This window comes from Sporosarcina sp. P32b (assembly GCF_002743335.1).
GTDB lineage: Bacteria > Bacillota > Bacilli > Bacillales_A > Planococcaceae > Sporosarcina.
On sequence record NZ_PDZB01000014.1, the window covers coordinates 1 to 57,531 of the forward strand.

The 57,531-nt window shown below is 40.0% G+C and carries 61 protein-coding genes, 1 other RNA gene and 1 riboswitch (1 of these 63 only partly in view); of the genes, 14 read left to right on the top strand and 48 right to left on the bottom strand.

What is annotated here, in order from left to right; all coding sequences use genetic code 11:
• Positions 1 to 307 precede the first annotated feature (307 nt).
• The 8 genes from CSV64_RS10445 to CSV64_RS10480 form a co-directional block, all read right to left on the bottom strand.
• Complete coding sequence (locus CSV64_RS10445) at positions 308 to 805, bottom strand: P-loop nucleotide/nucleoside kinase family protein (RefSeq protein ID WP_099634488.1); 498 nt, start codon at positions 803 to 805, stop codon at positions 308 to 310.
• An 85-nt stretch (positions 806 to 890) separates the two neighbouring features.
• Complete coding sequence (locus CSV64_RS10450; RefSeq protein ID WP_099634487.1) at positions 891 to 1,376, bottom strand: hypothetical protein; 486 nt, start codon at positions 1,374 to 1,376, stop codon at positions 891 to 893.
• A gap of 81 nt (positions 1,377 to 1,457) precedes the next feature.
• Positions 1,458 to 1,985, bottom strand: a complete 528-nt coding sequence (locus CSV64_RS10455) for a GNAT family N-acetyltransferase (RefSeq protein WP_099634486.1) — start codon at positions 1,983 to 1,985, stop codon at positions 1,458 to 1,460.
• Between the two features lie 146 nt (positions 1,986 to 2,131).
• Entirely contained in the window at positions 2,132 to 2,482 is a 351-nt protein-coding gene (locus CSV64_RS10460) for a Fe3+-siderophore ABC transporter permease (RefSeq protein WP_099634485.1), read from the bottom strand.
• Between the two features lie 675 nt (positions 2,483 to 3,157).
• Positions 3,158 to 3,322: a hypothetical protein gene (locus CSV64_RS16665; RefSeq protein ID WP_158233033.1), complete on the bottom strand. Its 165-nt coding sequence runs from the start codon at positions 3,320 to 3,322 to the stop codon at positions 3,158 to 3,160.
• 401 nt (positions 3,323 to 3,723) lie between these two features.
• Positions 3,724 to 4,200, bottom strand: a complete 477-nt coding sequence (locus CSV64_RS10470) for a YxiG family protein (protein ID WP_099634483.1) — start codon at positions 4,198 to 4,200, stop codon at positions 3,724 to 3,726.
• 222 nt (positions 4,201 to 4,422) lie between these two features.
• Positions 4,423 to 4,806 (bottom strand): VOC family protein, encoded by a 384-nt coding sequence (locus tag CSV64_RS10475; protein WP_099634482.1) that lies wholly within the window; start codon positions 4,804 to 4,806, stop codon positions 4,423 to 4,425.
• A 295-nt stretch (positions 4,807 to 5,101) separates the two neighbouring features.
• Complete coding sequence (locus CSV64_RS10480; protein WP_099634481.1) at positions 5,102 to 5,611, bottom strand: MepB family protein; 510 nt, start codon at positions 5,609 to 5,611, stop codon at positions 5,102 to 5,104.
• Positions 5,612 to 5,968: 357 nt separating this feature from the next.
• Here CSV64_RS10480 and CSV64_RS10485 point away from each other — a divergent pair, with 357 nt between their 5' ends.
• Positions 5,969 to 6,940: a siderophore ABC transporter substrate-binding protein gene (locus CSV64_RS10485; protein ID WP_099634480.1), complete on the top strand. Its 972-nt coding sequence runs from the start codon at positions 5,969 to 5,971 to the stop codon at positions 6,938 to 6,940.
• A 147-nt stretch (positions 6,941 to 7,087) separates the two neighbouring features.
• Here the strand turns inward: CSV64_RS10485 and CSV64_RS10490 are convergent, their stop codons facing one another.
• The 10 genes from CSV64_RS10490 to CSV64_RS10535 all read right to left on the bottom strand — a co-directional run bounded on the left by CSV64_RS10490 (position 7,088) and on the right by CSV64_RS10535 (position 19,379).
• Complete coding sequence (locus CSV64_RS10490) at positions 7,088 to 7,390, bottom strand: TIGR04104 family putative zinc finger protein (protein WP_099634479.1); 303 nt, start codon at positions 7,388 to 7,390, stop codon at positions 7,088 to 7,090.
• 70 nt (positions 7,391 to 7,460) lie between these two features.
• On the bottom strand, positions 7,461 to 8,021 hold the full coding sequence (locus CSV64_RS10495; RefSeq protein WP_099634478.1) for a class I SAM-dependent methyltransferase: 561 nt from the start codon (positions 8,019 to 8,021) through the stop codon (positions 7,461 to 7,463).
• Between the two features lie 159 nt (positions 8,022 to 8,180).
• Positions 8,181 to 10,403 carry a transglutaminase TgpA family protein gene (locus CSV64_RS10500; RefSeq protein WP_099634477.1) on the bottom strand — a complete coding sequence of 741 codons (2,223 nt, stop codon included), beginning with the start codon at positions 10,401 to 10,403 and terminating at the stop codon, positions 8,181 to 8,183.
• A complete protein-coding gene (locus CSV64_RS10505; protein WP_099634476.1) occupies positions 10,400 to 11,446 on the bottom strand; it encodes a DUF58 domain-containing protein in 1,047 nt (348 codons plus the stop codon). Before CSV64_RS10505 ends, CSV64_RS10500 begins: the two co-directional genes overlap by 4 nt.
• An 11-nt stretch (positions 11,447 to 11,457) precedes the next feature.
• Positions 11,458 to 12,402, bottom strand: coding sequence for an AAA family ATPase (locus CSV64_RS10510; protein WP_099634475.1), 945 nt, complete (start codon positions 12,400 to 12,402; stop codon positions 11,458 to 11,460).
• A gap of 3 nt (positions 12,403 to 12,405) precedes the next feature.
• On the bottom strand, positions 12,406 to 14,037 hold the full coding sequence (locus CSV64_RS10515) for an ABC transporter ATP-binding protein (protein WP_099634474.1): 1,632 nt from the start codon (positions 14,035 to 14,037) through the stop codon (positions 12,406 to 12,408).
• Entirely contained in the window at positions 14,010 to 14,879 is an 870-nt protein-coding gene (locus CSV64_RS10520; RefSeq protein WP_099634473.1) for an energy-coupling factor transporter transmembrane component T, read from the bottom strand. Before CSV64_RS10520 ends, CSV64_RS10515 begins: the two co-directional genes overlap by 28 nt.
• A complete protein-coding gene (locus tag CSV64_RS10525; RefSeq protein WP_099634472.1) occupies positions 14,880 to 15,434 on the bottom strand; it encodes a DUF4430 domain-containing protein in 555 nt (184 codons plus the stop codon). It lies immediately after the preceding gene.
• 9 nt (positions 15,435 to 15,443) lie between these two features.
• A complete protein-coding gene (locus tag CSV64_RS10530; protein WP_099634471.1) occupies positions 15,444 to 17,279 on the bottom strand; it encodes a prenyltransferase/squalene oxidase repeat-containing protein in 1,836 nt (611 codons plus the stop codon).
• 18 nt (positions 17,280 to 17,297) lie between these two features.
• Entirely contained in the window at positions 17,298 to 19,379 is a 2,082-nt protein-coding gene (locus tag CSV64_RS10535) for a DUF4430 domain-containing protein (RefSeq protein ID WP_099634470.1), read from the bottom strand.
• 156 nt (positions 19,380 to 19,535) lie between these two features.
• Positions 19,536 to 19,677, bottom strand: a riboswitch (cobalamin riboswitch).
• 579 nt (positions 19,678 to 20,256) lie between these two features.
• Between CSV64_RS10535 and CSV64_RS10540 the strand changes: the two genes are divergently transcribed.
• Complete coding sequence (locus tag CSV64_RS10540) at positions 20,257 to 21,363, top strand: 5-methyltetrahydropteroyltriglutamate--homocysteine S-methyltransferase (protein WP_099634469.1); 1,107 nt, start codon at positions 20,257 to 20,259, stop codon at positions 21,361 to 21,363.
• Between the two features lie 371 nt (positions 21,364 to 21,734).
• Here the strand turns inward: CSV64_RS10540 and CSV64_RS10545 are convergent, their stop codons facing one another.
• The 4 genes from CSV64_RS10545 to CSV64_RS10570 all read right to left on the bottom strand — a co-directional run bounded on the left by CSV64_RS10545 (position 21,735) and on the right by CSV64_RS10570 (position 24,504).
• Entirely contained in the window at positions 21,735 to 22,142 is a 408-nt protein-coding gene (locus CSV64_RS10545) for a hypothetical protein (protein WP_099662576.1), read from the bottom strand.
• 112 nt (positions 22,143 to 22,254) lie between these two features.
• Entirely contained in the window at positions 22,255 to 22,458 is a 204-nt protein-coding gene (locus CSV64_RS10550) for a hypothetical protein (protein WP_099634467.1), read from the bottom strand.
• Between the two features lie 90 nt (positions 22,459 to 22,548).
• A complete protein-coding gene (locus tag CSV64_RS10555) occupies positions 22,549 to 23,403 on the bottom strand; it encodes a hypothetical protein (RefSeq protein WP_099634466.1) in 855 nt (284 codons plus the stop codon).
• 813 nt (positions 23,404 to 24,216) lie between these two features.
• Entirely contained in the window at positions 24,217 to 24,504 is a 288-nt protein-coding gene (locus CSV64_RS10570) for a 3-isopropylmalate dehydrogenase (protein ID WP_099634464.1), read from the bottom strand.
• Positions 24,505 to 24,752: 248 nt separating this feature from the next.
• Here CSV64_RS10570 and CSV64_RS10575 point away from each other — a divergent pair, with 248 nt between their 5' ends.
• Positions 24,753 to 25,172, top strand: a complete 420-nt coding sequence (locus CSV64_RS10575) for a hypothetical protein (protein WP_099634463.1) — start codon at positions 24,753 to 24,755, stop codon at positions 25,170 to 25,172.
• 32 nt (positions 25,173 to 25,204) lie between these two features.
• Here the strand turns inward: CSV64_RS10575 and CSV64_RS10580 are convergent, their stop codons facing one another.
• Positions 25,205 to 25,546 carry a hypothetical protein gene (locus tag CSV64_RS10580; protein ID WP_143565201.1) on the bottom strand — a complete coding sequence of 114 codons (342 nt, stop codon included), beginning with the start codon at positions 25,544 to 25,546 and terminating at the stop codon, positions 25,205 to 25,207.
• A 474-nt stretch (positions 25,547 to 26,020) separates the two neighbouring features.
• On the opposite strand from CSV64_RS10580, the gene CSV64_RS10585 reads away from it, so the two are divergent.
• The 4 genes from CSV64_RS10585 (at position 26,021) to CSV64_RS10595 (ending at position 29,608) form a co-directional block, all read left to right on the top strand.
• Positions 26,021 to 27,226 (top strand): MFS transporter, encoded by a 1,206-nt coding sequence (locus CSV64_RS10585; protein WP_099634461.1) that lies wholly within the window; start codon positions 26,021 to 26,023, stop codon positions 27,224 to 27,226.
• A gap of 815 nt (positions 27,227 to 28,041) precedes the next feature.
• Positions 28,042 to 28,155 (top strand): 50S ribosomal protein L36, encoded by a 114-nt coding sequence (gene rpmJ, locus CSV64_RS10590; protein WP_099634460.1) that lies wholly within the window; start codon positions 28,042 to 28,044, stop codon positions 28,153 to 28,155.
• A gap of 85 nt (positions 28,156 to 28,240) precedes the next feature.
• Positions 28,241 to 28,396, top strand: a complete 156-nt coding sequence (locus CSV64_RS16750; RefSeq protein WP_199168496.1) for a hypothetical protein — start codon at positions 28,241 to 28,243, stop codon at positions 28,394 to 28,396.
• 813 nt (positions 28,397 to 29,209) lie between these two features.
• Positions 29,210 to 29,608, top strand: coding sequence for a DUF1259 domain-containing protein (locus tag CSV64_RS10595; protein ID WP_099634459.1), 399 nt, complete (start codon positions 29,210 to 29,212; stop codon positions 29,606 to 29,608).
• Positions 29,609 to 30,006: 398 nt separating this feature from the next.
• Here CSV64_RS10595 and deoC read toward each other — a convergent pair whose 3' ends face one another.
• From deoC to CSV64_RS10635, 7 genes are all read right to left on the bottom strand, one after another.
• Positions 30,007 to 30,669: a deoxyribose-phosphate aldolase gene (gene deoC / locus CSV64_RS10600; protein WP_099634458.1), complete on the bottom strand. Its 663-nt coding sequence runs from the start codon at positions 30,667 to 30,669 to the stop codon at positions 30,007 to 30,009.
• A gap of 19 nt (positions 30,670 to 30,688) precedes the next feature.
• The gene (locus CSV64_RS10605; RefSeq protein WP_099634457.1) at positions 30,689 to 31,993 is read right to left on the bottom strand and encodes a pyrimidine-nucleoside phosphorylase; all 1,305 of its coding nucleotides are present in this window, start codon (positions 31,991 to 31,993) and stop codon (positions 30,689 to 30,691) included.
• Positions 31,994 to 32,035: 42 nt separating this feature from the next.
• Complete coding sequence (locus CSV64_RS10610) at positions 32,036 to 33,217, bottom strand: NupC/NupG family nucleoside CNT transporter (RefSeq protein WP_099634456.1); 1,182 nt, start codon at positions 33,215 to 33,217, stop codon at positions 32,036 to 32,038.
• A gap of 195 nt (positions 33,218 to 33,412) precedes the next feature.
• Positions 33,413 to 34,354 carry a DNA-binding transcriptional repressor DeoR gene (locus tag CSV64_RS10615; protein WP_099634455.1) on the bottom strand — a complete coding sequence of 314 codons (942 nt, stop codon included), beginning with the start codon at positions 34,352 to 34,354 and terminating at the stop codon, positions 33,413 to 33,415.
• A gap of 574 nt (positions 34,355 to 34,928) precedes the next feature.
• A complete protein-coding gene (locus tag CSV64_RS10625; protein ID WP_233190437.1) occupies positions 34,929 to 35,366 on the bottom strand; it encodes an SMI1/KNR4 family protein in 438 nt (145 codons plus the stop codon).
• Between the two features lie 139 nt (positions 35,367 to 35,505).
• On the bottom strand, positions 35,506 to 35,793 hold the full coding sequence (locus tag CSV64_RS10630; protein ID WP_099634453.1) for a MafI2 family immunity protein: 288 nt from the start codon (positions 35,791 to 35,793) through the stop codon (positions 35,506 to 35,508).
• Positions 35,794 to 36,063: 270 nt separating this feature from the next.
• Positions 36,064 to 36,324: a hypothetical protein gene (locus CSV64_RS10635; protein ID WP_099634452.1), complete on the bottom strand. Its 261-nt coding sequence runs from the start codon at positions 36,322 to 36,324 to the stop codon at positions 36,064 to 36,066.
• Positions 36,325 to 36,424: 100 nt separating this feature from the next.
• Here CSV64_RS10635 and CSV64_RS10640 point away from each other — a divergent pair, with 100 nt between their 5' ends.
• Positions 36,425 to 37,441, top strand: coding sequence for a DUF1646 family protein (locus CSV64_RS10640; RefSeq protein WP_099634451.1), 1,017 nt, complete (start codon positions 36,425 to 36,427; stop codon positions 37,439 to 37,441).
• 31 nt (positions 37,442 to 37,472) lie between these two features.
• On the opposite strand, the gene CSV64_RS10645 is transcribed toward CSV64_RS10640, so the two are convergent.
• From CSV64_RS10645 to CSV64_RS10675, 7 genes are all read right to left on the bottom strand, one after another.
• Positions 37,473 to 37,910, bottom strand: coding sequence for a hypothetical protein (locus CSV64_RS10645; protein WP_099634450.1), 438 nt, complete (start codon positions 37,908 to 37,910; stop codon positions 37,473 to 37,475).
• 78 nt (positions 37,911 to 37,988) lie between these two features.
• Positions 37,989 to 38,642, bottom strand: coding sequence for a hypothetical protein (locus CSV64_RS10650; RefSeq protein WP_099634449.1), 654 nt, complete (start codon positions 38,640 to 38,642; stop codon positions 37,989 to 37,991).
• Between the two features lie 237 nt (positions 38,643 to 38,879).
• Complete coding sequence (locus CSV64_RS10655; RefSeq protein WP_099634448.1) at positions 38,880 to 39,098, bottom strand: hypothetical protein; 219 nt, start codon at positions 39,096 to 39,098, stop codon at positions 38,880 to 38,882.
• A gap of 19 nt (positions 39,099 to 39,117) precedes the next feature.
• Entirely contained in the window at positions 39,118 to 39,588 is a 471-nt protein-coding gene (locus tag CSV64_RS10660; RefSeq protein WP_099634447.1) for a GNAT family N-acetyltransferase, read from the bottom strand.
• 27 nt (positions 39,589 to 39,615) lie between these two features.
• Positions 39,616 to 40,038, bottom strand: coding sequence for a hypothetical protein (locus CSV64_RS10665; protein WP_099634446.1), 423 nt, complete (start codon positions 40,036 to 40,038; stop codon positions 39,616 to 39,618).
• Positions 40,039 to 40,443: 405 nt separating this feature from the next.
• The gene (locus CSV64_RS10670; RefSeq protein WP_099634445.1) at positions 40,444 to 41,454 is read right to left on the bottom strand and encodes a proline dehydrogenase family protein; all 1,011 of its coding nucleotides are present in this window, start codon (positions 41,452 to 41,454) and stop codon (positions 40,444 to 40,446) included.
• An 88-nt stretch (positions 41,455 to 41,542) separates the two neighbouring features.
• Positions 41,543 to 42,163, bottom strand: coding sequence for a DUF3298 and DUF4163 domain-containing protein (locus tag CSV64_RS10675; protein WP_233190438.1), 621 nt, complete (start codon positions 42,161 to 42,163; stop codon positions 41,543 to 41,545).
• 116 nt (positions 42,164 to 42,279) lie between these two features.
• Between CSV64_RS10675 and CSV64_RS10680 the strand changes: the two genes are divergently transcribed.
• Positions 42,280 to 42,657, top strand: coding sequence for a nucleotide excision repair endonuclease (locus CSV64_RS10680; RefSeq protein WP_099634444.1), 378 nt, complete (start codon positions 42,280 to 42,282; stop codon positions 42,655 to 42,657).
• Positions 42,658 to 42,691: 34 nt separating this feature from the next.
• On the opposite strand, the gene CSV64_RS10685 is transcribed toward CSV64_RS10680, so the two are convergent.
• On the bottom strand, positions 42,692 to 43,042 hold the full coding sequence (locus CSV64_RS10685; protein WP_099634443.1) for a YolD-like family protein: 351 nt from the start codon (positions 43,040 to 43,042) through the stop codon (positions 42,692 to 42,694).
• Positions 43,043 to 43,149: 107 nt separating this feature from the next.
• Positions 43,150 to 44,862 (bottom strand): methyl-accepting chemotaxis protein, encoded by a 1,713-nt coding sequence (locus CSV64_RS10690; protein WP_099634442.1) that lies wholly within the window; start codon positions 44,860 to 44,862, stop codon positions 43,150 to 43,152.
• A gap of 232 nt (positions 44,863 to 45,094) precedes the next feature.
• Between CSV64_RS10690 and CSV64_RS10695 the strand changes: the two genes are divergently transcribed.
• On the top strand, positions 45,095 to 45,520 hold the full coding sequence (locus CSV64_RS10695; RefSeq protein WP_233190439.1) for a MarR family winged helix-turn-helix transcriptional regulator: 426 nt from the start codon (positions 45,095 to 45,097) through the stop codon (positions 45,518 to 45,520).
• A gap of 289 nt (positions 45,521 to 45,809) precedes the next feature.
• On the opposite strand, the gene CSV64_RS10700 is transcribed toward CSV64_RS10695, so the two are convergent.
• On the bottom strand, positions 45,810 to 46,562 hold the full coding sequence (locus CSV64_RS10700; RefSeq protein ID WP_099634441.1) for an SDR family NAD(P)-dependent oxidoreductase: 753 nt from the start codon (positions 46,560 to 46,562) through the stop codon (positions 45,810 to 45,812).
• Between the two features lie 81 nt (positions 46,563 to 46,643).
• Positions 46,644 to 47,642, bottom strand: a complete 999-nt coding sequence (locus CSV64_RS10705) for an EAL domain-containing protein (RefSeq protein ID WP_233190440.1) — start codon at positions 47,640 to 47,642, stop codon at positions 46,644 to 46,646.
• Between the two features lie 223 nt (positions 47,643 to 47,865).
• Here CSV64_RS10705 and CSV64_RS10710 point away from each other — a divergent pair, with 223 nt between their 5' ends.
• Both CSV64_RS10710 and CSV64_RS10715 read left to right on the top strand, forming a co-directional pair.
• A complete protein-coding gene (locus CSV64_RS10710) occupies positions 47,866 to 48,279 on the top strand; it encodes a DUF948 domain-containing protein (protein ID WP_232321273.1) in 414 nt (137 codons plus the stop codon).
• A 5-nt stretch (positions 48,280 to 48,284) separates the two neighbouring features.
• Positions 48,285 to 48,722 carry a DUF948 domain-containing protein gene (locus CSV64_RS10715; protein WP_099634440.1) on the top strand — a complete coding sequence of 146 codons (438 nt, stop codon included), beginning with the start codon at positions 48,285 to 48,287 and terminating at the stop codon, positions 48,720 to 48,722.
• 476 nt (positions 48,723 to 49,198) lie between these two features.
• On the opposite strand, the gene CSV64_RS10720 is transcribed toward CSV64_RS10715, so the two are convergent.
• From CSV64_RS10720 to yhfH, 3 genes are all read right to left on the bottom strand, one after another.
• Complete coding sequence (locus tag CSV64_RS10720; protein WP_199168500.1) at positions 49,199 to 49,693, bottom strand: DUF948 domain-containing protein; 495 nt, start codon at positions 49,691 to 49,693, stop codon at positions 49,199 to 49,201.
• Between the two features lie 19 nt (positions 49,694 to 49,712).
• On the bottom strand, positions 49,713 to 50,135 hold the full coding sequence (locus CSV64_RS10725; RefSeq protein WP_099634438.1) for a DUF948 domain-containing protein: 423 nt from the start codon (positions 50,133 to 50,135) through the stop codon (positions 49,713 to 49,715).
• A 293-nt stretch (positions 50,136 to 50,428) separates the two neighbouring features.
• Positions 50,429 to 50,560 (bottom strand): protein YhfH, encoded by a 132-nt coding sequence (gene yhfH, locus CSV64_RS10730; protein WP_099627541.1) that lies wholly within the window; start codon positions 50,558 to 50,560, stop codon positions 50,429 to 50,431.
• Positions 50,561 to 51,247: 687 nt separating this feature from the next.
• Here yhfH and ilvA point away from each other — a divergent pair.
• Positions 51,248 to 52,516, top strand: coding sequence for a threonine ammonia-lyase IlvA (gene ilvA, locus CSV64_RS10735; RefSeq protein WP_099634437.1), 1,269 nt, complete (start codon positions 51,248 to 51,250; stop codon positions 52,514 to 52,516).
• 929 nt (positions 52,517 to 53,445) lie between these two features.
• Positions 53,446 to 53,988 (top strand): GDYXXLXY domain-containing protein, encoded by a 543-nt coding sequence (locus CSV64_RS10740; protein WP_099634436.1) that lies wholly within the window; start codon positions 53,446 to 53,448, stop codon positions 53,986 to 53,988.
• A 49-nt stretch (positions 53,989 to 54,037) separates the two neighbouring features.
• On the opposite strand, the gene CSV64_RS10745 is transcribed toward CSV64_RS10740, so the two are convergent.
• The 4 genes from CSV64_RS10745 to aspS all read right to left on the bottom strand — a co-directional run.
• Positions 54,038 to 55,456: an NAD-dependent succinate-semialdehyde dehydrogenase gene (locus tag CSV64_RS10745; protein WP_099634435.1), complete on the bottom strand. Its 1,419-nt coding sequence runs from the start codon at positions 55,454 to 55,456 to the stop codon at positions 54,038 to 54,040.
• A 14-nt stretch (positions 55,457 to 55,470) separates the two neighbouring features.
• Complete coding sequence (locus CSV64_RS10750; RefSeq protein WP_099634434.1) at positions 55,471 to 56,238, bottom strand: tRNA threonylcarbamoyladenosine dehydratase; 768 nt, start codon at positions 56,236 to 56,238, stop codon at positions 55,471 to 55,473.
• Between the two features lie 133 nt (positions 56,239 to 56,371).
• A non-coding RNA gene (ssrS, locus tag CSV64_RS10755) (6S RNA) lies at positions 56,372 to 56,552 on the bottom strand.
• A 76-nt stretch (positions 56,553 to 56,628) separates the two neighbouring features.
• On the bottom strand, positions 56,629 to 57,531 hold the 3' portion of the coding sequence (aspS, locus tag CSV64_RS10760; protein ID WP_099634433.1) for an aspartate--tRNA ligase. Its footprint extends 867 nt past the window's final position; only the last 903 of its 1,770 coding nucleotides appear in the window; the start codon falls outside the window, past its right edge; the stop codon is at positions 56,629 to 56,631.

A 57,531-nucleotide genomic window follows, 5' to 3' on the forward strand; every position in this document is an offset into this window, starting at 1 on the left:
TTTACACCACCCCATCGGGTAGGCTTTCGTCAGCCAAACTTGTTACGGTAAATTCTCACGCCTATGTAGCCGATCTTATAACACACTTTTCCTTACTAATCAGCGTGCTACTCGACGCAGGGGAAGCCTTTCAGAGCGTTACCTCCTCATTCGACTTCTCGATATAATCCTTCAGTTTTAGAAAACTTTAAACTGCCTAACCTTTACCGAAATTGTGTGACCACATTTCATTTGAGTTAGGAACATTTCGCACCAACAATCGCGCCCTATTGTTTAAGTGTGCCGCAATGTCGCGTTGAACGTCTTGTTATTCTTTTCCACTAAACTCTAAAATATTTAAACCCTCGGAGGCTTCTGGTGCTTCAAAAAAGTTAGTAACATGAGTAAACACCGCTTCCGTATCAAAATCTGCTCTTTCGGGTTGTTCTTTACGCCTTTGTGCAATTTGACGTAAGCATTGCTCGTTAGTTAGATTAAGGAAAATTAGTTGATGATTTGCATTGACATCTAACACCATATCCAAAAACCATTCACGCTGCTTTTGAGTGTTAGCTGGGAAATCCATCACTACATCTGTACCGACACTTAATATATTTTGGACATGCTTTCCCACCAATGGCTTGATCTGTGCTGAAAATTTTAGATAGTCCTCAAATGATTCGATTTGATTGGGATAAAAAGATGAAAGCCATTCATCCTCAGATAATAGTACGGCATGTTTATCTGATGCCATTTGTTTTGATTTAGTTGATTTTCCTGCACCCATTTTCCCACAGAAAAAATATAGCGTCCCCAATTGTTTCATATTCTTTCAACCTCCAAGTTTATCTTAGTAATTGTTGCTCTATCTTGTAAAACATGTTTTTTAACAAAATGGCCCGTTTGATGAATTATTTGGTTGAAAGCTCTTCTAAAGTTGACGTCGATATTGTTTGCTCTTTTTCTTCTCCGTTTACGCTATAATGAATTTCCATCTGCCTATTGTCATTTTTATTTACGTTGTTTAATTTCACTTTCAGAATAAGAGTTCCTTCGTCTTTTATCTCATATCCTTTGATATTTTGTTCTACACCTATAGCATATTCAATATCTTCGGGATAAACTCCAACAGGTTTATTTGGACGTCCACCATAAAACTTGTAAGAAATACCCTCTGTATCTTGTATCTCTGCATCGCCAACCACTATCTTAATGGAGTCAATAACGGCAGGTTGGCTTCCAGACCATTCAAAAGGTAAGACCAAAGAGTAGGTGCTACCTGAAGGGAAAACGTTAGTAGACATAGCGCCAACTGTGAACTTGCCTTCGTCTTTATCCGAACAACCACTAAACACAATTAATATACAAATTGATAGAACAACAATAATCTTTTTCAATGCAACCCTTCCTCGTCTAAGTTAGCATTAATGACCCAAGGGCGATCTTTTAATCATGTTATAGCGCCCTATTCTAAAAGATTACTTCTTAAGGAGAGAGTAAACATATGTATCATATGGTTTTCCATCTTGGTACATATAGTCTCTTAAAATCCCCTCTTTTTGGAACCCTGCTTTTTCCAATAATTTATTCGATGCTTCATTATCAATAAATACAACGGCACCTATACGAGTTAAACCCATAACATCAAAGCCATATGAAAGAACTTTAGATACAGCCTCTGAAGTATATCCTTTTCTCCACTGTTCTGGATGAATTTCGTAACCAATTTCAGCTCGTTTATGTTTTGGAGACCAAACATTGAAGCCAATTGTTCCAATTATGCCTGTGGTTCCTTTTCGCTCAATGCCCCATCGTATACCTTTTTTTTCACCATAGTTTTTTGAGAAGAAATCTACAATTTTTTCTGCTTCCTCAATACTCTTTAATTTTTCTTGTCCGTAAAAACGTGTTACCTCATTATTAGAAAAACAAGCGAAAATACCTTCTGCATCTTCATTTGTTAATTCTCGTAATACTAATCTGTCCGTCTCTAATGTAGGAAACATTGACTCCCTCCCTTTATTTAACACTTGAAAATGGTGTTTAAATTCAATAACAATTAGTTCAAATTACTACAAATTCACCAATCCCCAAATACCAGAAATTGGCCCGAATGAGGCACTAAGCTTATGCCGTTAATGCGCCCGATTGCTTAAATCAAATAACTATAAGCTATAAAACCTGCAAACCCTAAGAGTGCAAGTGCTGCACTTGTCATAGGACTTGTATTTCCTTTTTTCCAACTTATAACGCACGTTGCAAACCAACTACCAAGCAACAATATGACTCCTATATGTTGAATTACTTTCGTTGCTAAAAAAATGCCAGTAAGCAACAGTAATGCCCCTAAAATCGGGACTCCTAAGCCAAGATAACCAGAAGGACGCTTTAATTCAGTTCTAATTTTAACTTGATCTTCCTTATCCATTCTTAAGTACATATTTGTAAAAATGACTATTGGTATAATCCATATCAGAATTATTAAAACCTGAATAAATATCATATTTTTCACATCCTTGTTGATTTTCAATCTGGCCCGTTTGAGGCACTAAGCTTATGCAGTTAATTAATACCGAATAATTCAATACGGTTTATTTATCTCTATTCATTTGAAAGGCTGTTATGATGCCCGAGAACATCAACAAACCTCCTCCGAAGTGCATTATTTTATTACCTGTGTCGCCCAAACTATTAATCGTCAACGAAAGCATAAAACCCCCAATTGCCACCGTGAAAATTATTAACATCTTTTTCCACATGGTAAATCAACCCCTAATATTTACGTCATTTTGCTACAAAATGGCCCGCTTGAAGAAAAGGTAATACTTTACATAACATAAACTAATCACTTCTCTTTTTGTACTCATGAGGTTTACTTGCCCAATCTACAAACGTAGACACTAACGTAACCCCAATAGTTAAGATTGTATTCTCAAGCCATTGAATTCCTGAAGTAGAAAACCACTTCCAGAGCGTTATCAGCACAAAAAATATTAAGGCGAACTTAAAGCTTTTTTCACCAAAAGACCACCTCATATTGACTCCGCTATTTTAATTTCCAACAAATGGACCGATTGTTGAAATCTATTGTATCTTAATCTACCTCTATTCTTTATATTATTCCAGATGATAATACCATAAAAAGTAAGTGTGTTTTTTTCTGATCTTTTCTCTTTTCTTAAAACTTATTAAGTAGCCAAAAAACCAGTGTAAAAAACAACATTAAACTTATTTCTTTTATACCTACATCTGGATTAAGAATAAGTGTATAAATAGAGATAAGCCCGAAAAAAGTAAGTGTGGTATTCAATAAGTTTTTATTCGTAGACTCTTTTTCATTCATTCCAAGCACTCCTTTATATATTTTTTTCTAAATAAATTTTTCAGAAAAAAATGTAAGTACTTTTCCCTCATTCTAACTTTTATACTCCTCGATATTTACAGCCCTTTTAGTAAATTCAACAAACTCTTCTGGAGATAATTAACGCAATTTTTTATCGTACTTCCAAACTTACCAGAGGGAACGGAGCAAATGCGTATAGATATTTTCATCTTTTTCTCTAAATCCGTTCAAATCGCTTTTTTCGTACTTTTTGGCCCTACTACTGAATAGAGTGCAGATTTCCTATACAAGAATCGCATTCGCTTGTTTAAGTCAAATAGATGAAAGTTGATTTTATGAACCTAACATAGTTACCTTGTGTTAGCAGGGTAATTTAAAAATATTATATTAAACTTTCTAATTTAATGTGGACTTTTAATAGTTTCTTCCTCTACGATTAAATCCCGATACACTTTTTCGTTAATCATTAAAGAATTCGCTTCAATAAAAAAACAATCTTTATTATTAACTTGGAAATAGAAATTAGTTGAAGAACTTATAGATTCAATTTCTGGTAATTCAGGTTCTAGGCTCTTAATATTTATTTTTCCAAATCCATTAGGATGATAACTAATTTCTGAAAGTAAAAAAGGATCATTTTCTTTATAGTTATTTAATCTATATGTTTCTATTTCAGCGTCTTGATAAATAAACAGTGACATAACTTGTTGAAATTTAATAAATGTTTTTAAAATCTCTTGATTACTAACACTTACTAAATTTAAAACAATGGTTTCTTCTAAGTATTTAACTTGTATGTCATGAATAATCCAAAATTCAGCATTGTCGGCAAATAAATTTCTTATTTCTTGAGATACTAAGTCATTATTATTTTTCATTTATCTCACCTTTTAATCATCTCTTGTTTTATCTAAAGTAGAATAAATTTTATTACGTTCTAGTTTTTCATTATAGTTATTTCTTCACTTTATTTCACTTTTACTTCCAATACATTTTCCAGAAGTTATAAAACCTCTTCTTTCACTAGGTCTATCCAATTGCCAAGTAATTCTATTGAAGTGATTTCAAGAGCCTTCTGTTATGCGACGTGGTACTAGAAGTTATTTACTCTTTTCCATAACTGCAAAATAATTTTGTTCGCTATCGGCAAAATTGAATACTTTTCCGGAAGGCATAGTTACAATTTCTCCGACTGTGATATTTTTAGTTGACAGTGTGCTGTGCAACTTATCGAGATCCTCCGAGAAAAACATTAATGAAGGTGTGCCAAGATTCATATCTGGCTGCATTTCAGAAATCATTCTCTTGTTGTGAAGTATAATGCTTGTTTCGGCTTCCTTAGTTGGTGCTATTTCAATCCATCTCATTCCTTGACCATTGTCTTCACCTGAAATTACAATAAACCCTACTTTTTCAATCCAAAAATTCACTGCTTCATCTTGATTGTTAACATACAACATAACTTGACCGATTTTATTAATCATTTTTTTCTCCCCTTATCAATAATTTGTCGCTTATATCTATTGTTGGATTTAATTTGATATTTATACAATCTGTTGGCCCTATTACTAAAAGAGCATAAATCTCTCATGATACAATCACATCTGGTAAAGGACTACTCATCGGAAAACATCGATAAATGATGTAGCAGGATGCGTCACTATGGCTAGTCAACCACAACGCAACTGCAAAGAAGGACTCCCTAGGCACTAGATCTTGAAATAACTTTGAATAACGCCGGAATTATACGCTTGACGACAAGCACTCGATTGTAGTGAATTAAGAAGAATACAGTTCCATTAGTTTGTCCTCAGTTCCTGTGTGTACGTTCCGCATATCAATAAAATACGGTAGCTGCCATTGCTGTGTGTTCATCGCTTGTTTACTGGTGGGACTATCCCAGCTTGGATACACTCTTATTGCCATTTTCCCTTTTGTTGAACTGGATCTAAGCATATTCTGTTCGAACATAACTTCTTTCGGGAAAATAAATTGTCCAAATTCATGTGCACTTTTAAATGTAGTGATCACGAACAAATCAGGTGCTTCCTCATATGAATACGGCTGATTTTTATTGTTTTCATCCTTTTCCCAAAACGCAACAAACTGCCCTACTTTACTAGGTGTTATATTTGCCACCCTGAATCGAACTGTTCTAGAAGATATTTGAAATGTACCAGCTCCATACTTAGCATTTTGCTTTTCTTCATGCACAGAATCTACAAGTAAATTATTTGGTTTATACATGATTTGATTGATATAGTCTAATGCGTTATTAAAATCTTTCATTGTCTTGCTCCTTGAATTCATTATAGATTCCATTATTATAATGATAAATTATAATATCCTCTATTGGACTTAGTCTCTAATTCATGTATGCTACTATTTCTCATGGACTTCCACTTGAAGATGATAGTCATTATCATTTGTTTATTGTATACTAAATGTAGCCTTTTCCTTATTATTTGCTAGTAATAATTCGTTACTACACGTTCTGGTAAGGATGGACTCCATTTTACAAAGAAAGGAAGAGCTGATAAAATTATATACTTGTTTTGTAATAAATAATAGGTATTCCATACATATTAAGATTTACTTTTGGAGCAGTAGTCATTTCAAAATTTTATACAAAGAGAGGTAATTGTCATGAAAAAGTGGTCATTATTTGTATTCATATTTGCCTGTATGCTAGTCATCTCCGCATGCGGATCGAAGGAAACGGATACACAAGCGGACGAATCGTCTAGCACTAATAAAGAAGGTACGGAATCGACTGAAATAAAAATTAAGCATGACCTCGATGAGCAAGAAGTTGTTTTGACTAAAGTGCCTGAAAAAATTGTTGTACTAGATTTTGGCGTTTTAGATACGTTAGATTCGCTGGGTGTTGAAGTTGCAGGCGTTCCACAAAATGCCGTACCTGAGTATCTAAAAAAATATGCTGGATCTGAGTATACGAATGTAGGAAGTTTAGTGGAACCAGACTTTGAGGCAATTGATGGAATGAAACCAGACCTTATTATTATTGGGGATCGTCAAGCCGAAATGTATGACGAATTTACAGATATTGCTCCAACTGTTTATATGAGCGTAGATTTCACGAACTATATGGATTCTCTTACACATAATATGGAAACTATCGCAAATATATTTGATAAAGAAGAGCAAATTGAACAAGAGCTAACCGAAATAAATGAAAAAGTTGATGCCCTTAAAGAGAAAACAAAGGATCTAGATGCGAAAACGTTGATTGTCATGGTGAATGAAGGAAAAATAAGCGCTTATGGACCAGGATCGCGTTACGGCGGAGTCATCCATGATGTAGCGGGCTATAAAGCCGTGGATGAGAATATTGAAAAAGCCAAATTTGGTCAATCCATTAACTTTGAATATATAACAGAAAAAAATCCAGACATTATTTTTGTTGTGGATCGTAGCGCAGTGTTAAATACCGCTCATGATAGCACAAAGGAAATGTTTGAAAATGAACTAGTAAAAAGAACAAACGCTTATAAAAATGACCATATAATTTATCTAGATACCGAAGCCTGGTTCTATGGCGGCGGTTTGCAATCATCGAAAACGATGATTGAAGATACAAATGCCTATTGGAATTAAAAGAATCGTATTCCCTAATTTCATTTCACTAAATATAACCTAAAGAAAAACCATCTAAAGCTGTCGGGGTCTCTCCGTTTGCGTTGGATGGTTTTTTCTATGTAATCAAGTGAATAGCAGCCGAACCTGGTGCTTTATACAATCTCACTATTCCCCTATGTATTTCTCTTGGCTACTTAACTTCACTAAAAACGGATATAGAATGATAACCAAAATGAATAAAGTGGGAAATAAGCTAAGTATGATAGCTTCTGGCAGATCAAAAAGCATTTGAATGATCAGTGGAAACAAAACAATTGGAGTGACTATAGCCACCTTCCCTTTGGACTTTTGCGTTTGAAACTGTTTTTCGCCGCAGTATGGACAAATCATGGCAGGGTTCAATGTGGTCGTCTTTTTGATTGTTTGTTTCCAACTCCATTGATTATTACATTTTTCACACGTAGGCATTCTATTACCTCCTGTTTTCCAAATGGCTCGATTGCGTGAAATAAGCAATCGAGCTAGTTCATATAGTAATTTATTTCCTACTAGTGGCTATAAACATTGATGCATCTTGATTCGCAAAAAGCTGTTCTCCATGATAGAACGTCTTACATGTACTAGACGTAAATCCAACCCCGGATAATGTGTTTTTTAATTCCTTATGTGAAAAGCCACTATGAATTTTCGGATGATTGACTCTTTCATTTTTGTCAAAATCAACAATAATTAGCTGGCCATCATCGGGTAAAATACTAAACAACTTCTGCAAAATTAATGTAGTATCGGGAATATGAAGTAGCACTAGTGATACTAACACAATGTCTGCCTTAAGTTCGGGCATCTCTTCAGTGAAATCTGAATACAAGACTTCGCAGTTCGTAATGCCTCTTGCACTAATCTTATCTTCAGCATCCTGTAACGCTTGTTTTGAAGAGTCCACGAGCACTATAGAATCTACTAAGTCCGTGAGTTCTAAACTAACTAAACCAGAACCACTCCCATAGTCCACTAACTTTTTTGATTCACTACCTCGTAATAGTGGTCTTACTTCATCTACAATTGCGTTAACTAATTCCATTCGTTTTTCTGTTTCCATACTTCACTCTCCTGTATCATTTAACGTACTACTCGATGGCAAATTGGGTTATTTTATGGAACAAACATTACTCTACTATTCATACGTTTAGCGTGTGTGAAAGGATTCGTTTTGCGGTTTCCAGGTACTAAAAAAGCACCGCCGAAAGCGGTGCTTTTTTCATTGGTGACGCACAATAAACCGTAATCTCTTAATCCCTTTTTCCGATTTCTTCACAGCGCTATGAACATGCGCAAATAATGTTTCGATCTTCGCGCGTTCTGCATCCGTCACGCCATGCGGACTATATTTAGCTTTTTGATAAATTTTCAATCCTTCCTCCGCCTCTTGGCGAAGTTTTGGATCGATATTGCCAACTGCTTCAGGTATCGTTTCGAATGAAGGGAGCTTCGCAACGATTTGTTCTTTCTCTAACATTTGCACCATGTACTGTACATGATGAATGACAGCCAAACGGTGATCTTTCACCCCGAGTTTTTGCTGACGTTTTCTTTTTCTTACGTAGTACAGCACGAACAGGATTAATAGAACAATCAATATAATGATATTCAACCAGAACCATACAGTAGTGTTTGGATTCACTTGCTTGGAATCCTCCGGCTTATCTTGATCTTCCTGCACTTGTGTCGGATCATTCAGTTCAGGTTCGACCGTGCTTCCGCCGGTTGCGTCTGGTGAATCCGATCCGTCTAGAGCTGGATAGTCTTTTTTATTGATCTCCGGCATTTTCTCAGCGTAACCTGGTGTCACTTCAATCGGCACCCAGCCAACCATGTCGACGTAGATTTCTGTCCACGCATGGGCGTTTTTCTCACTGACATTGATTTCACTAAAAGACTGTAAATCTTTCACATCATCCAGCCCAACGATATAGCCTTCTGCATAACGTGCGGGCGTGCCGAGCATTCTAAATGCCAACGTAGCAACTGTCGCATAGTGAACGGAATAGCCTTCTTTTGATTCTTCCAAAATCCCCGTTAGGAAATCCTGATCTTTTATGGGATTGGCATTTTCGTTATAACTTATTGTCTGTGCCAAAAAGTTTTCTACTTCCTGAATCGTTTTCTCATACGGTAAACGTGTTTCTGAATCAAGTATGTTATCGTCCATATGATTGCGCAAGACATTTAAACTATCTTGCGGCACAGCGAGGTATTCGTTGTAGACATATTGATTGTAATGACTTTCACGACGTAAATAGTCGGTATCTTTTGTCGTGTACAACGCATTCGCGATTTGTGGATAATCGGTATACGGTGTCAGCATATAGTTCATTTCCACTGTCCGTCTGCCGAAAATACCTGTCGCGTGGAGCGCATCAGCTTGTTTAGAACGGACAAGATTGGCATCTAGCCCAGCCAACTCATACGGTGCATAAATATATTGACTGGATGCACCGACGTTTTGAATAACAAGTTTCGCTTCTTCATACTGTTCTGGCAAACTACTTTCCGCTGCCAAGCTCAGTTGTTTCGCTCCAGTGAAATCCTCTTTCTGTAACGCTTCAAGCAGAGACTTCTGTTCCATATACGCATCCCCATCGATCTCCTTCCAGCCGCTTGGCGTGTAAGTTGACCCGACGAATCCTTTTAAATACAGAGGACTTGGATTTTCCATTGCGACTTTTAGCGCAGTATGATCATTCGGTGTAAACGTAGAAAGTCGCTGGAAGTTGCCAGCCGTTAGAACTGGCTCTTCATCTTTATAATAACGCCACTTCTCCCCTTGATAACGTACTATGTCTTCGATTTTCGAACTGCCTGTAAACTCTTCATCACCGTTTGGACTGATCGCCGTGTAGACGAACATGAGCACGACGAGTGAAATGGGTACGATTGCCATCCGTTTCCACCAGCGTACTGTTAGTTGGTTCATATACAACAATGTCACAATTAGCAATGCGAAAAATAGAATATCGAGAAGCAATGATGGCGATGTGCCAAGTATTAATTGTATCAACCAAATCACGAGTGCTAGCGCAACAGGAATCCAGCGTTTTTGATTCGCTACGGCGTAATACACCGCACTGCCGATGAGCAACGCGATTTGACCGAGGATCATGCCGTTTAGCCATGACGTCGTTTCATTGATGGATAATAGATCTATATATATATGCTTTTGTTCCGCAAGCGTGATCAACAATGCGTTGATCGTTCGTTTGACGTCATCTATGTACATGGATAGGAAAATCAAACTGAACACAACGCTCGCAATCAAGACAATATCGCCGCCACGCTGTTTCCACTGTATACGCGCGACCATCCATAGTAAGACGAGAACGAGCGCAGGTACGATACTCACCTCTGGAAACAGCATCGCACGGATTACGAGGAAAGCCGCTACGAGGACACTATACGCAACTACTCCATCTAGCCATTTCATACAGTCGATCCCTCCTTCTGATCCGAGATGACGACGGTCTGATATTCGGTACTACGCGCGATATTCGTCGTCAATACGATACAGTTTGGATACGTTCGTCTGAGCTTTTTCCACTGTTCATCCGATATCGAAACTTGCGCGACACTTCTCGTCAATACTTCTTTTATGGCGTTCGCTGCATCCCATTCATTGTCGATCGTCAATTGCTCACCCGTCGCATGATTTAAAATGAATTGCACTTCGTGATCGCTTGCGACGTAGGAATAGAGCAATGCGGAAAATGTCTCGATGAATTCGTCATAAAGTGCTACGCGATTCGTAAACGACGTGAAGTCGAGCGTCATCATGACCGCATCTCCTGTCAACGTTTCATGCTGTTTGACGAATAGCTCATCCCCCTTACTCGATAATTTCCAATGAATGCGTTTAACCGAGTCACCGAGTTTATATACCGACAACTCCGCCAGCTCTTCCCCATCTATTTTCTTCATCGGAATTATACCCGGTGTCTGCAAGACATGCTGATTTTGCTCGATGTGCTGAAGTTTTAAGAAATAAGGATTCGGCACAATCAACATCGTAGACTGGGTATCTAGTTTCTGCACGGAACGGAAAAACGTAAAACTGTCTTTGATCGTCAGTTGTTTAATTCGTATATTCACTTGTCCCATATATTTCTGCGGCAGAACAAACGTAAATTCTTCCGCACTTTTCGCCGGGATAGACAGGACGTGATGGTGACTCTCTTGTCTACCAGTGAATAGATGTTCGATGACGAGATGTAGTTGTAGTTGCGTAACAGGCAAACGGCTCGTATTTTGTACGCGCAGTTGATAGCTCATCTGTTCACTTTTATAGATTTCATTTGCCGTGATAATCTCGCACTCGATTTTCCCTTTAACGAGATAGACGCTCAACACGAGCCACAGCCAGACAATAAGCGAACCGACTGCGAATAATAGAGCGAAATGCGTCGTCGTGAAGATGAAAAATGCGAGCGTAAATAGCAGCCACACGACGCTAATGAGGAAAGTCCCTATCATACGATCAGCCCTTACAATGTCGCAAGCATTGCTTGGTCGGGCGTGGCAACACTTTGCAGTAATTTTTCGAGTAGCATATCCTGCTCTTGTTCTGCACCGGGGACGCTTGACATGACAATGCGGTGTCGGCTCGTTGGCAACCACACGGCATGGACATCTTCCGGAATAACGTAATCACGCTGTTGTAAGAAGGCATGTGCTTTCGCCATCTGGCAAAGAGCGAGAGCGCCACGCGGGCTGATTCCTTGATGAATCGATGGGTGATTTCTCGTTTTTTCGGTTAGTGCTGTAACGTAGCGCAGAATCTCCTCATGAATGAACAAATTCTGTACTTGCTGCTGTAGCGCAAGCAATTCATTTTTCGTAATGACTTGTGTAAGTGAAGATAGCGGGTCTGCTTGCTGACGGTTTTTCAACATCTCCACTTGGTCTTCAAAATCCGGATACCCTACACTCAATTTCGTCATGAAACGGTCAATTTGCGCGGTTGGTAGCGGCTGCGTACCGATTGTGCCATATGGGTTTTGCGTCGCGATTACGTGAAACGGTGCTGGTAGCGGATAGGTCACGCCGTCCACTGTCACTTGTTTCTCTTGCATCGCTTCAAGTAATGCTGCTTGCGTTCTTGAAGATGTGCGATTGATTTCATCACCAAGCAATAAGTTGCACATAACCGCGCCTTCTTTAAAGACGAATTCGTTTTTCTCTTTGTCGTACATCGTGAATCCGATGACGTCAGACGCTACGACGTCCGGTGTGAACTGGATACGATTCGAATCGAGACCGACGACCCGGCTGAATGCTTTCGCAAGTGTCGTTTTCCCGACTCCCGGTAAATCTTCTAGCAGTACATGTCCTCCAGCTAAGAACGTCATCCATACTTTTTGTATGACGTCGTCTTTCCCGTTAATTACTTTTTTCATTTCATGAAGTACTTGTGTTGATGGATTACTCATTTTTTAGTTCCTCCTGTTGTTCAAGTTCACAGCCGAAACGATGTCTTCCGCTGTGATGGCATATGGAAATAATCCGCGTGCGATCTTGCTGGCCGCGGTTGTGTAAAAGCGGTTTGACGTGAAAAACGTTTTCGGATGATTGATCGCGATGAGTGATTTATCAAACAGCATGCCGACGCGTGTAGAGACTTCTGCGGCAAATTCAATATCATGTGTCACGATAATCGTCGTGATATTCTGTTTTTGAAGCGTTCGGATCAACTGCATCACTTCTTGTTTCGACATGAAGTCCATTCCTTTTGTCGGCTCATCCAGCAATAAAATATCCGGTTTATGCAGCAATAATTTCGCAAGTGCAGCTTTCTGCTGTTCTCCTCCACTTAAGTCAAATGGATTTCTCTTTGATAAATGTTCGATATGTAACTGTTTCATCATACTTATTACTGTCGATTCCCTCTGTTCTTTCGGCAATTTTTGCACAGGGACCGCGTGGATTAACTCTTCTTTCAATGTCGAGTGCATGAATAACGCTTGTGGGTTTTGCGGCAATAAGATGATATTCCCTTTCCACTTACTAGTTGCGACGTCATCTATCCATACTTTACCTGCATACGGCTTATGCAGTCCGGCGAGTAACCTTAGTAACGAAGACTTACCAACTCCATTGCCACCGACGATCGTGAAGATTTCGCCGCGATGGACGGTGAACGTTAATCCCGCGAGTAGATCATCACTCCTGCGATTGTATCGGAAATACAACTCTTTTACGGTGATAAGAGGTGGATGCTTTTTTCTCATCGGCTCCGTCGGTAGAACGGTCGGTGGATAGTGCCGAATGAAATCAATTCCGTCGCGCACCGTGATCGGCGTCTCATCACGGAAACCAAGCTTATAATAAACACGCATCGCTGTCGTAAGTGCATCGAGCATCGGATGTTCAAGCAAAAAAATGCCGATTGCTTTAGGCGTCGTGTCATATATAAGCGAGCCGTTTTCCATAAACAACACTCGATCGCACATCGGTAATAACTCTTCTAGCCGATGTTCTACAATTAAAATCGTCATGCCGAGTTCACGATTGATTTTCTCAAGATGTGTCAAGAACTCGGAAGCCGCAATGGGATCAAGCTGCGAGGTCGGTTCATCAAGCAATAAAATATCTGGCTCCATCGCCAGCACTGCTGCGAGATTGACGAGTTGTTTCTGCCCACCTGACAAGTCACTAATACTATCGTGTAGCCAGTTTTGAATACCGAAGAAACTGGCCACTTCGGCGACTTTTGTCTGCATATCTTCCGTCGATACGCCCATATTCTCAAGACCAAATGCTAACTCCTGCCATACTTTTTCCATGACCATTTGTTCATCTGGATTTTGCATCATGTAGCCAATCGAAGTCGCCGTAGTCGACGTAGGCAGGTCATCGATTTTTTCACCGTTGAAATACACCGTGCCACTGAGTTTACCGCTCGGCCGCATTTCCCGCTTCAACATTTTCAATAACGTAGACTTTCCTGAACCAGTAGGTCCGAAAAGTGTCACGAATTCTCCACGCTTAATCCAAAAAGACACGTCTTGCAACACATGCTGATCTTCGTAACGGAAGTTCAGATTTTCGATTGTAAGTATCGCCATTTGACACTCTCCTTCGCTTCATAGATAAACGGATAGAACATAAGCAAGCCGATGATGACGTAATGCCCTGCGCCTAGTGTCTGTTCACTGATTTCGGGATAATACTGCGTCTGGTGTTGCGAGAAGTACCCGATATAGTAGAGAAGAAATAACACGAGTCCAATCGTCAACATGCCATCCCGTTTCGTGAACCGCATCACTCTATACTGTGTTCTCGCTTTCGTCATGCCATAGCCTCGCGCCTTCATGACATCCGGCTTCACGAAAACAAACTCCGCCGTCTGAACGAGCGTTTGGCGCCACAGTGCAAACGCGCGACGAAACTTCTCCACTCTGCTGTTTACTTTGTAAAGACCTATTCCGCGTTGTGCCATTTGCTTTTCATGCCATTTCGTTTTAAATAATGGGATGAAACGCCATAGCATGGAAACGAGAATGCCGAGGTTAGCGGACACTCGTGTCAGTACAGCAAGCACTTTATTCGTCGTAAATATCTCGAAATAACTCTTCGTCCAAAAACACGTGGCGACAATAGCACCTGCTAGAACGAGTCCTTTCGTCACCGCTTCAAGCGTTACCGCGTGGTCATTGAGGAAAAATAATGGGGTGAAACCGTTATGTACATACGATGGATAGGTTGTGGCAATTAGTAGAAAGACGAAAAAGTAATAGACTACGTCTTTACTTGCTGTCCGCATTCCGTGCAGCATGAAGAAGTACAGAATGCCGCCGATCAAAGCAAGCGCCACGATGATCGGATGAAACGAGCTGAACATCGTGACGAGAACGACTGTAACGTAAACAAGTAGCAATATAGGGTGAAAGTTTGAGAATGCGCTCATCTAGTTTCCTACTTTCTTTGATTGTCGTATATAGCCATCTAGATCTCTACCTAAATCACACGTGTAATGGAACTCCACTTCATCGCCGTCTCGCAGCTCGTATTGACTAACGCCACGGCTAGGGAATTCGCCGTTTACTTTGTACATCCAGCCACTTAACGGACCGCAATTGAACTCATATAAATAATTAATGCCTTGGATGTAAATACTGTTATAAATATTGTAGTCGGCTCCTTGGTACTCCATCGGAATGCGATGATGACGTGTCGCGCGGTCGAGTAAATCAAATGCGGTATCGCCACTGCGCAGTACGTACTCCGTTTTTTTAAGGATCTCGCCGTCTGGTTCAACATATTTCTCAAGACCCGGTTTCAACTTATCCATTGAATCAAGAACGGTGTCACTGCGTATTTCAAGCGTCACCGTCTCCGAGTCTTCCGTAATTTCGTCGATATGGGTCAAGTAATACTCTTCTACCGATTGAATCTTCGTTCCCGTGACGAGCCACCCGACGATAAAGAGGACGAATGCGACAACTAATAGATCTTTCTTCATTATATCCCTCTAATCTCTTTGACGCCTTCTTTTTTGAATTCTACTAATCACTACGATGACCAAACCTACGGCAACGATACCGAGCGCCCATGAAATTCGCTTCGCTCGTACAGCATTGTCAATTTCCGTTTTTGATTTCTTGAGGTCTTCATAATTCAAGACTTTTCCTTGATCGTAAGGAGATAACGCATTAAATCGCGTAAGAATCGCATCGACATTGTCTTGATCTTTGCTTGTTAGTTCATTGAATGGATACAGTTGATCGAGCACTATATCATTAATGCTTTGGATCTCGGCTTCTATTTTCTCCATTTCTTTTTTATATTCGTATAGCTGAGCCAATTCTTTTTCATAGTCGCCTTTATTGTCTGCTTGTTCGAACTGGTCAATCATCGAAACGACGTCAATATAATGCTCTGTCGTCAAAGGTGTAGGAATCACGTTCATTTTTTCTACATCTTGTTCGGTAATATGTCGTGGCGCAGTTTGCTCCTGATAGATCGGTGCAATCACTCCATTGCCAGTCGTATTGACTTCATACGCTTCGCTGAATGCAGGAAGATCAAGCTGGATCGACTGCTTCTTTGCAGCTTCAGCGAGTTTATGGAAGTTGTAGACATAGGAACGCTCCTCTATTGGGAAGTTTTCATATGTATCAAGCAATTGCTGAAGCTGTTTGGCGTCGGTATGTTCATCGATATTCTGAATACTTTTCATCAACTCTACCATTTGTTCTTTCATCTCTTGCGGATTTTCAGGACGGAAATCATACATTGTACGGTAGCCATTTTCCAGTCGGTAGAGCGATACAAGCGCATAGAGAACTTGCTCTGTAGCCATCGAGTTCGATTCATCTGGTAAGGAAGAAGGATTGTCCGCGTTATATGTTTTTGCGTGAACAAAACCTCCGTCTTCCATTTGATAGTCCATAATGAAATCAAGTAATGTGTGATCGCCTTTCTTGAAGCGTTCGTCTTCATCTGGATGGATACCGAGCGACGTTAGCGCAACAAGTACTTGTGCCGCACTTTCGACGTTATCGTCATCTAACGTGCTGAAGCCCCCCGTTGCTGTTTGCATATCCGACAACTTCGCTAGTGCTTCGTCGATAATCACATGAATCGTTTTCGTAACATTCTTACCTGTATCCTTTTGTGTATAAGTGAATTCTTCCGTGCTCTGGTAATAGGGCGCGAGTGCTTGGATCGCCATCGCGGTCATATCAGTCTCCGCTTCGTCTTGATAGAACGAAAAACCGCCATCTTCAAGTTGTAGTGAGATGATTTCTTTAATAATCTCGACCCTTGTCATATCCGCGTCATCCGGCACTTTATAACGCATACTGTCAAGCGTGATCAGCCCCCAGATCCAGCCGTTGATACCTTGTGCACCTAGAGACGTTTTCAATCCACGGTTATACGTGCCGTCCGCGATCAAGTTACTATCCCCAACCGCCGTCGGATCACCGCCAGCTGCCAATATCGCCAATGAAATCCGGTGCCATTCCGTCGCTTTCATATCGCTGAGCTGATCTTTCGTTTTATAGCGTTCGATCACATTATTCTTGATGACTGCAAGATACGCCTGGTAATCGTCAGGATAGCCAATACGGCCGAGGCCTATCGGATACCAGTCGCCGTTTGTGTTCCCTGTATGCGCAAGAAACGGCTTGCTCAGCAACGGATCAGACTCTGCGATATGTTCATCTTGTTTTTTCCACGCAATGATTTGTTCGATGGTGTGTAGCAACGATTCTTCTTTTTCAGGTGTTGCGAACGCAACAGACGGCAAAAGTACTGCCGTCATCATCACAACTGTCACTAGCCATGCATAGATATTCCTCATTCCGTCACTTCGCTTTCCTTACCATTCTTTATTCCAATTCGCTTCGCTATCACCTGAACTATCATGTCCGCCAATATCTTTACCATAATGAAGTGTGTAGCGAACGCGCACTACATCTCCATCGAGGAAATAGGCGTCCGAGAATCCATAGTTCGGGTAATCGCCATTGACGCTGTACATCCAGCCGGAGCCGTTAGCGAAATCGAATTCACTTAGGCTGTCTGGTGAGTAGATGTCCCGATTTGAAGTGGTGGACACCTGCTCGACTACTTCCCACAGATCATCAGGAATATGGAGTCCGTTCAACATGCCTGGCTTACTGACGTCGCGCAAATAGAAACTACTGTCGAGGTTTCCAGTTTTACCGTATTCATAACCATTATTGCGCAGTAGTTGATCCAGAATATAGGAACCTCTTTCGCCTTGGTGTATATCCATCTTCGTCGGCTTGATGAGATAGGGGATTCCTAATACGGAAGCTTCTAGACTGATCGTTACTTGTCCGATGACACCGTCTTCTGCTGGCGCTACTGATGTAACCGTGAATGTTTCGGTCACCGTGCGCCCTTCATCGTCCCATACTTTAATCGTGACGTTGTTTTGTCCCGTCTGCAATGTCAGTTTATAACTCGTTTTCGAGCTGTCATCCCAGGTGAATGGAATATTTTCCCCATTAACTTGCACTTGGACGTTTTTCCCTCGAATGCGTTCACCTGAAGCGGTCACCGGCCAGACATTAATCGTCTTAATATCCCCTTTGACCGTGCTACCTGACTTCAGATCGGTCACTAGTTTCGGTGCATCCGGATCGACTTGTGGTTTTTCGTTCACATTCGGATCTTTATAGGTGATTATATACTGCCGTTCCAATTGTTCGTCTTCATATTGTCCAACGACTTTGATAGTGTTCGTTCCATTGATTAGCTGCACACTATAATTCGAGCCGTCCAACGATTTTGCCAATTGATCATTGACGGTAATCTTAAGGGGAACATCCACCTTACTCGCGGTCGCTTTCGCGTAGAATGAAAACTTTGCGCTATTTGCTTGTTGGTCTTTTAAATCGGTTTTCAATGAAATAGTGATTTTTTCTTTCTCATAAATCACCGTGTAGATCTGCTCTGCTTTTTTCCCATGAAGTTGCGCGGTGAGCTTGATGGTGTTTTTCCCTTCAGCTAATGTGGCTGTATACGCATTTCCTGCTAGCGGTTTAAGTTCCTGATCATTACTAAATACTTTAAGCTTCACATCTTTTTCACCTTGTGCAGCTGTCGCAGTGAATGTCAGTATCTCTTCAATCACCGTTTGATCTTTTAGGTCCGTCGTAATGATGATGTCGTCACTATTTAACATCACACGATACGATTGACTGACACGGAGTACCTTCTTATCTGATTGTTTGTAAGTAACTTGGAATTGAATGTCGTTCGTACCTTCAATTAATGTGATTCCGCCTGTAAAGTCATTCAGCTGCTTACCATTTAGCTTCACGTTCATTTCCTGGGGAATGAGTGAATCGTTTAAGTGGTTTACAGTGACGACGTATTGTGGGTCGGTAACTGTTTCGTTGTTTTTAATGTTCGTCGTAAAGTAGCGATTTTGTCGATCCGCGACATCGACGATTTCTATCTCTGTATTCGGGTTCGGTTTAGTTTTTTCTGGTAGGGGTTTATTGTTGCTGCCCGCAGGTGTTTGGCTCTTGTCATTCGTATTCGGTTTCGGTGTGTTATCTGGTGCATTGGTAGTTCCTGGTTTGTCGAGTGGTTGATTTTGTGGTTCCGGTTGGATATTTCGATTATCTTGGGGCTTTTCTTCCGGTTCCTCTTTTGGCTTGTCTGTATTAGTCGGTTCTTGTGATTTTGATGAATCAATTTCATCGGTATCACTCTTTATAGTTTGATCCGGTTCGGTGTCGGAAGGATCACTCCCCCCACCAGCTAATTTCAGCGAAGAAGCCTCTACTTTTTCATTGAAATTAAATGTAGCGGCTTGTTCATGAGAAATCGTCGCATATGTAATCGTGCTAAATAGCAGTAAAACGATGAGGCTGTAATACATATAGTTTCTATATTTCATGAAGGCAGTCTTCGTTTTTTTCATCCAACTCGTCCTTTCTTTATTTGTAAAGGTCTGATCTACGCAGCATTTTTGAATTCAAAAAGGTCCCCACCTCCTGAATGAGATGGGGACCATGTATGTTCAATAATTAAACTGCACAAATTGAATGATACACAAATCACCCTTTACCGGAAGGTGTCATGCTTACATACTTTGGCAAGTCTCCTGACTTTAGGGCTTATACTCTCCCTATTACAGTGGCCGGACCGCTCAGGATTTTCACCTGATTCCTATTTACTCTTTGCATACTAGACAAAGAACCAAAATACTCTATGTAACTGCTACTAAGCATATAGTTTTTGCGGGGTAAAATCAATAGACGGTGTAAGTACATCGCGCTATTTTATCTACACTGTAATTGCTCCCTACCTTTACAGTAGTTGGAACTCGATGATCTGGACGCATGTCCTATGGGCGGGCGGTGAACCCGGTTGAGGCGTAGTAATTCTTACACAACAACTCCGCCCCTTAATTGAGTAAAAGTTAATCCTTAATTCCATATTTTACATTATTTTTTATATCTACAAGTTGGAAATTTGTTACCTTTTCATTTATATATATTTTCAACTAGTCATATTCCTTCTTAGTTTTATTTATATATATTTTATATTGATTCACTAAATCCCAAACGTTAAAATCCATAATCAAATAAAGAAAGATCTCACAGACAGACACTTGGTTATATTCAGAATGATTGGATTAGTCTTGTAAGTACATGCAGATAATGCTACATTGATGATGTCGCTCCCTATCCCACTTGCTATTGTCTAGTAGATTTGGAAGTGTAAATTTTAAGTGGATTGAATAAATGGAATAAATACTATAGAAAATTTTTATTTTTATAAGGGGGATAATTAATATGATACACATCGGTAAACATGATCATGTTGGAAGTTTTTTAAGAACAGATGCCATTAAAGATGCGAGAAAAGCCTACATAAATGACGAATTGACGGCAGAAGATCTTCGGCAAGTGGAAGATGTAGAAATTGAAAAATTAGTAAAGAAACAAATTGATTTAGGAATAAAGGCAATTACAGACGGTGAGTTTAGACGTTCTTGGTTTATGCATGACTTTTTCTGGGGCTTAGGAGGAGTTTCATTTGAAGCGGTTGAAAAAGGTTATGATTTTGTCGGACAAACAACTAGGGCGGAATCCTTTAAAGTAACAGATAAAATTTCGTTTGGAAATCATGAAATGGTAAATGATTTAAAATTTCTAGCCGACTTAGTTGAAAAGTATGGGGATGGTTCACAATTTGCAAAGTATACGATTCCTGCACCAACCATGTTTTTCCAACGAGTCCTTTCAGAAAAGGAAAAAGAAATCTATCCAAATATCGAGGATTTAGCAGCTGACATAATTAAAGTATATCAAGACGCTATCCAAGCTTTCTACGATGCTGGTTGTAGATATTTACAGTTTGATGAGTGTATCTTATCCGCATTGGATGATCCAAAACTAGCAAATATTATGGAGAATTTCACAGGATTAAAATTAACAGACACAACAGATTTATTTGTAAGAGTTATTAAAGAGTCATTAAAGAATAAACCAGAAGATATGATTGTGGCGACACATATGTGTAAAGGAAACTATAAATCTGCTTATTTATATACAAGTGGTTATGAAACTGTTTCTAAGTATTTCGATGAGCTAGGTTATGATGTGTACTTATTGGAATATGATGATGAACGTTCAGGTGGTTTTGAACCGTTAGCGAACATCAAAAATGAGGATACACAAGTGGTATTAGGGGTTGTGACTTCGAAAACTCCTGAATTAGAAGATGCAAATGCGATGAAAGAAAAAGTGAAAGCAGCTTCGGAGCATTTCCCATTAGAACGCTTATTAATATCACCACAATGTGGATTTGCAAGTACAGAAGAAGGAAATAGTCTATCCGAAGAAGAGCAATGGGACAAAATGGAACATATTATTAAGCTGTCTAAAGAAATCTGGTAATACTTAAAACTTTCAATTCTACGTCAAAACACACACGCTCTTTACTTTTATGTGAAAAGCGTGTGTGTTTATTTTAGGTCCTCAAGAAATTCCTCGTAACTGTAATTCATTTATTTGAACTCCTTTAATTAGCCCAATATAGGAATTGGATGCAAATTCTTATGCAAGTATTTGGCCCGTTTGATGCACTGTCCTTATCACGCAAACGCACCCGATTGTACAATCAGTCTTTGTTTTCATAATAATTCTATAAGAGTTGAAACTACGAAGTAAGTCAGGAGTCCCGCAACAAAATAAAGAATGTTTTTCTTCATAACTTATTAAGATACTCCTTTCATAACAATTACATCCGTTCGCTTAAATACACCCATTTACAAGTTATCATTATATAATCTATTAGTTGAATCCGTTACAAATTGTAACCACTCTTCTTCTGACAAATCATCATTAGCAAATCCCATTACAGATGACTTGCCATACTTGATTACATCTAGAACCTGATCAAGAAAACCCGTGCCAGCTCTCCAATCACGTAATCTTGTATCATCACAATTAAATGTTTCTTTACAATTTCCACAACGAATATAGACTATGTTTATTTCATCAATTTTATCATCGTCGGCAAAGTATAAATTACCGCTAGTAGCATTGCAGGTAGGGCAAACTGCTTCAAGATGTTTTTTATACAGGTTTTCAAAATATGACCATCTTTGAGTAGCTAATTCCAATGGACATTTACAAACCTTTGCGTACTCTTCAGGATTCAATAAAATCATCAATTTCATTCCTTCCTATATGGATAATATTATACGTTTCTGGCACAATGTTTCTGTAACAATTGCGCCCGCTTGCTTATAATATTGTATTGTTGATGTCTAAAAAACAAAGGCTTTACTTCTCCCCTACCTTTGTTTTCCGTTTTGTGTAAAATACAAAAATAGCGTTCGCAATCGTTAAAATTATTGCTGCGGTTAAAAGTCCTAGCATTAGGTATAAATCATAATAAAATATTAAGAACAAAATAACCGACACAACAAATGCTCCCCAACCTCCGATAGCAAAACGCCACGAATGTTCTTTAAAATTAGATAACATAATAACTTACCCCCTTATGTGTTCTGCATAATAGCCCATTAACAGCGTAATTTTTACTAAGCAACTGCCCTAGAATGTTGAATATTACTTTTACTTAAGTTGGTTCCAAAACATTGAAAACACGCCTTCATTCATCTCAAAATAGACATCTGCCAATCCATAATAGATATATCCATCTCTTAGAAGAGTAAGGTTAACCGTTGAACCGTCATTTAATTTTAAAGCTAGCTCTCTGTATTCCTCATTGTTTCGAGAACTATTTATTGGGTCTGAATTTTGTTCACGAGGAAGAGGCTTTGTTTTGTTCAGCTCTATTAAAAAGGTATTTAGTGCGTCCATATCGAAAATCGGCTTGTAATTATCAATATCGTTATCCCAATCACTGAAGGCGCTCCAATGGGCAGAGGTTACATTTCCCACCAGATTTAATTTACCAAATACATCCTTACCACTGCTTATTGTTAATCCATTAAGGTTTTCAAAAAACTCTGCGTAATGGTTTCCATCCTGCCTTTGATAAACCATTAATCTAAAGTCTTTATCATAGCCTTTCACAGAATAAACATCCATTTCACCAATTGTAGAAGCTAACTCTTCGTCATCGGCTTTTTGCTTGCTCCATTCATCAATATTCCCTTTTGTAGTTCCAAGTTTCTCTTCTTTAAGAGCTTTTGCATCTGTGTCATTTATTTTTGTGTTTGTTTGGGTATAAATCTTTCCGTTATACACAAATAAGCCAACCATGTCTGCATTTAAAGAATCTTTAGGTAATTGAATAGCTGGGATTTCTACACTTCCATTTTCATGATCAACAGGGCGCTCCTGATTCTCTGTTAGATTATCTGGAATAACATAATTAATTAAAATGAATGCTCCAACAGAAATAAATAAAGCAGTAACAATCCCGATACCTTTTATATTAAATCTTTCTCTGTACTTTTTCATTCTATCCCTCCTAATATTATTAGACGGAGATAAGTTAAATAAGTTACGTATTTGAATATAATGGCCTTATTGTTGATCGGTTTCAAATCCTTATTCCAAAATCCACACCATTTGCAGCTAATTATTTTTAAGTAGATTAATTTCTTTTTGAATTAAATAAAATACTAGCTATTCCTACACCAATAACAGGGAGAATGATTAATAAAGTACTTAATATATTGGCTTGTATGTAATTATTGAAGAGCAGAAAACTTAAAAAAGCTACTACGAAATAAATTGGTATGAATTTTTTTGACCACAAAACAGAATTCTCCATTTTAATCACTCCTCGTACTGTTAGACCGATAAAAATTAAACAAGTCACATATTTTTTATAATCTTTTGCAGTTATCGCATACGTTTATTTAACAAGCATTATTGACATGTATTGGGTTCGTCTATAATAATACCCCCCGATACATTTAGCTTATTCCAAATCCACGCCTGATAAATCCGATCAATTTCAATTTCCAATTCTTTTTCATTCAGATTTTTATTAATTTCTAATTCTTCAAAAATAAATGTCTCTGTTGCCTCAGTACCTTTAAAGGCATTACTAGCAAATTAGAAAGTTATAGTTTTAACCAGTTCACTCAACTCCCACTAATTGTGATTTATCTAACTTTGTCCTATTTGAAGGATAACCCTAATTCATCATTTGCCCTTGTTACTTGAACAGCAAAATAGGATACTTCATTTAACAATCATATATATCAGTGAGTTTAGTTGTTATGTAGATCGAATGCGACTTCTAAAATATAATCAAGTACTATATCATTGTGTTGATAATTTTTTTATTATAGTTGCTAAAATGGCAATTGAAAAAACGATGACGCTATTTATTAATAGATAGTATGCTATCTGCATGCCGTAAAATATCGCAAAGGCATCACGAATAACAAAAAGTGCTATTGCGCCACCGATTGCCCCTAAAAAAACTGCTGATAGTAATACGGTAAAAGCTGCATAGTATAGGCTTTTCTTTTTCTTGTAATATATAAAACCAATAAGATTTGCAACCACAATAAAAACGCCCATAAGTATTAAGAAAAAACTACTCATCTAGCTCTCCCCTTCGTAAAAACCTATTTACCCATTTGAATTAAAGTCATTTGACATTTTTGTCATAACACTTTGCAATTTAAGTGTTACAACCAAGCTATGTTAGTTTAATTGAATGGCAAGAAATAATGTTATTATAAAAAGATATCTTGATTCATTTTTTCTGATCTTTATAGTATCATTTTTCATGTGTCACACGATCGTTAGTTCACTTCACAGTAATTTTTATATTGAAAGGATACGTGACTATGGAATATACACTAAAAGATGAAAGTTTTGATTTTAGCGAAACAGAAGTAACACATGAAGTATTTAAAATTGGAGAGCCAGAAGATGGCGTTTTCGAAATTGAATTCAAATTAACCTTCTCTTACGGATTCTTGAATTACTCACATAACTTTGTTTGGCTCAATCAAGATATCGAAACATTACTTGAACAGTTGAAGAAAATGGATGGAAAGAATAATGGAACTTTAAGTGCGCTTTCACCAGGCGTTTCTTTCTCATATTCACAAAACCCTCATGATGAAAACTTTTATGAGTTCACAGTTTTCATGGATACTGGCTATATTAACTCGTATATGGGAACTGAATCAAAACTTGGAATCACTCTATCCGCTACCCGGGAAGATATTGAAAATTGGGTTGCGTCTTTTCTAAAGAACTAAAAGAAAAAATTGACCATATTAATCTGAAGATTTTATACTTTGTTTATGGTCAATAATTGACCTTCCGCTAATAGGAGTTGTTTAGGATCAATAATTTCATGTAGTAATATACTTGATTTATTTTGTATCGTTAATTCAGTTGGATTTATTACGTGTGCTATCTGAACGGTGCATACATCATAAGGTGCAGTATTATTATGGATATATTGGAGTAACTCACGCAATTCCCACTGTTTTTCTACACCATTTATAATTTCTCGTTGAACAGGATACTCAAAACCGGGAATGCGCCACTCTTCCGTCTCAACAAATTGTAGGGACGCATTACCATCTTCCAACCTTTTATCTGAGGCAATATAATAATAATTTGTCATTTCACCACTTCTTTCTATCATCATCTGCTATTTCCAATACGTTCTTTTTGAATCTGTTGTAAATCTTCCTTCTGCAATTCAACGTAATCCCCCATGTATCCTACTAATATATATTCGAATGAATGTTTTCATTGACCTTCCCCATTTCCTTGCCTTTGTCATCTTGGGTTTTACACAATCAACATCAACCAATTGAAAACAACATCGCCCTCTAATTGATTGGAAAGTAATGGCGTATTTTGTTTCAGTATATAATAACTTCTAATAGTATGGAAATATATTCTAACTGTTGTTATAATTTGATTTATGTGAAGTACCTTTCATTCTTACTACTCTTCTTTTAGCTAGCAATTCCTTTAGTAAACGTTTCGTGTTCTATATATGATGTTTTTCTTGATTTAAAGGAGGAATATTACGAGTGTAAAACTACCCTAAGAAATCAGATGTAATTTTGATAGTAAAGGGGTAGTAAGAATGAAAAATCAATCGTTTCGTTTTTTATGGATTGGCCAATCAATGGCTAATTTAGGTGATGTTTTTTATATTGTCGGGATTATTTCTTTATTATACACACTTACGGAGTCGCCTTTTGCATTAGCACTGGTGCCTTTCATTAATATGTTCGGTCGCTTTATAAGTGGTATTATTGCGCCATGGTGGATCAATCGATTTCCTTTAAAGACATTGCTCGTTAATTCACAAGCAAGTAAGACCATTCTATTGGTTGTTCTATCGCTTTTATTAATCTCTAAAACGACGACCAATTTATTCATCATACTAACGTTTGTGGGGTGTATTGCGTTTTTGGATGGCTGGGCATCGCCGGCAAGTCATGCTATGCTGCCTCGATTGGTGCCAAAAGAGCAACTTGTAAAAGCAAACAGTTTCTTCTCTATCGTCTCTGAAACCATGAACTTAGGAGGCTGGGCACTCGGAGGTGTAGTTGTCGCATTGACGAGTGGACAATTTGTTATTATCGGTACAGTAGGCTTGTATATATTTGCAACGATGATGATGTTCGGTATTGACGATCCCACTCCATTCCAGAAAAAAGAGATTAAAGGTAAATGGGGTAGTGAATTAACCCAAGGTTGGCAGATTGTATGGAGAAATCCGCTTTTCAGGAGTCTACATGTGATCATCATCTTTGAAGCGATTGCCAATGTTGTATGGATTGCTTCTATTCTCTATATATTTGTGATAGAAGTTCTAGGTCAGACGGAAGCTTGGTGGGGTTACATTAACACAGCTTTCTTCTTGGGTATGATAATTGGAGGAATCATCTGCACTCGTTTTATAATTGTGGTTGAAAACAATCTGAAACGCTTGCTTATTCTATTGTCGTTTGGCATTAGTCTTGTCACTCTTCTTTTTGGAGTAACAACCATTCCCTGGATTTCCATACTACTTGTGATTCTGAATGGAATTATTCAACAATTAAAAGGCATCGTAAGTGAAACAATGCTTCAAAAATCCGCGACTACTGATGAACTCCCTAAAATTTATGCCGTTCAAAGTGCTTTAATATCACTGTTATTCGGTATTTCTTCAATAAGTTTTGGAGCTATTGCGGAGCTTTGGGATGTTAGGATCACATTTGTTCTTGCAGCAACATTGTTAGGACTTGGTGCTCTCTTTGCATTAATTCGCAGTCGAGATTTCAGCATTACAACTGAATAATATGCTTAAATCTTTAGATCGACTTATTGGTTTTAAAGATTTAACTAAGGCAATTAATATAGTTTAATAAAAAACGATTGGGCAGTTTAGTTGTCCAATCGTTTTTTTAAATCCTACTATAAATAAATTATTTTGATCCTGAATTGCAATCAATAGTATCCACTTTATTTTGATCTTCTTTATCCTTACTGACATTTTCTTCTGAACAAGCAGCTAAAATCATTCTTATTCCTATCAACATCATTAAACTTTTTTTTCATTCTATCCTTCCTCATAATCAAGATCAATGTCCAAATATAGTTCTTCATATTTGGAAACATCGTATTTTCCGATAACATGATAATTACTAGAGGCTTCATCATTAGGCTTAAGTTTATTAAAATCGACTACATCTAGTGCATCAGATATCATTTTTAAATGATATCCTAGTTCATTTGTTGAATAAAGTGTTTGTATTAGTATAAAAATAAGAGACTATTAATTATTTTGGAACCTATGTATATGTTTACCATTACAGTGACCGGCCCGCTCAGGTTTTTCACCTGATTCCTGTATACTCGTCGTTTGCTCGACGAAGAATCAAAACTCTCTATATAACTTCTACTAAGCAGATAGATTTTGCGGAGTAAAATCACTAGACCATATAACAGGGGTAGGCTTCTGTTTTTAGCGTTTTAATATCTAAAAGCTCTTTTTCAAATCCGTGTACATAATAAATGAAAAATAGGAGATCATATTTATGTATTCAATTTAAAGATTGCAGTACCTAGATGTTTTCACTACTATTACACTCGAGTATAAAGGGGGCAATAAACTTGAAAATCAGACCATCTGTCAAGCCAATTTGCGAAAAATGTAAAGTGATCAATAGAGGCGGAAAGGTAATGGTGATTTGCGAAAATCCCAAACATAAACAAAGTCAAGGTTAGCGCAAGATGCTCTATACCAGTCTTAAAGCGTATAGAGTAGTAAATAGATGCCTATCGGAAATAGAACTTAAAAGGAGGTTAGTAAATGGATAAGAAAAAATATACGGTAGCTGGAACGAATATAGACGAAGTAAAAAAACTGAATGCAGAATCTGGTCTATCTTATAATGAAATTAATGAAGTTCTTACCAAAGAAATTGAACAAAGAAAAAGAGCAAATGTTGCAGAGTATAAAAAATAATTGGCAATATAAATATTTTCGAGCTTCAAATCGTAATTGATTTCCTGATAATATATCCCCCTGATAGCTGTGTTCGTTTATAGAGTTATCAAAGTGCTTTTCCGCCGTTTTTCTCACTAACTTTAATTGCTACAAAAATCAAAGTAGCACCGGGATATTACACAACATAACGAATTTTTTTTTCATACGTTCATCCTGTCCTGCCCATTAACCTATTAAGAACCTTTAGAGGCACTAACCTTCTGCCGTTAATGCCTCTTTTGGCTGAATTCAATTAAGAGATTTTACCATTGCTGTTACAATTCTGTTTTGATATTCCCTGTGATATCTCATGCTCGATTTTTTTCGATTTCATCTTCTGTAACCTCTTTTAAAAAAGAGAAAATGACTACACTAATATTGCTAATGAATTCAATTATGGATTGCATATAACAGCCTCCATTTATTAATCCGGCCATATTGCTTAGCCGGCGCAAATCCTAGTTTAAAAATTGCCCCCAAAGATTGAACAGTAAAAATACTAAAGTAACCAATAGTAAAATCTGTCTCAGCTTAATCTCTCAACCTATTTAGAATATTCACATTACCATTTATTCATATGTCAGACGATCTGTATTAGTAATGTTTTCAAAAATAACGTAATTCTATTGAAGTGAATGGCTCGTTATTGTTTCATAACTACACAGCCTCTTACACAAGCCACTATTAATTGGGCAATTATTTTTTATTGAGCTACGTTAACAATTGCTCTAGACATTTACATTCTGTGGATTTTTTATAGGTTTACGCATAGGGTACTTTGGGAGGGAAGCGATGAACAGTAATGTGAATTTCAATTCAATTTGCAATGATTTTGCCAACATTTTAAATGGGAAAAGCAAAATAAACAATAGTAATTGCTCAGTATCTTTACATCGAACATTTGGAGTCAAAATGATGGGGAAGGATGCTTCTTCTATTTTAGGAGTTAGTGTTGAGTTTTACGATCTAGATAACCAAGGAAATGCTTTAAATATCTCTGAAATAGCTGTATTGCAAGAGGAAATTCCGGCGTATCTATTCGCATTGACACAACAAGGTATTATTGTAAGTACTATTCACAATCATTGGCTTTTTACTGACCCACCGCAAATTATGTACATTCATGCCCAGTCAGTTGAACCGCCGCTTCAGTTTGCCGGTAGCGTCAGTATAATATCGGTAGGTATATGAAGAGGCTTCTCATGTGCTCTGAATTATTTATCTAATCCAGCGCCCTCCCCCTCTAGGTGGGAATGGCTTATTATAAACCGTTCAAAAGCATTGAGTGTTTTTTATTTGTAGACGCTAAAATTGATTCTCTTTGACAAACTTCTTTAATTCTTCTCTTCCATTTATTAACAGATGTCTTCCGGTACATATACTTCCTCAAATAGTTCCTGAAGTACGGAAAGCTCTGCAATAGTAGACAAGCTAATGATTGTCGTAGTTTATCACTGCGGCATATATGTGGAATTTTTCAAGTTGAAGCGAGAAGTACAATGTCAATTGCTAGAGACATTCAAGTTTAGTAAGTTCCATAAAAACAGGACTGCCCTGCATATATGCAGAACAGTCCTGTAACGGATCTATTAATAATTCGAGTCTGAGACTTCGCCTTTTACGATACTAATACCCGAGCTTGCACCAATACGTGTAGCCCCTGCTTCGACTAGCGCATCGAAATCTTCTCCGCTACGCACGCCGCCGGACGCTTTGACACCAATGTTTGGGCCAACCGTCTTCCGCATAAGAGCCACGTCTTGTACCGTTGCTCCGCCTGTTGAGAACCCAGTTGACGTCTTGACGAAATCAGCACCCGCTTTGACGGATAGTTCGCATGCACGAACGATTTCTTCATCTGTCAGCAAGCATGTTTCAATGATGACTTTGACCAATGTACCGTTAGCTGCTTCGACTACCGCACGAATATCTGATTCGACCCATTCGTCATCCCGGTCTTTCAGTGCTCCGATATTGATGACCATGTCGATTTCTCCTGCTCCGTTCGCCACTGCATCTTTAGTTTCGAATGCTTTCACTGCAGAAGTAGTCGCTCCAAGAGGGAAACCGATTACCGTGCAGACCAACACATCGCTGCCTTTTAGCTGTTCAGCGGCATATGAAACCCAGCCCGGGTTAATGCACACTGATTTAAACTGATAGTCTTTTGCTTCTTGTATGAGCGCCGCGACTTTGTCTTTCGTTGCGTCGGCTTTCAATAATGTATGGTCGATCATTTGTGCTTTATTCATTTATGAACCACTCCTTTAATTATTTTGTAATTTCGTCATGCACAAGTGTTACAGGCTGTACTTTAGAAGCCGAAACTCCGTAAGCATGATAGATCTTTTCTTTTACGTCTTCGATATCTTCCGTGTTGCTGTGAATCGTCACGAGTGATTCGCCCACTTCTACTAAGTCACCGATTTTCTTATGCAGCACTAGCCCAACCGCCAAATCGATTTCGGATTCTTTTGTTGCGCGTCCCGCACCTAGAAGCATTGCAGCCGTACCGATTTCATCCGCAGTAATCGCAGAGACATATCCCGCTTCTTTAGCTGGCACGTCTATTGTAAACTTGGCCGTAGGAAGCTTCGAGAGATCGTCAATGACGGATGTGTCGCCGCCTTGGGATTGCAAGAACAGTTTAAACACTTCAAGCGCTTTGCCGTTTTGGATAACTTCTTCGAGCATTTTTCGTGCTTCTTCCGTCGAGTCCGCTTTTCCTGCCAAACGAACCATATGGCTACCGAGCGTCAAGCACAGTTCGTGCAAATCTTCCGGTCCATTGCCTTGCAATGTTTCGACGGCTTCTTTGACTTCGAGAGCATTTCCGATCGCATAACCGAGCGGCTGGTTCATATCCGAAATTACGGCCATCGTTTGACGACCGATTTTATTTCCGATTTGCACCATTTCTCCCGCCAGTTCACGAGCCATATCGAGGTCTTTCATGAACGCGCCTGTTCCGACTTTTACATCCAGAACAATTGCATCCGATCCCGCCGCAATCTTCTTGCTCATGATGGAGCTTGCGATTAACGGAATGGAACTGACCGTTGCCGTGACATCACGCAGACTGTAAATCTTTTTGTCTGCGGGGGTGATATTGCCGGATTGTCCGATCACCGCAATTTTGTTCGTATTGACAAGATCGAAGAATTCCTTGTCTGTAATTTCGATATGGAAGCCGGGAACGGACTCCAGTTTATCAAGTGTTCCGCCCGTATGACCCAATCCTCGGCCAGACATTTTAGCTACCGGGATACCAAGTGCAGCGACAAGTGGTGCTAGCACGAGTGTTGTCGTATCGCCAACTCCGCCTGTAGAGTGTTTATCCACCTTCACGCCTTCAATAGCAGACAAATCGACTTGGTCGCCTGACTCTACCATCGCCATTGTGAACTGCGCGGTTTCTTCCAACGTCATCCCTTGGAAATATACCGCCATTTGAAACGCCGACATTTGGTAATCTGGAATTGATCCGTCCGTATATCCATTGATGACAAATGAAATTTCTTCGTTTGTTAACACATGTCCATCTCGTTTTTTCTCAATCATATCTACCATACGCATAGCATCCACCACTCCTGTTTTTAAATTTATGTTTCATTTCTATTATAAAAATAGGCCAATGACAGTCGCTGAAAGGACTGAAGCCAATGTTGAACCCAAAAGTAATTTCAAACCATTTCTTGCCACTTCGTCTCCTTGTTTTGAACTTAACGCCTTGACAGCTCCTGTAATAATCCCAATGGAACTGAAATTCGCAAAACTAACAAGGAAGACAGATATCATACCTACTGCTTTCGTTGATAGGCCTGCCGAAATTTCCTTAAAACTCAACATGGCTACAAATTCGTTTGTGACTAGTTTGGTCGCCATGATGCTTCCCGCTTGTACACTGTCTGCCCAAGGCACGCCCATTACAAAGGCAATTGGTGCAAAGATATACCCCAAAATGGTCTGGAAGGAAACGTTGAACATCATTTCAAAGAGATAGTCGATTCCGTTCATCAACGCGATGAAACCGATCAGCATGGCAGCTACAATAACCGCGACTTTAAAACCATCCATAATACTTTCGCTGATCATCTGGAAGAATGACAACTTCTTCTTCGACTCGATCGTTAGCGTATCTTCTTCTTCCGATAATTCATAAGGATTGATGATACTTGCGACAATCAGTGCCGACATAATATTGAGCGCAATCGCCACTACGACAAACTGCGGTTCGATGATTTCCATGTATGCACCAACGATGGCAACACTGACTGCACTCATCGCGGAAGTACAAAACGTATATAAACGTCTTTTTGAAATATCATCCATTTGGTCCTTGATAGTTAAGAACACTTCGGACTGCCCGAGAACCGCAGAGGATACGGCTATGTAGTTCTCCATTTTCCCCATGCCATTCAACTTACTCAGAACGATTCCTACATATTTAATGATGAACGGTAAGATTTTGAATTGATTCAATATACCGATCAACACGGAAATGAACACGATTGGCAATAAGACGTTTAAGAAGAATACGTATTCTCCTTCATTTTCCAATCCGCCAAACACGAAGTTGACTCCCGTTACACCAAGATCAACTAGCTTCGAGAATAAAGCTGAAACAAAGCCAATCGAAACAACGCCCACTTTTGTATTTAACAAGATGAATGTCAAGACAAGCTGGGTCAGCAGCATAATCACAATCGGTTTATAGCGAATTTTCCTGCGGTCCACACTAACAATCAAACCCACGATTAACACGAGCAACAATCCGGTTATATAAAATACAACGTTCATCATACTTCCTCCCTTGCATGTTGGTTACGCTTACACTTTGCTTCTTACACACCATTTTCCTTAGGATGCCGTTGCGACCTGACTTTATGTATAGTATATCATAGACATTGAGCAGATGTGCAACGCAAGTGAAACATTGTTCATTCTGAATTAAAAAAAGAATCGCACTTATTAATAAGTGGATTCTCATGATTTCTATTGGTGGAGCAACAAAGCCTGTGCTGTGTACTGGTCGGTTATGAAGACGTTCGCATAACCACCCTGAAGCGCTCCGTGAATGGCCTCTACTTTGCGGTTCCCGCCAGCAACAAGAATGGATTTTTCTTTTTGCTTCAACTCTTCCAGCCGGATCCCAATCGTCCGGTCACTGACGGTATTCTCACATACTTCCCCTGTACGTTTAAAGAAACGTGAACAAATATCACCAATCGCTTCTTGATGGAGTTGCTGTTCTTCTTCGGCAGTCAAATAGCCGAGACGGAACAGCAACGATTCGCTGTCTACAGCGCCCACCGTGAACACGGCGATATTCGCTTGTTTGCCGAGTTCAATGAGACGGTGCATATAGCGGTCCGATTCAATCACGACTTTGACTTCAGGCGTGTCGACCAAAACGGGAAGCGGCAAGTAACCAGGAACGGTATGGAAGGCTTCGGCAAATTTATAAACCGTTTCAGAATCGTATGTATTGACGTCCGACAAGCCGATGCCGCCTTTGAGCTGGATGACCTCGACTCCTTTTACATCTTTTTTCTTCAATTCTTTGGCCACCTGATACATCGTCCGGCCCCACGTCACACCAAGAATATCACCGTCTTTTACGGTTCGATACAAATAGTCCGCCGCTTCTGTGCTGATAGCTTGAATCACATCCCGCTCATCTTCCACTGCCGAGTACGCAATTTTCACTTCTTCGATTTGATATTTGTGCTGCAAGGATTTTGCCAATTGATTATTATCATGAAATGGATCGATGATGTCGATTTTCACGTAGCCATTTTTTTTCGCTTGCTGCAGGAGCCGAGAAACCGTCGGCCTTGAGACGCCTAGTTTTTTTGAAATGGCGAGCTGGGTATAATCAAATTGATAGTAAAGTTTGGCTGCCTCTATGATAAGTTGCTTTTTATCGATCTCCAACGCAAGTCCCCCTTATGTTACGACCTAATCATGAGTCCGAAACTGCTGAACTAGGCTGAGTATATCACAATCGTAAATCAGCGGAAAGCCGCACTCACATTTCTTCCTCGTGAGGCAATTTCTTGAAGATCGTTTTACTCTTATAAGATCGACATCAGCTTCTTTAGCAACTCGTACATTTATCTTTCATACTAGCAATAATACTTATGAAAAACATAATCCATAAAAAGGGGGTTGTTAAAGATAAACCGACTTGTGAAAAGCCGCCTATTAAAGTAAAGATCATGATTAATGCAATGAAATACGCAAGTACTATAATTTGCCATAGAGGATTGAATCTTGGGACATCCTCTTTTTGAGGTCGATTCATAAAAAGGCCAATAAGAGTAATCACTAGTATGAGTACAATAAGTATTGATTTGTGTATATTTATAAAAGAAATCAACTTTGGGAAGAAATCATAAATCAGTAATAATGTGAGTGCTGCTAGTGCTATAATGCCCCAAATTTGACGTTTCACTTCACTTTGCATAACCTTTCCTAATTTTTTTCAGATAATGAACAAGCATGTTTTTTAAACAGATATTTCTCCAGTAATCCAACCTTTGAGAAACGTTTCGATCGAGGGCGCAATGGGACGTCGGCTATCATCTTCATGATCCCATACATAGATATTTTCATTCCAAGTAGTATCGTTTTCTCTCACATACGCAAATAAATCTCCATTGCCAGCATCTGAAAAGAATAAAAAATGGTCTACTGGCTGCATGAAATCTTGCCTTTCTTGAAGAGTCCTTAAAAATAAATTTTCTCTTACTACCTGTTCGGTTGACCACACAAAAGAAATTCCGTAGTTTCCAGACACGCCATTTGTTTCGTTGTATAACGCCTCAAGTTGATTAGGTAAATCCATGCCTAGTTCTTTTTTAATCGATGCGATCTCTGTTTCTGTTGCGGGTGATTCGAACTGACATTCATTTGATATATTATGTAAATATTCTTTCCACATCATCTATGCACCACCTGTAAATTGTTTTACTTTTACGTACTTCCCTTTATAACTTGTATAATTATATATTCCTCATTAACACCTCGAACTAGGTTTGACATATATAAGGTACCCATTTATTCGTTTCTAATTGTTTCAGTAGTCAAGGTTCCCATCTAACAAAAGCCCACTCTTCAATAGAATGAATATTTAGTGACGCGGGATGATATAGAAATTCTTCTTCTATTAGATGAATATCCGGATAGTCTGCTAAAACCTCTGTACTGGCTATACGTAATACTTCCATCTCCACTTCAGTTGGTTCGGCATCAAAAAACGCTTGCCATAGTAACTTATTATTTTCTTCTATAACTACCCTTAATCCTTTTAAATTCTTAGGAATAGCGCACAATAATGCTCTGTGTACACTAAGCGCTAGCGAATTATCCATTTTCATACTCCTAACATTTATTTTATAATCAGCTCTAACTCTTCTTAATCAACTTCAGGATAGAATCCATATTTAGTATTATTATACAGTTTCAAAATAGAATATACACTTCGTTCTTAAAACGTAAAAATTATAGGGTCAAATAGCAAACGACGATAGTAAAGACCATGATGAACTTCAGCATCTTTGGCAATCATATACGCACCAAACAACAAAGCCCCTCATTCATGTCCGTTCACGACATAAACAATGGGCTTATTTTTGTAAAAATCACTGCTCATCTTCCTCATCACACGGCGGTTTCCTAACAATCGTCTTCCCACTCGAATACAATCCACTTGCCGACAACCCCATAATAATGCCGCCCAGTATCCCCGACTTCCAATCATGGGGAAACAAGTAGAAGATCCCGCCACCTATGCCTAATAGTAAAGAAAAGATTGGAATCAGTTTCTTCGGCAATCCGTACATTTTCAAAATTTCCGTTAATCCGATAATAACGGGGATCAGTACAATATCTGAAACTTCCAATGCGTGTCCCTCCTCTTTTTCTATTCTATTCAGACTGTATGCAAGATGAATCGGCATTTTGCATACAGTGTAGAAGAAAGATTGCTGAAAGGAGATGCCCATGGTCACTGGATTGCTCATTATTTTAGGATTGGTGTTAGTTTTGCCGTTTACGATCCCTCGCATTGAACGTAATTTGGAATTGTTTTTATTCGTCATGGGTTGTGCTGCCGCATTTGTTAGTGGGGTGTTTCAATGGGAGTTGTGGAATAAGGCATTACACGATCCACTGCATATTACGCTCGCGGTTCTTATAGCGGGGATCGTGTTTCGCTGGATACGACACCCATTTGAGAAAGCAGTATTATCGGGTAGTCGAATCATTCCTTTTCGCTTATTCTTAGCGCTAATTATTATGGGATTGGGATTAATCTCTAGTGTTATCACTGCGATCATTGCTGCGCTAGTCCTCGTAGCCATCGCATCTGTCTTGCAAATGGATCGACTATCAGAAATCCGCTTCGTGATCTTAGCTTGTTATGCAATCGGCATGGGCGCGGTGTTGACACCGATCGGAGAGCCACTGTCAACGATTGCGACGAACAAACTGGATGAAGACTTCTATTACTTAATGAACTTGCTCGGGACAGATATTCTAGCGGGTGTATTCGTCTTTGGCCTTCTCGCATTCTTCCTAATTCGCCCACGCAACCGCTCGCGTCACCGTTCTTCCGGACAAGCGGCAGAGTCGTACATAAGCATTTTCGGGCGCGGAGTGAAAGTGTATATATTTGTTTTGGCTTTGACGTTGCTTGGTGCGGGGTTTGAGCCATTGATTACACTGTACTTACTCGATCTTCATCCATTGACGCTTTACTGGATCAATATGATTTCAGCTGTACTCGACAACGCAACACTCGCTGCTGCGGAAATCAGTCCCGCGATGGACGAACCAACGATCCAAGCACTGTTACTTGGCTTGCTCATTAGTGGCGGGATGTTGATTCCGGGAAATATTCCGAATATCATTGCAGCTGGTAAGCTCAATATTCGTAGTGGAGAATGGGCACGGGTCGGTGTACCGCTTGGATTGCTTGCGATGGTCGTCTATTTTGTCATTTTACTTTACAGACAATGAAAAAAGACCGCGTTTGCGCGGTCTTCTCATGTTACTCGATTACTTTCACCCAGACTCTATATTTTTTGTCATCAGTCTGAACCAGTTTCGTATTAGGACTCGGAGCGCTATTCTTCTTTGTGAAACCCGCTTCAAACGAAGGGGTTTTAATACTCTCCCCTATATTATCCTCTGAAGGCATACCGATTCCCATCGCATCCGTTACCGTCCACGTATCATCTTTCTCTTTGTTCAACTTTGCGACAAATATTTCTTCCGCGCCGTCTAATATCCCTTTATAGACACTGATGACCTTATTATTATCGATTTCCAACGTGCGATACATTTTCACGACTTCCGCAAAACCTTCCTCTGTATGAAGCTGTTCGAGTGCCTCTTGCGGTGTGTTCGATGTACTGTTCTTATCTGCGGTCTGACAACCTGCGAGTACCACCGCCATAAACGTAATATAAAATAGTTTCCGAAGCATGAGATCCTCTCCTTATCTATTTTATTGAATACCCTATTGTCGGCTATATTCAATCCTCATTTAATTTTTTATCTACAATTAAAAAATACGTTCTTTCTTTTCTTCGACTAATTTAAAGTGTACATCTGATGTCGATCCGCTAAAGATATGATCCTGCACATCGGAGATATCTAGTATTTCATTGAGCTCAATAAATTCTGCCTGATTTCCTTCTATTGTTATCTTATAGGGGCCTGCTATATTCATCAGCGACACCATTTTCATTTCTTCCTGGCCAAATCCAGTATCCATGAACTCCAGCTCGAATGATACGGGCTGATTGCTGTGATTTTTCAGAGTTAGCTGGCAGTCTCCATTCATCCGTTCACTGTCCTCTAATGTATCAAATGCACACTTGCCTTCCTGGTCGTAGGAAATCGCTCCAATACCACTCGCCAATGTTTCTTGATACGCCGTAACGAGATATAACGGGATCAACGCATACAGGAAGAGGACAAGTACAGCCAACACGACATAAAATCTCTTTAATCCGTAAATCAGAAGCGCCATTGCGATAAGGAATAAAGCAGTGCCTAGTATTCCTTTCCAGACGAGCCCATCCTCATTTTGAAGAGGAAACGACATGAACGTCACGGAAGATCCGATTAACGGATTATTAGGATAGGGAAAAAACAAAATCATGCAAATGGCAAGAAGTACCACGGCGCTTATAAGTGCGGTTCTATTTTTCATCACGGTGTTACTCCTTCTATTTAAAATGGATAATATTCTGACTTCTACTTAGTGAGTCTGTCTGCGATCGATTGAAGGATTTCATTTTTACGTTCTTGTAGTTTAAGGAATTTTAACGCAAACCAGACTGTGAAAATTAGGAATGCGATCGGAATGATGTACATGAATATGCTGAATATAGACAGAAACGAAAAAAGTAAATTATTGCTGTGCATATGTATTTCCTCCCTTCATGACTTAGGCTGACTGCTTCTTCTTCGGAAATAGATAAGATACTAATAATATAGCGATTGCGACTCCAAATCCTATATACATCCATAGATTTAGCGTCTTTTCAGGAAACGTATATGCCACTTCCGTCATATACAGAATCAGACGAACAATCTGTGTTCCCAAGACAATGAAAAGTGCCAAGTATTGCAACACATCGCGGGTATTTTTCTTTTGTTTCTCCACTTGTATGACCTCCCACTGCTCAGGATAGCAATTTCTCCATTGACACTACGGCAATCGACGTACCATCCGTTCTATGTAATATAGATTCTTCACACACGTGATAGCCGATGGATTGATAGAGTGAGATGTTTTTCGACACATCTGCCCGCACTTTGCATGCTACTACTCTCTTCCCTTGCTGCGTCGCATACTCCTCTAAATATCGTAATATCTTTTTCGCGATGCCTTGACCTTGTCTTTCCGGCACGACAGAGAACCTAGAAAAGTAGAGGCTTTTATCTTCTAACCGAAAACGAACCATTGCGACCGGCTCCTCTTCTATATAAGCAATTAACGCCTCTACACCACTTTGCATTTCAGTCGCGATACTTTCGACGGTCTCTTTCAACGCACTCGTCGGAGGTGTAGCGTGCTCGTATTCCTGAAACGCTCGGATCATTACGTCACGGATGACAGGAACGTCGGAAATGTTCGCTTTTATTATGTTCATAACCGTCCTCATTTCGTTTTATGCAAATTATGAATAGACAGAAGTGAATGCCGCCATATCTCCATTCTCAAACAGCTCGATCGTTTCATACTCTTTGTCTAATTGAACTTCATAAAATTGCTGTTTTTGAAAAGTTTTCGATTCACCTTGGTCTTGATTCTTATCATACAGAATGCGCAACGTGTCTCCGTCGCTTTCTATATCAAAGTTTGTAAAGTCCACGGCATAATCTTCCTGGCTTTCGTGGGCGGTATTAAAATAAATGACCAATTGATCGTCCGACGTGTCGTAAAATAAGTACACGCCATTTTCAGCTTTCGCGTGTTCGTAGAATTTCTGAGCGTCCTTACTCAAGTCCTTCATGGCGACTTCCTCGTAAGACAATGTTCGATTCGTGTTACATCCAACCAATACGACTGCACAAAGAACGATGATCCAAAGCTTTTTCATCAACTCTCCTCCTGTCATTGGTGTAATGAAGAGTGAATAGTACTTTAACTATCTCTAACACTACTATTTCCCATGTTTTCTGTAAAGTGAGTACAAAAAAACACTGCAGGGAAAGCAGTGTTTTGGAATCCAAGGAAGGAAGAGATAGTTAAAAATAGTGATTCGGGATTTGCGCTACAAAGGGGACGCTTTCTCTCTAATCCTATCGTTAGACTTTGATAATAGTAGAGACGCGACCGTGCAATGAGGGTCAGAGGCCTTGATAGAGCGGTAATCGTCCATCATAGAGCACTTACAGACCGCAATAGAGCGGTTATGCATAAACTATAAACTATGAGCGCTTAAACAAATTTATGAGCGCATCCACCTGGAAAGTCTAGATCCACGTTGCCTCTATCCTATCGTTCATCGATACCTCACCCAACCACCATCTTTTTTCTCGTCGCTCCCACGCTTGCTCAAGCGCCCAAGCACAAACGCGCTGGCTACTAGGCCAATCATAGTGTTCGTTTTCTTATTGAACACTTGCTTCACCATCAAGTTCATATTCTGCGGACGCTCCGCCAATCTGCGCATGAAGTACCCGTACCAGTCCTCGCCAAACGGTACGTATGTACAGAAATTATAGCCTTCTTTTGCTAACTGCAACTGCAAATCATGGCGGAAACCGTACAGCATCTGGAACTCGAATTGATTATATGAAATATCATGCTCTTTCACAAACTGCTTTACATGATTAATAATGTTGTGATCATGCGTCGCAATCGACGTGAATGTTCCATGCAATAAATGTTCTTCAATGATTTTAATATAATTTTCATCGATATCTTGTTTATCGGTATACGCAACGTCCGGCGACTCTTTGTATGCACCTTTTACTAGACGAATACGTGTATCGTTATATTTCTTCGTGTCATCTAATGCACGGTGAAAATAGGCTTGGATTACGGTTCCAATATTTTCATAGCCTTTTACTTTTAATTCGTCCAGCAAACGAAACGTCGGCTCAAGTCGTGAGTGATTTTCCATATCAAAATTCACAAACACGCCTACCTCGCTTGCACGTTTGACAATCTCTTCTACTTGTTGTTCGCAAAATGCATATTCAATGTCGAGGCCGAGCTGTGAAGGTTTAATCGAGATGTGCGCATCCACTTGATTTTCTTGGATCGCGTCCACTACAGATAAGATTTGTTCTTTCGCTTTAGTGGCCTCGCTCTTGTCGTACACAAATTCACCCAAATTATCTATCGTACATGAAATACCTGCTTGATTGAGCTCTTTGACACTATCAATCATTTCTTCGATGTTAGTTCCTGCCACAACTTGTTGGGCTCCTAATTGAAAGCCGTATTTTTGGGCAGCTTGATTCAGTAGTTGATTTTCAGATAGTCCGATAAAGAAATTTCTTAGCATAGTTTCCACCTCATTTGTATATTTCGTATATCGAAATTATAACACTATTTCGTCATGTAAGCCCATACATTTGTTTATTCATTTTGTTTTACGTTCCTATAAACGGTAACATGCGGTCTGCCGGACTATTTGGTTTGATGATATCTTGTAGATCAAGCAATGGAATCGGGAAATAGGGGAAGCCCGCTACGTAAGGTGAGATTTCATATAGTTGGAAGTAGACAACGAGACTCGTGTCTGCAAGGTAGAAGTCCTGATCAGGCTTGATTTTTGTAAATGGCTCAAGCACGGGCGTTTTCCATTGCTGTATATGACGTCTAATATATTCTGATATCCTCTGTACATAAGGACTGCCTGGCTTGAACATATCTTGCAGATTGTATTGTCTTCCCGTCTTCGTATCAAACGTCAGGGAGTTGACGTACGTCATCCCATGCGCTCCACCAGTGAATGAATAGACAATTAAGTTGATACTGAAGAGATCACGCTGATTATTTTTAATTTCGTACGTTGCGACCAACTCGACAAGGCTTGGGTCATGATAATTATTGTCTTCTAGCATTTTATTCATTTCCTTGAATAGTAATTGATTTAGCTTTTCTTGAACTTTTGGATCATCTAATTGTGTAATGATGGGATAATACACATCCACTTTCGGTCTTGTATTCGATATGTGATACGTTTGAATAACAGCAGGGTTTTTCATCATTTCATCCTTCCCAAGACATTTGTTTACTATATGCAAGGAATGGAGAGAAAGTTTCTCGCTTTTTATTTTGTCATATGATAGGATAAACACTGACTGATATAAGGATGTGAAGTAAAATGATCAATATTACATTACCTAAACCGGACGTAACGATCGTTCGCAGAAAACAAGAAATGGGACCGGATGAAACGCCGATTAAGCCAATCTATGGTTTCATCGATTTTCATGACATTCCACGTGATAAAGGCGGCCTTTTGTTGTTCTTCAACCAAAGCGACGAGTTATTATTCGTAGGAAAAGCACGTAAATTACGTCCACGTCTGAAAAAGCATTTTGAAGACCAAGTGTCTCCATTACGTAATCACCGTGAAGAAGTAGCAAAAATTTCCGCTGTGATCATCGATGATCCAATGGAACGCGAAATCTACGAAACGTACGTAATCAACACAGAGCAAGCAAAGTACAACGTAGAAAAAGCATTTTTCAGAGATTAAGCTGTCTGCCTTCGCAGGCGGCTTTTATTTTTGTCTATAAACCGTCTACTGCTTTGGACAACTGGACATCTACCACATCCGCTACATGAATTCTTTCCGCTCCAAATGGATCGCGCAGTACGATCGTCATCGTCTGCAAGTCGAGCGCTTCGATCTCCCCTTGATGAAAGCGAACCTCTCCATCATGCCAAGTCTTGATTGATGTCTCGCTACGTCTGCGCAAAGCCACTTCAAGAGTCTCCTGCATCGTTTGTAGCTCCCAATCGGTTAACTCAGGTCGTTCTATATATTCGTCTTCCCGTTGCCAATCACGTAGTCTCTCGAGGTGTTCAGGCAGCATAAGCGACGTCCACTTCAATTTCCCTCTATCTCGGTTCCTTTCCATCAGCTATTCCCCATTTCTTAAGCGTATGTATGTTCGTATTATACAGAACATACATTCTAAAATCAATGGTTAAAAAGACCATCGCTTGATAAGCGATGGTCGAGTGTTTACTTAGGTAATTTGAATGAACCGACAAACACTTCCAGTTCACGCGCCATTTGATTGGTCTGCGTAGAACGTTCTGAAATTTCTTCTATGCTGGCTGTCGTTTGCTCGGCAGCTGCCGCAATATTATTCGTCATGTCTTCGATATTTTGTACAGCATGTGTCAAATGCTCGATCAACTGCACTGCCTCTGTTGATTTCGCGGCTTCTGACGTCATCAAGTTCGAGATATTCTTGATTTCCTTGACAGTTTCTCCAACTGCTACGGAAATATTACTCAATGACTGAGACGTAAGCTTCACTGTTTCTGTACCCTTCGTGATATGTTTCGTATTTTCCGATGTAGAAGTAATGACTTGCTGGATACGATCCGAAATATCCTTCACTAGTTTCTCTACTTCGAGCACTTCCTGATTCGATTGCTCGGCCAAGTTCCGTACTTCTTCTGCCACTACCGCAAAGCCTTTACCGTGTTCACCTGCACGAGCCGCTTCAATGGATGCGTTCAGCGCGAGTAAATTGGTTTGAGCTGCGATTCCTGCGATAGAACCTGTGATATTTTGAATCTTCGTCGTAGATTCAACCAAGTTTTGGATCGTATCTCCCACTTCTTGTGAACCATTTCGAATTAATTCCATATCGTGGCTAATTTCCTCTGCACGTTTTGCGCCTTCTAGTGCAATCTTCATCGTTTCGTTGGAGTTAACGAGCATCGAATCAGCGCTTTGTTTCGTGTTGTCTAAACCACTTGCTAATCCCGTCAAAATGCCTGTAGCGTGCTCCGCAGTTGATGTGCCATCCGTAACGGCCGTGACGACTTCTTCGATATTATGCGCAACCATCGTAATCGCTTCACGCATTTCAGAAAGTGATGCAGAGGTTTCCCCCGCGTTTTCGGATAAATGCTGCGATGTCGTATTCATCGTCGAGATCATATCTTGTAAATTCACCGTCATACGATTCAGTGTACGGGCTAAGTCGCCCACTTCGTCTTGTGATTTCACTTCCGTCGGTTGAACCGCCAAGTCGCCATCCGCAATTTTCTTCGCCTGCTCAATTAAGCTCGTGATCGGCTTCGTTTTCCGACGAATCAGGAATCCTGTACCGATTGAAGCAAGTATCATAGGGATAATGCTGATCAAGATTCCGTCGCGTACGACATCCCATGTACGGTGCTTGACGATGTTCGCATCGAAATCAATTACGCTGAATGCGATGATTTCTTTGCTCGCATCCTGATCTGCGTGTATTGGCGCATAACCTGAAAGCCGCTCCATGTCACCATACTCGTAAGGCTGGGAGTATGTAGAATGTCGATGTTCGAGTAAATCGGCAATCGCTTCTTCGTCTAAATGGAACTGATCTCCCGGCTTAAATCCTTTAGCTCTCAGATTATCGTCGAGGGCTACGAGTTTTCCATCCAAATCCAAAATATATTGAGTTTCAAATATATTTTTATGTTCGGTTGTCCAATTCAACGTCTTCCCTAGTGCATCTTGTGTATCAGCGTCGCCAGCCAATGCTTTTTCCATATCACCAGGTCGAATCAATCCAGTAGTAATATTGGCACAGCCGTACGCCTCAATTCCTGCAGCGTCATATAACTTGTCATAAGCAGTCTTATATGTAGCCAGTGATGTAATAGCTAGCATCACCACCAAGATTCCAGCTATGATCGTACCTAGCTGAAACGTTAACGAATCTTTAACTTTCATCAAACCTTATGCCCACCCTTCCAATTTGGTTCATCTAGCTCATTCGTTGTCTTTATCATACGCTATCAGTCTATAATTAAAAAGAAGAAAATGAAAAACTCTTTGATTTTAAAATATTGTGTAAGATGTAGGTATTATTATCGTGTCACAACGGTTTCATTTCGTATATAATATTGTATGATGAATAGTATATAAACATAAAGTTTCTTGAAGGAAAGGGAGGCGTTCTTTTTTGAATGAAGAACAGACAATTTTCAATTTGGTACATTTAATGGATCAAGTGACAAATAAAATGCTGATCCGTTTCCAGCAAGAATCTAAGCTGTCCCTAGGGATCTCCCATATTCTTGTGTTGCTAGAGTTACATAACAAAGGTGAGCAACGTCCTTCTGACTTGGCTGAAACACTAGGCTTTACGCCGGCTTCCTTAACGCATTTGTCGTCAAAGCTCATTAAAAGTGAATTTATCACGTTACGTAATGATGAAGAAGACCGCCGAACAAAGTATTGGAAAATAACACCCCTAGGCCTAGAAATTTTAGGCGAAGCGCAGAAATGCGGAATACAAGTGCGTTCGGAGTTCTTTAGTCACTTATCGGAGGCTGAACGAAATAGTTTAGTCCAAATTTACACAAAGTTAAATAATACGTTTGTTTGAACGAAGCTGCTCTCGTATAGAGCAGCTTTTTTGTTTTGTGAAGAGTGTTGGTTTGATTATTTGGGAAAGGCTGTTTTGAATGCGCTCAATAGTTCCGCGCGAATGCTCTATGGCGTGCGGTATCCGCTCTATCAACATCCGCGTGCGCTCATATTTTCACCACGAACTCTCTATCGCACACGCAATCCGCTCTATCAACGGCCATATCCGCTCATACCCGCGCCCCCACGCATACTTACACACACAAAAAAGACCGCCCCATAAAAACAGGACAGCCTTGAATGTTGTATTAACGTAATTTGATAGAACCGCCGTCTACCATCATCGTTTGACCGGTGATGTAAGAAGCATCTTCGCTCGCTAGGAATACTGCGGTACGACCGATGTCTTTTTCTGGATCGCCCAGGCGTCCAAGTGGATTTTTCGCAAGAATCGCTTTATACGATTCCGGATTTTCTTTTCCCCAATGCTCAATGCCAGGTGTTTTGGCAATCGGCGAAATCAGGTTACATGTGATGCCGTATTGACCCCACTCATTCGCAGCCACTCTTGTGATCCCGCGAATGGCTTCTTTCGCCGCAGCATATGAACCTTGGTTCACATCGCCATTTAGTCCTGCGCCGGATGAGAAGTTGATCACAGTGCCTTTTGACTCTTTCAAGTGTGGAAGTGCAGCTTGCATCAAGTAAAGCGTTGGATAGAATCCTGTATTGAACGACAGGTCTATGTCTTCTTGCGTCATCTCTTCAATAGATTTCATACGTGAAGCATGCGCGTTATTAACTAAGATATCCAATTTTCCGAGCTTCGTTACGACTTGCTCGACAATGGAAGGTAATTCTGTTCGAACAGTTAAGTCCGCTTGAATAAAAATCGATTGCGGAGAGATTTTCTGCAATTTTTCAATCGCTGCATCGCCTGCTTCTTTGTTTAAGTCAACGATCGCGATAGTCGCACCTTCTTTAGCGAATGCTGTAGCGATACCTAATCCGATGCCGCCAGCCCCGCCTGTAATGATTGCAACTTTTTTGTCTAATCTCATATGTACCATCTCCTTATTATTTATATTTTAACATTAAACCAATTTCAGTGTAAACTAATTACCCTCGACAACATGTATGCCTTATATAGAAATTTCAGCTTGTGGATCTGCCGACGGTTTGCCAAACAAATAGCCTTGAAATAGTTGATAACCTTTCTTTTTCAGCCACTCAAAATCTTCTACCGCTTCTATACCCTCTGCTAACGGAATTGAATCCACTGCCAACGCTTTTTCAAGAAAATCTGCTGCAATAAGTTGCTTTTCAAGATCCGTCGCGACACCTTGCACATATTTAATATCGAGCTTCATATAGTTCGGACGAAGGAAAGAGAGTACTTCAACTGTGTTATAGCCTTCCCCCACATCATCGAGCGCATACTCAAACCCTCTTGAATGATAGTACTCCAAAATCTTTTTTAAATGGCCCATATCTTCCACTTTTTCCGACTCCACTACTTCGAAAATCAAACGATATGGGTCAATTTGTAATTCATTCGCTAAATTTATCGTCGATCGCAAGCAAAACTCTGGCGAATAGATAGAGGTTGGAATGAAATTAATAAACGCTTTTTGGCTAATACGTTTTGCATGGCGAACTGCCGTTAGACGACACACTCTATCAAGAGCATATAATCTACCACGCTCTTTTGCTGCGGAGAAAATTTCATTTGGATAAATTACTTTCCCGTCTTTATGATAAAAGCGCGCGAGCAATTCATAGGCATAAATCTCAAGGTCAGGTGTAACAATAGGCTGATAATGACTTGTCAATTGTTCGTCTTGAATGACCTCGTCAATCCATTGCATTTCGACTACATGCATGACTTCCGAGAATGGTCGCCAGTCGGTTTGGTCGAGACGAAATTGAATAGTATCCATTTCTACTGCATGATCGACGCAAAAGTCGTATAATTCTTTTATCCCTTGTTCTTTCACATGAAAGGTTTGATCTACCTGGTTCACTAGCATATCGGCTCGTTTCAAATGATTTTCTATTGATTCGAACAGTGCGGTTTGCTTACAATTTTCAAATGAGACTTCATAATCAATAGCGCGGACAATGCAACCTTTGCAAGGCAATTATTTCACCCCTTCAATATCTGATTTGAGAATCATATCATATTTCAGGTACTTTTCTCACATATGGGTATGGAATTATAGTTTTTCTAGTTAAATAGCGTGCCAGTGTTTAGATTACTTTCATTTGTGGAATGACAAGGATATAGAACGTTTACCCGTTTCGACGGAAGTTAGGCGTTCAAGTTAAAAACGCACTTATTATGTGGAGGTGACTAGATTGAAGGTGCTCTTGTATATTAGTGCCATAGTCGCCGTTGCGGCTTTAGTAGTTATCGCAATTGCTATTATTAAAACAGCCAAGGCGGTCAAAGAAGCAATGACAGATGTAAAAGAAACGATGAAACGTGTGGAACTGAAAGTGGGCGGTATCACGGATAAAGCCGATCAGCTCATGACTCAGACGAACCAAATTGCGGATGATGCGAATGCAAAACTGCAATCGGTTGACGGATTGGCGGCCTCAGCGAAAGAACTTCGCGAATCCACCCAGTACGTGCAAAACTCTATCGCTAAAATGGCGGATCAAGTATCAGCGCCTCCTGGCAAGTATGCCAAATTGATGGAGCAAACGACTGCATTGTCCGAAGTAGCATCAAAAATGTACTACAAGATGAAGCAGAATAACGGAGAGAGGTGAACTTGATGGATTGGGTACTAGGAATAGGCGTATTGCTTATCGGCATCGCGCTAATTATTGTCGCAATCGTGTTAATTAAACCACTTGGAAAATTGACCGAAGTATTGGAAAGTGTCAAAAAGACGACCGATACCCTGCCGTCAACGGTAGCAGAAGTTACGGGTCAAACACAACAAATTCTTCATACAACGAATGATACGATTAGTAATGTAAACAAACAGATTGATGAAGTGACACCGGTCTTCCAGATTGTTGGAGATGTTGGCGAGGCTTCACGTGAAGTGACGACTGCCGCACTCGATACGACGATTCGCTTTAAGGATCGTGTTGGGAATGCGAGTGAGTTTGTTCGCGAGAAAGAATATAAAGGGTTGTATGGAGTCGCTACGCTGGCATTTTATTTGATGCAGCAGCGTAAAGAACTTAAGAAGATGCGACCGTAAGTGGAAGAGCTGTTCAGAGAGTCTTGTAAAGACTTTATGAACAGCTCTTTTTATGTTTTAAGAGGAAAAGCGATGGGAATCGCCATCCGAAATATAGGCTACATTATTGCATAGAAACCGCGTACCGGCATGGTCACCTTCAAATTCTATGTCTACACTTCGCGTGATTCACCCATAAAAGCAATTGTCAAAAAATAAAACATTATTCCATTTGCCCAGAATTTAGTAAAGCGCTATAACTAATCATTGCATAGACAATCACACTAAAGACAGCATCGAGTATTGAACTTAAGAAAATAGGTTTCCAGTTATCGGTAGACTCTTTCACCAACGCCATACCTTTGCGTACACCAATACTGTATAGGTAGAGCACGTATCTCCCCCACTATAAAAACATTTACTACAATGCTCCCCTAAACCTAAAAAAGACTGAAGCTCAAGCCCCACTGGGATTGATCTTCAGTCTTTGTCAGCACTTAAAATGACGCGTTTTCCGGTGCTGGCAACTTTTTTTGTGGAACACCTTGTTCTGCACGATCCTTAGCAGCACTCACAGATTGTTTGCGCTTCTTAAAGATGTAATAACCTAACATGGCCGAACCGTAGATGCCGCCTAGTTTTTTGTTTTGCTCCGAAGTGTCTGTGTGCTCTCCTTTTTGTTGAACGGAAGACGACACATCCACTAACGAAGAAGTTAGTTGGTGTGTAGATTCTCCAAGGTCGCCGATTACTTGGAACAATGGAGTCAGATTTTCAATTTTTGTATTGATATCTGCTAATGAGTTATTACTGTTTTTAATTAAATTTCCTGTTTCGTCCAAAATACCATCAAGTTGTTTTGGAAGCGCTCCTACCGTCTCATCGACGTCTTGCAGAATATTTCCGACTTGTTGTAATACTTTTGCGAAATAGATAGCTAAAATGACGAAGGCGATACCGATGAGTATGACGCCAATTCCAACGAGATCCATTCTCAACCCTCATTTCCTGTTACATATTTTTTAAGCTCTTCTTGCCACGTTGCCATGAATCGTAAACTTGGACACCGAACTCTCCATATTGGATGGCTTGAACGAATTTTTCCGTTCCTGGAAGAGAACCATCCTCTTCAAATTGTCTTGTCCGCTTGTTTACCTCTTCACTCAAGTACTGGCTTGAACGTCCGATATTTTCAATAGTAGAAAACATAGGCGTCGTTGCAGCGAGTTTCACTTGAACATCTGATGCCAGTTGTTCAGTCTCATTTAAAGTTCCATATAATTGCTCAATGCTCTTATCAAGCTCTGCCTCTACCCCTTTTACTGTTCCCATAACTGTCAGCAATAAGTTCGAAGACTTCGTTAGTAACAATGAAAGGTAGATGGCCACAATCAATACTGAGATCGCGATTAATAATAAACCAATGTACGCCATACACACATCCTCCTCTCCAACAAACTAAATACATCTTATCATTCTATACCACTCTCAGTTTTTCTAAAACATTAATCATTCAAAGTTCTGTGAGAGGAGTTACTGAATTTGATTTTCTTATAGCGAGACCGCCCGAAATCAACGGCGAACACGGAATCAATTCTTCTTTTGTTTAACTTATATATGTAGATAGTTGATACAATTTAACGGAATTCATTTTCTGTAGTGTATACGCTTTGTTCTTCAACGCAAAAAAATCCTATGCCCCGTATGGAGGAGCATAGGATTTTTTATTATTCTTCATGTCGTCCGACACAACGCTCGCATTCGTACATTACAGACTCTTGCTTTTCTTTGAACTGATTCCCACATTCCGTACAAACCTTTTCCACCATTTGTCTTTTCTGCTCTGTGTTCTTTTTCATCGTCTATTCCCCCATTCGTTTTTTGTAATTCGCTGTACTGATACAGCAACTTTTCTTAAGACTAATATATAACAGCGTAGTCAGATTTGTCACTCTTTTCAGACGGAATCTGTTATTTTGCGATAGAATCCAAAAGAGCGCGACGAATGGAGGTATTAAAAAAATGAAAATAAAAATGGCATGTCGATATCGTGACATACCATTTCTTGCCTCTTTACATCATCAATCCGTATACTATTACAGCTGCGATGATGACAAGAGTTACGACAAACACCGTCCATTGCATATTATCCGGCTTTTCTGGTCTACTGTCCCATTTCTGCATGAATAAACGCTTCCTTTCTGGTGGTTAGTCCCTCACTCATTAGTTTTCCCTTCTGTTTACGAATTAAACACCACTTATTTGTCTACATACAGAATAAAAATCTACATGTTTTATATGAATTAATATTTTTCCACTACTATTGCAAGATAGCAAAATGCTTCCCTATTACATAAATATTTGACCCACCCTATTTATTGAATTCCCTTATCAACCCAGTAACCGCTTACATTCACAGAAAGTTCCCAATAAAGTCACTATTATTAAAATAAACACACAATTTAGAACTTTCGTGTGTTCATTCAGTTTTTTTCATGTTATTATGAGTAAACGTTGACTCAATAACGGAGGTTAGATGATAAGTTATGAAGGTGAAAAAAATGGAAACTCCAAGTGTTCAAGTAGAAGATATCTTAATTGCTAATCAGCTGCTGAAAGACATCGTAGCGCATACGCCTTTACAGAAAAATGATCGTCTATCGGAAAAGTATGACTGCCATGTGTATATTAAGCGGGAAGATTTGCAGCATGTCCGTTCCTTTAAATTGCGCGGTGCTTATTATAAGATGAAACGCATCGAAACAGAAGCACGTAAAAAAGGAATTGTCTGTGCGAGTGCAGGAAACCATGCACAAGGCGTAGCGTTCGCATGTGCAAACCTGGACATTGATGGCAAGATCTTCATGCCTCAAACAACTCCTAGACAAAAAGTAAATATGGTGAAAATGTTCGGGCGCGATCGCATTGAAATTATTTTAGTCGGAGATACGTTCGATGATTGTTTCGAAAGCGCGGTCGAATTGATGGAAAAAGAACAGCGTATTTTCATTCATCCATTCAATGACAAGGATATTATTGCCGGTCAAGGGACGGTAGCTGTTGAGATCATGAACGATATCGAAGAGCCAATTGATTACGTATTTGCAAGTATCGGTGGCGGTGGATTGATGTCGGGAATCAGTACGTACATTAAAAACTTGTCTCCGCATACGAAAATGATCGGTGCAGAGCCAGCTGGTGCAGCAAGCATGAAGGCTTCTATCGACGCACAAAAGGTCGTTCCCCTGGCAACGATCGATAAATTCGTCGATGGCGCGGCCGTCAAATGCGTAGGCGATTTAAATTATGAAATTTGCAATAACTATCTCGAAAACATCGTCAGCGTCCCTGAAGGTAAAGTATGTACGGCAATTCTCGATCTATACAATGAACACGCGATCATCGCGGAGCCAGCAGGTGCCCTTCCAATCGCAGCCCTGGATTTCTATAAAAATGAAATCAAAGGCAAGTGCGTCGTCTGTGTGATCAGCGGTGGAAATAATGATATCGGTAGAATGCAGGAAATCAAAGAGAAATCGATGATTTACGAAGGCTTGCTGTATTATTTCCTCGTAGACTTCCCACAACGTGCAGGTGCACTACGCCAGTTTCTTGACGGTGTGCTTGGACCGGATGACGATATTACGATGTTCGAGTATACGAAAAAGAATAACAAAGAGAGCGGACCAGGTCTTGTTGGAATTGAGATTAAGCACAAGGAAGACTATAATGGCCTAATTTCACGCATGGAGAAGAATGGATTCCCTTATAAAGAAGTGAACAAGGACAGTACGTTGTTCGGGTTGTTGATTTAACAAAAGCACTGCCGTAAGAGTCATCGCGACTTCTTGCGGCAGTTTTTTTGTGGTTCTGATTAGCACAGTGAAATTATAATTTGCGTACCTTACCCAACCAAGAAACACTTATGGCAGAAAGACTATGCGGCTGAGTGGTATTTATTTTGGTTGTGGTTTTAAGTGGTAAAGCAAAACAAGAGATAGCGTACAGTACCCGACTAACAAACGTGTTTTGCAGGAAAAACTAGGCGGCTGCGTGTCTTTGCGACTCTTTGTTGGGACGTTGCACGACTGGCGGTTGGGTACTGAAGTTAGTAAGTGTCTGCTTTCTGGACTCGCGCAGGCACGTGGGGGATTGCCTACAGCCAGGAGCCAGCTGGCAAAGTGCCGCCAGTTGTTTCCTAGCCACGGCCTACCCCGCAGTTGTGCCTGCGCTACTAAGTGGTAGTTATTCTAGTTGTGGTTCTTATAGGAGGAAGTTCAGTGACATCGTGATAGCTAGTATGTATTTCTTGCAAAAGAAGTGTAGGAACTGCCATTCACACAATTTAACGAAGGCGCCTGCTGTGGTAGGTGTAGCGAGGAGACAAAGACAGGCCTTGTCTCTGGCTCCTCGCGAAAGCCATCCACCAGCGCTGTAGTGGCGACAATGAACTTACTACTTACATAGACAGCTAAACCACAAACTACTGAACAAACAGGAAAAAGAAAATGAACGTGCAAGAACCACAACCCCATGCCGCTTATTACGCACCCAAGGATTAAACGTTCAAAACCTCCCCTGCACTAATCTCCAACCCACAAGAATTTATTCAAAACAACTGAGAAAGGTTTCCGAAATAAAAAAACTGGGTAATAAATTACTAAAATACACATAAAGAGCACATGCTATCTGTACATAAGAAGTACACTTTTTATGAAAATGCAGAAAAGGCGGTGACTTTGAAATGGGCCCCAAGCATAGTAAATTCAGTATATCCATACTCTTCATAATTCCCTTACTCATCTTAGCCAGTCTCACGGTTCCTTACTTCACAACGATCCAAAACGGCACGGATATCTATCTCCAATCAGAAACGATTACCGAACAAGACGCAAACGAAAATTATGTCATGCTTCGCTACGACGTCGAAAAAGTACCAAAGGAACGCATGACTCCTAGTTTAGTGACTGCATTAAAAAAACCAGATGAACTCGGCCAGACGCGAGTATTTGGCGTATTGGAACAAAAAGACGGTGTCACTGAATTGATTTCATTGACTGACAAAAAACCGGAGGAAGGCGTCTATTTAATGGGCTGGTTGGCGCAGACAACCGATAGAGAGTATCGTCAAAACGATCATTATATCGTAAACTTCGGATTAGATCGTGTCTATGTTCCCGAATTTGGACATCGAGTTGCGGCAGACAGTGTACAAAATAGCACGATGACAGCGCATTTTAAAGTACTTGACGGCAATAGCATTTTGCGCGAATTTCAAATCAACTAAAAAAGCAACAAGGCAGAGTACGGCTCTGACTTGTTGCTTCCTTTTTTTATTATAAACCTAAAGAAATATATTTCACTTCTAGATATTCATCCATACCTTGATGTCCACCTTCACGTCCAAGGCCACTTTGTTTAAAGCCGCCAAACGGAGCTTGTGGTGCAGATGGTAAACCATCATTTAGACCCACGATACCATAATCTAACGCTTCACAAATCTGAATACCTTTTGTGATATTCTCCGTGAAGACGTAAGACGCTAATCCAAATACTGTATCATTTGCACGCTGGATTACTTCCTCTTGTGTCTCAAACGTGGTAATTGGCAATACCGGGCCAAATGTCTCTTCTTGCATACAGAGCATGTCGTCTGTTACATCTTTTAAGACAGTCGGTTGGTAGAATAAGCCTTTAATGAGTTCACCGCCTGTAACGACTGTTGCCCCTTTAGATTTTGCATCTGTTACATGCTCATCCACTTTATCGATTGCATCTTGGTCAATTAACGGACCAATTACGACGCCTTCTTCTTTGCCGTCGCCGACTTTCAATTTCTTCGTTTCCTCGGCAATGCGCTTTGTGAATTCTTCCACGATTGATGAATGAACATAAATACGGTTCGCACAGACACATGTTTGTCCTGCATTACGGAATTTCGCCGCGATCACGCCATCTACTGCTTTATCTAGATCCGCGTCCGCCATAATAATCGCCGGTGCCTGTCCACCGAGTTCCAATGAAATCTTCTTCATCGTATCGGCTGCACCTTTCATTAAAGTCTTACCGATTTCAGTAGATCCTGTAAACGTCAGCTTGCGCACACGACCGTCTTCTTGCCATGCTTCTGCAATTTCACTCGCACTGCCTGTTACGATGTTAAGAACACCATCCGGAATACCTGCTTCTTGCGCTAGCTCTATTAAACGAATTGCAGTTAGCGGAGTCTGAGAAGCCGGCTTCATGACGACCGTACAGCCTGCTGCGAGAGCCGGAGCGACTTTACGCGCAATCATAGCCGCTGGAAAGTTCCATGGCGTAATCGATGCGATGACACCTACTGGTTGCTTTTGCACGAACAATCGCTTATTCGATTGTGTAGCCGGAATGGTTTCACCATAAATTCGCTTACCTTCTTCAGCAAACCAGCTAATGTAACCATTCGAATAACGCATTTCGCCAAGCGCTTCGGCTAACGGCTTACCTTGCTCAGTCGTCATGATGTCGGCTACGCTTTCTTCATTTTCCTCAATCAACGCATGCCATTTCATTAAATAAGCACTGCGCTCATATGCTGACAACGCCGCCCAGTCTGAAAATGCTGCAGAAGCCGCATCGACTGCCTGCGTCGCTTCTGCTTTGCCGCCTTTAGGCACTGCACCGATTGTCTCACCAGTTGAAGGATTCACTACTTCAATTTGCGGTAAATCTGCACCGAGTCGCTTTCCGTTAATGATCATTTCAGTTGTTTTCATGTACAATCTCTCCTTTATTTAGCATCATTGACACGCTCAACAGGAATATCTGCCACTATATCATTTAATACCCAACTGGCGAGAATTAAACCTGCAACTGATGGACAAAATGCATTGGAAGCTGGAGGCATTTGTGCTTTTCGTATCGATGCATCGGCGTTCCCTACCGTTTCCAGAACGTCTTCCCGTACGACAATTGGGCTTTCATCGGAAAATACGACAGGCACACCTTTAGGGATTCCAAGCTTGCGCAAACGAAGACGCATCACTTTTGCTAATGGATCCGTATGCGTTTTCGAAATATCAGCAATTTGGAAACGAGTAGGATCGGTTTTATTCGCAGCTCCCATACTCGAGATTACTTTAATTCCACGCTCGAGACATTGCTGGATCAAATGAATTTTATAGCTAATCGTATCCGATGCATCAATGACATAATCAGGCTTGTACGAGAAGAATTCTTCAGACGTTTCCTCCGTGTAGAACATATGTAGATCAATCACTTCACACTCTGCATTAATATCCGCAATTCGTTCTTTCATGACAGCTGATTTCGAGCGCCCTACCGTCGACAAATAAGCAACTAGTTGGCGGTTGATATTGGTAATATCGATTGTGTCTTTATCGACTAAGATAATACGTCCAACCCCAGTGCGCGCGCATGCTTCAGCTGCGAATGAACCAACTCCACCGACTCCTAAAATCGCCACCGTCTTACCTTTCATTCTCTCTACGCCTTCTGTACCAATGGATAACTCATTTCTCGAAAATTGATGTAACATCTATACCGCATCCTTTATGATAAATTGTATTCACTCTATCCTAAAACAGTCACCTGCACTCGCGCAACTAACTGAATTTTGGACAACAAAAAACCTTCTCGCTTAAGCAAGAAGGTGAATAGTTGTTAGAAAGTGAAATCCCGACTGTGCCGTCTTTGAATATCGCTTTGAACCCGCTAATAGCAGGTGGGTGTCCTGTATAACTCTTTTGGCGTCCCGATTAAAGGCATGTCATCCAAGCTATAACGTTGAACTCCCGACGATAAGATGTTGGGTCAAAACTAATTTACAAATGACGAACACTTCAGGATTTCTACTAACTTCATCTTATCATACGCTTTTTAAAAATTCAATCGATTTGTATAAACTCTTTTGAAAATAGTCGTTTACTCACTTTTTAACTGGTTCAGCGACTACTTTAATCCCGAGTTCTTTCAACTGTGCATCATCAACAGAACTTGGTGCTTCTGTCAATAAGTCACTCGCACTAGCTGTTTTGGGGAATGCGATTGTGTCACGCAAGTTTGTAGAACCAGCAAGCAACATCACGATACGGTCTAAACCGAACGCAATACCGCCGTGTGGAGGTGTTCCATATTCAAACGCATCCAACAAGAATCCAAATTGCTCGCGCGCTTGCTCATCCGTGAAGCCAAGTGCTTTGAACATGGCTTCTTGCACATCACGTTGATAAATACGCAATGATCCGCCACCTAGCTCATAACCGTTCAATACTAAGTCATACGCTTGTGCTTTTACAGTTTCCGGGCTAGTTTTCAATTCTTCCACGTCAGCAGGCATCGTGAATGGGTGATGCGCTGCGTAGTAACGACCATCTTCCTCATCGTACTCAAATAACGGCCAATCCGTAACCCACAGGAAGTTATACTTCGACTGATCGATCAAGTCCAATTCTTTTCCTAACTTCAGACGCAATGCGCCAAGTGAATCGGCTACAACTGACTTCTTGTCAGCTCCGAACAAGAATAAATCTCCAGGTTCACCGTCGCCAGCCGCTTTCAATGCTTCGCCAATTTCACCGTCGAAGAATTTCGCAATTGGACCATTAAAGCCATCTTCCGTCACTTTCAACCAAGCCATTCCTTTAGCGCCATACACTTTAGCAAATTCGCCTAGTGCATCGATATCTTTACGTGAATATTTTTCCGCCGCACCTTTAACGTTGATCAACTTCACCTGTCCACCCGCTTCAACTGCGCCAGCGAATACTTTGAATGAAGACTCTTTAACGATCTCAGATACGTCCGTCAATTCCATTCCGAATCGAGTGTC

Excerpts from the sequence above, each read along its gene's own strand:
- CSV64_RS10445 (WP_099634488.1), bottom strand. The coding sequence starts at position 805 with ATGAAACAATTGGGGACGCTATATTTTTTCTGTGGGAAAATGGGTGCA.
- CSV64_RS10455 (WP_099634486.1), bottom strand. The coding sequence starts at position 1,985 with ATGTTTCCTACATTAGAGACGGACAGATTAGTATTACGAGAATTAACA.
- CSV64_RS10460 (WP_099634485.1), bottom strand. The coding sequence starts at position 2,482 with ATGATATTTATTCAGGTTTTAATAATTCTGATATGGATTATACCAATA.
- CSV64_RS16665 (WP_158233033.1), bottom strand. The coding sequence starts at position 3,322 with ATGAATGAAAAAGAGTCTACGAATAAAAACTTATTGAATACCACACTT.
- CSV64_RS10470 (WP_099634483.1), bottom strand. The coding sequence starts at position 4,200 with ATGAAAAATAATAATGACTTAGTATCTCAAGAAATAAGAAATTTATTT.
- CSV64_RS10475 (WP_099634482.1), bottom strand. The coding sequence starts at position 4,806 with ATGATTAATAAAATCGGTCAAGTTATGTTGTATGTTAACAATCAAGAT.
- CSV64_RS10480 (WP_099634481.1), bottom strand. The coding sequence starts at position 5,611 with ATGAAAGATTTTAATAACGCATTAGACTATATCAATCAAATCATGTAT.
- CSV64_RS10485 (WP_099634480.1), top strand. The coding sequence starts at position 5,969 with ATGAAAAAGTGGTCATTATTTGTATTCATATTTGCCTGTATGCTAGTC.
- CSV64_RS10490 (WP_099634479.1), bottom strand. The coding sequence starts at position 7,390 with ATGCCTACGTGTGAAAAATGTAATAATCAATGGAGTTGGAAACAAACA.
- CSV64_RS10495 (WP_099634478.1), bottom strand. The coding sequence starts at position 8,021 with ATGGAAACAGAAAAACGAATGGAATTAGTTAACGCAATTGTAGATGAA.
- CSV64_RS10500 (WP_099634477.1), bottom strand. The coding sequence starts at position 10,403 with ATGAAATGGCTAGATGGAGTAGTTGCGTATAGTGTCCTCGTAGCGGCT.
- CSV64_RS10505 (WP_099634476.1), bottom strand. The coding sequence starts at position 11,446 with ATGATAGGGACTTTCCTCATTAGCGTCGTGTGGCTGCTATTTACGCTC.
- CSV64_RS10510 (WP_099634475.1), bottom strand. The coding sequence starts at position 12,402 with ATGAGTAATCCATCAACACAAGTACTTCATGAAATGAAAAAAGTAATT.
- CSV64_RS10515 (WP_099634474.1), bottom strand. The coding sequence starts at position 14,037 with ATGGCGATACTTACAATCGAAAATCTGAACTTCCGTTACGAAGATCAG.
- CSV64_RS10520 (WP_099634473.1), bottom strand. The coding sequence starts at position 14,879 with ATGAGCGCATTCTCAAACTTTCACCCTATATTGCTACTTGTTTACGTT.
- CSV64_RS10525 (WP_099634472.1), bottom strand. The coding sequence starts at position 15,434 with ATGAAGAAAGATCTATTAGTTGTCGCATTCGTCCTCTTTATCGTCGGG.
- CSV64_RS10530 (WP_099634471.1), bottom strand. The coding sequence starts at position 17,279 with ATGAGGAATATCTATGCATGGCTAGTGACAGTTGTGATGATGACGGCA.
- CSV64_RS10535 (WP_099634470.1), bottom strand. The coding sequence starts at position 19,379 with ATGAAAAAAACGAAGACTGCCTTCATGAAATATAGAAACTATATGTAT.
- CSV64_RS10540 (WP_099634469.1), top strand. The coding sequence starts at position 20,257 with ATGATACACATCGGTAAACATGATCATGTTGGAAGTTTTTTAAGAACA.
- CSV64_RS10550 (WP_099634467.1), bottom strand. The coding sequence starts at position 22,458 with ATGTTATCTAATTTTAAAGAACATTCGTGGCGTTTTGCTATCGGAGGT.
- CSV64_RS10555 (WP_099634466.1), bottom strand. The coding sequence starts at position 23,403 with ATGAAAAAGTACAGAGAAAGATTTAATATAAAAGGTATCGGGATTGTT.
- CSV64_RS10570 (WP_099634464.1), bottom strand. The coding sequence starts at position 24,504 with ATGAGTAGTTTTTTCTTAATACTTATGGGCGTTTTTATTGTGGTTGCA.
- CSV64_RS10575 (WP_099634463.1), top strand. The coding sequence starts at position 24,753 with ATGGAATATACACTAAAAGATGAAAGTTTTGATTTTAGCGAAACAGAA.
- CSV64_RS10580 (WP_143565201.1), bottom strand. The coding sequence starts at position 25,546 with ATGACAAATTATTATTATATTGCCTCAGATAAAAGGTTGGAAGATGGT.
- CSV64_RS10585 (WP_099634461.1), top strand. The coding sequence starts at position 26,021 with ATGAAAAATCAATCGTTTCGTTTTTTATGGATTGGCCAATCAATGGCT.
- CSV64_RS16750 (WP_199168496.1), top strand. The coding sequence starts at position 28,241 with ATGGATAAGAAAAAATATACGGTAGCTGGAACGAATATAGACGAAGTA.
- CSV64_RS10595 (WP_099634459.1), top strand. The coding sequence starts at position 29,210 with ATGAACAGTAATGTGAATTTCAATTCAATTTGCAATGATTTTGCCAAC.
- deoC (WP_099634458.1), bottom strand. The coding sequence starts at position 30,669 with ATGAATAAAGCACAAATGATCGACCATACATTATTGAAAGCCGACGCA.
- CSV64_RS10605 (WP_099634457.1), bottom strand. The coding sequence starts at position 31,993 with ATGCGTATGGTAGATATGATTGAGAAAAAACGAGATGGACATGTGTTA.
- CSV64_RS10610 (WP_099634456.1), bottom strand. The coding sequence starts at position 33,217 with ATGAACGTTGTATTTTATATAACCGGATTGTTGCTCGTGTTAATCGTG.
- CSV64_RS10625 (WP_233190437.1), bottom strand. The coding sequence starts at position 35,366 with ATGATGTGGAAAGAATATTTACATAATATATCAAATGAATGTCAGTTC.
- CSV64_RS10630 (WP_099634453.1), bottom strand. The coding sequence starts at position 35,793 with ATGGATAATTCGCTAGCGCTTAGTGTACACAGAGCATTATTGTGCGCT.
- CSV64_RS10640 (WP_099634451.1), top strand. The coding sequence starts at position 36,425 with ATGGTCACTGGATTGCTCATTATTTTAGGATTGGTGTTAGTTTTGCCG.
- CSV64_RS10645 (WP_099634450.1), bottom strand. The coding sequence starts at position 37,910 with ATGCTTCGGAAACTATTTTATATTACGTTTATGGCGGTGGTACTCGCA.
- CSV64_RS10650 (WP_099634449.1), bottom strand. The coding sequence starts at position 38,642 with ATGAAAAATAGAACCGCACTTATAAGCGCCGTGGTACTTCTTGCCATT.
- CSV64_RS10660 (WP_099634447.1), bottom strand. The coding sequence starts at position 39,588 with ATGAACATAATAAAAGCGAACATTTCCGACGTTCCTGTCATCCGTGAC.
- CSV64_RS10665 (WP_099634446.1), bottom strand. The coding sequence starts at position 40,038 with ATGAAAAAGCTTTGGATCATCGTTCTTTGTGCAGTCGTATTGGTTGGA.
- CSV64_RS10670 (WP_099634445.1), bottom strand. The coding sequence starts at position 41,454 with ATGCTAAGAAATTTCTTTATCGGACTATCTGAAAATCAACTACTGAAT.
- CSV64_RS10675 (WP_233190438.1), bottom strand. The coding sequence starts at position 42,163 with ATGATGAAAAACCCTGCTGTTATTCAAACGTATCACATATCGAATACA.
- CSV64_RS10680 (WP_099634444.1), top strand. The coding sequence starts at position 42,280 with ATGATCAATATTACATTACCTAAACCGGACGTAACGATCGTTCGCAGA.
- CSV64_RS10685 (WP_099634443.1), bottom strand. The coding sequence starts at position 43,042 with ATGGAAAGGAACCGAGATAGAGGGAAATTGAAGTGGACGTCGCTTATG.
- CSV64_RS10690 (WP_099634442.1), bottom strand. The coding sequence starts at position 44,862 with ATGAAAGTTAAAGATTCGTTAACGTTTCAGCTAGGTACGATCATAGCT.
- CSV64_RS10700 (WP_099634441.1), bottom strand. The coding sequence starts at position 46,562 with ATGAGATTAGACAAAAAAGTTGCAATCATTACAGGCGGGGCTGGCGGC.
- CSV64_RS10715 (WP_099634440.1), top strand. The coding sequence starts at position 48,285 with ATGGATTGGGTACTAGGAATAGGCGTATTGCTTATCGGCATCGCGCTA.
- CSV64_RS10720 (WP_199168500.1), bottom strand. The coding sequence starts at position 49,693 with ATGGATCTCGTTGGAATTGGCGTCATACTCATCGGTATCGCCTTCGTC.
- CSV64_RS10725 (WP_099634438.1), bottom strand. The coding sequence starts at position 50,135 with ATGGCGTACATTGGTTTATTATTAATCGCGATCTCAGTATTGATTGTG.
- yhfH (WP_099627541.1), bottom strand. The coding sequence starts at position 50,560 with ATGAAAAAGAACACAGAGCAGAAAAGACAAATGGTGGAAAAGGTTTGT.
- ilvA (WP_099634437.1), top strand. The coding sequence starts at position 51,248 with ATGAAGGTGAAAAAAATGGAAACTCCAAGTGTTCAAGTAGAAGATATC.
- CSV64_RS10740 (WP_099634436.1), top strand. The coding sequence starts at position 53,446 with ATGGGCCCCAAGCATAGTAAATTCAGTATATCCATACTCTTCATAATT.
- CSV64_RS10745 (WP_099634435.1), bottom strand. The coding sequence starts at position 55,456 with ATGAAAACAACTGAAATGATCATTAACGGAAAGCGACTCGGTGCAGAT.
- CSV64_RS10750 (WP_099634434.1), bottom strand. The coding sequence starts at position 56,238 with ATGTTACATCAATTTTCGAGAAATGAGTTATCCATTGGTACAGAAGGC.